Origin of the sequence: Moorena sp. SIO3I8, from assembly GCF_010692325.1 — a bacterium.
Lineage (GTDB): Bacteria > Cyanobacteriota > Cyanobacteriia > Cyanobacteriales > Coleofasciculaceae > Moorena.
Window position 1 is genome coordinate 1 of the sequence record NZ_JAAHHW010000012.1, and the last position, 57,671, is coordinate 57,671.

The 57,671-nt window shown below is 43.7% G+C and carries 46 protein-coding genes, 1 tRNA gene and 3 pseudogenes (1 of these 50 running past the window's edge); 28 read left to right on the forward strand and 22 right to left on the reverse strand.

Annotation, left to right across the window (positions count from 1 at the left end):
- A pseudogene (locus F6K51_RS06910) lies at nt 1–186 on the reverse strand (hypothetical protein); the annotation flags it as partial.
- Between the two features lie 175 nt (nt 187–361).
- On the opposite strand from F6K51_RS06910, the gene F6K51_RS06915 reads away from it, so the two are divergent.
- Nucleotides 362–1,597, forward strand: coding sequence for an endonuclease/exonuclease/phosphatase family protein (locus tag F6K51_RS06915; protein WP_293019122.1), 1,236 nt, complete (start codon nt 362–364; stop codon nt 1,595–1,597).
- Between the two features lie 100 nt (nt 1,598–1,697).
- Here the strand turns inward: F6K51_RS06915 and F6K51_RS06920 are convergent, their stop codons facing one another.
- Nucleotides 1,698–3,062, reverse strand: a complete 1,365-nt coding sequence (locus F6K51_RS06920) for a hypothetical protein (protein WP_293019123.1) — start codon at nt 3,060–3,062, stop codon at nt 1,698–1,700.
- A gap of 373 nt (nt 3,063–3,435) precedes the next feature.
- On the opposite strand from F6K51_RS06920, the gene F6K51_RS06925 reads away from it, so the two are divergent.
- The 7 genes from F6K51_RS06925 (at nt 3,436) to F6K51_RS06955 (ending at nt 10,222) form a co-directional block, all read left to right on the forward strand.
- Complete coding sequence (locus F6K51_RS06925; RefSeq protein ID WP_075904547.1) at nt 3,436–3,930, forward strand: NAD(P)H-quinone oxidoreductase subunit N; 495 nt, start codon at nt 3,436–3,438, stop codon at nt 3,928–3,930.
- Between the two features lie 257 nt (nt 3,931–4,187).
- On the forward strand, nt 4,188–4,793 hold the full coding sequence (locus tag F6K51_RS06930; RefSeq protein WP_071105200.1) for a VWA domain-containing protein: 606 nt from the start codon (nt 4,188–4,190) through the stop codon (nt 4,791–4,793).
- 119 nt (nt 4,794–4,912) lie between these two features.
- Entirely contained in the window at nt 4,913–5,365 is a 453-nt protein-coding gene (locus F6K51_RS06935; RefSeq protein ID WP_293019125.1) for a hypothetical protein, read from the forward strand.
- 333 nt (nt 5,366–5,698) lie between these two features.
- On the forward strand, nt 5,699–6,319 hold the full coding sequence (locus F6K51_RS06940; protein WP_293019126.1) for a VWA domain-containing protein: 621 nt from the start codon (nt 5,699–5,701) through the stop codon (nt 6,317–6,319).
- Nucleotides 6,320–6,644: 325 nt separating this feature from the next.
- Complete coding sequence (ldpA, locus tag F6K51_RS06945; RefSeq protein WP_293019127.1) at nt 6,645–7,850, forward strand: circadian clock protein LdpA; 1,206 nt, start codon at nt 6,645–6,647, stop codon at nt 7,848–7,850.
- 166 nt (nt 7,851–8,016) lie between these two features.
- On the forward strand, nt 8,017–9,960 hold the full coding sequence (locus tag F6K51_RS06950) for a R3H domain-containing nucleic acid-binding protein (RefSeq protein WP_293019128.1): 1,944 nt from the start codon (nt 8,017–8,019) through the stop codon (nt 9,958–9,960).
- Nucleotides 9,961–10,150: 190 nt separating this feature from the next.
- Nucleotides 10,151–10,222, forward strand: a tRNA-Gln gene (locus F6K51_RS06955).
- A gap of 123 nt (nt 10,223–10,345) precedes the next feature.
- Here the strand turns inward: F6K51_RS06955 and F6K51_RS06960 are convergent.
- On the reverse strand, nt 10,346–11,230 hold the full coding sequence (locus F6K51_RS06960; RefSeq protein WP_293019129.1) for a hypothetical protein: 885 nt from the start codon (nt 11,228–11,230) through the stop codon (nt 10,346–10,348).
- A gap of 219 nt (nt 11,231–11,449) precedes the next feature.
- A complete protein-coding gene (locus F6K51_RS06965; protein ID WP_293019131.1) occupies nt 11,450–12,052 on the reverse strand; it encodes a DUF1517 domain-containing protein in 603 nt (200 codons plus the stop codon).
- A gap of 170 nt (nt 12,053–12,222) precedes the next feature.
- On the opposite strand from F6K51_RS06965, the gene F6K51_RS06970 reads away from it, so the two are divergent.
- On the forward strand, nt 12,223–12,429 hold the full coding sequence (locus F6K51_RS06970; protein WP_293019133.1) for a hypothetical protein: 207 nt from the start codon (nt 12,223–12,225) through the stop codon (nt 12,427–12,429).
- A 205-nt stretch (nt 12,430–12,634) separates the two neighbouring features.
- Here the strand turns inward: F6K51_RS06970 and F6K51_RS06975 are convergent, their stop codons facing one another.
- The 6 genes from F6K51_RS06975 to F6K51_RS07000 form a co-directional block, all read right to left on the reverse strand.
- Nucleotides 12,635–12,862, reverse strand: a complete 228-nt coding sequence (locus F6K51_RS06975; protein WP_293019135.1) for a hypothetical protein — start codon at nt 12,860–12,862, stop codon at nt 12,635–12,637.
- An 822-nt stretch (nt 12,863–13,684) separates the two neighbouring features.
- A complete protein-coding gene (locus tag F6K51_RS06980) occupies nt 13,685–14,053 on the reverse strand; it encodes a hypothetical protein (RefSeq protein ID WP_293019137.1) in 369 nt (122 codons plus the stop codon).
- 274 nt (nt 14,054–14,327) lie between these two features.
- Nucleotides 14,328–14,978 carry a hypothetical protein gene (locus F6K51_RS06985; protein ID WP_293019139.1) on the reverse strand — a complete coding sequence of 217 codons (651 nt, stop codon included), beginning with the start codon at nt 14,976–14,978 and terminating at the stop codon, nt 14,328–14,330.
- A gap of 319 nt (nt 14,979–15,297) precedes the next feature.
- Complete coding sequence (locus F6K51_RS06990) at nt 15,298–15,741, reverse strand: hypothetical protein (protein ID WP_293019141.1); 444 nt, start codon at nt 15,739–15,741, stop codon at nt 15,298–15,300.
- 320 nt (nt 15,742–16,061) lie between these two features.
- Nucleotides 16,062–17,000, reverse strand: a complete 939-nt coding sequence (locus tag F6K51_RS06995; RefSeq protein ID WP_293019143.1) for a M56 family metallopeptidase — start codon at nt 16,998–17,000, stop codon at nt 16,062–16,064.
- Nucleotides 17,000–17,422, reverse strand: coding sequence for a BlaI/MecI/CopY family transcriptional regulator (locus F6K51_RS07000; RefSeq protein ID WP_293019145.1), 423 nt, complete (start codon nt 17,420–17,422; stop codon nt 17,000–17,002). Before F6K51_RS07000 ends, F6K51_RS06995 begins: the two co-directional genes overlap by 1 nt.
- A 236-nt stretch (nt 17,423–17,658) precedes the next feature.
- Between F6K51_RS07000 and petJ the strand changes: the two genes are divergently transcribed.
- Nucleotides 17,659–18,135: a cytochrome c6 PetJ gene (petJ, locus tag F6K51_RS07005; protein ID WP_364301753.1), complete on the forward strand. Its 477-nt coding sequence runs from the start codon at nt 17,659–17,661 to the stop codon at nt 18,133–18,135.
- Between the two features lie 15 nt (nt 18,136–18,150).
- Here petJ and F6K51_RS07010 read toward each other — a convergent pair whose 3' ends face one another.
- On the reverse strand, nt 18,151–18,276 hold the full coding sequence (locus F6K51_RS07010; protein WP_293019147.1) for a hypothetical protein: 126 nt from the start codon (nt 18,274–18,276) through the stop codon (nt 18,151–18,153).
- A gap of 41 nt (nt 18,277–18,317) precedes the next feature.
- Here F6K51_RS07010 and F6K51_RS07015 point away from each other — a divergent pair, with 41 nt between their 5' ends.
- The 8 genes and pseudogenes from F6K51_RS07015 to F6K51_RS07050 all read left to right on the forward strand — a co-directional run bounded on the left by F6K51_RS07015 (nt 18,318) and on the right by F6K51_RS07050 (nt 28,659).
- Nucleotides 18,318–18,518 (forward strand): hypothetical protein, encoded by a 201-nt coding sequence (locus F6K51_RS07015; RefSeq protein WP_293019149.1) that lies wholly within the window; start codon nt 18,318–18,320, stop codon nt 18,516–18,518.
- Between the two features lie 504 nt (nt 18,519–19,022).
- Complete coding sequence (locus tag F6K51_RS07020) at nt 19,023–19,151, forward strand: hypothetical protein (protein WP_293019151.1); 129 nt, start codon at nt 19,023–19,025, stop codon at nt 19,149–19,151.
- A gap of 361 nt (nt 19,152–19,512) precedes the next feature.
- Nucleotides 19,513–21,297: a 4Fe-4S binding protein gene (locus tag F6K51_RS07025; protein WP_293019153.1), complete on the forward strand. Its 1,785-nt coding sequence runs from the start codon at nt 19,513–19,515 to the stop codon at nt 21,295–21,297.
- 236 nt (nt 21,298–21,533) lie between these two features.
- Nucleotides 21,534–22,121 carry an IS607 family transposase gene (locus tag F6K51_RS07030; RefSeq protein ID WP_293019154.1) on the forward strand — a complete coding sequence of 196 codons (588 nt, stop codon included), beginning with the start codon at nt 21,534–21,536 and terminating at the stop codon, nt 22,119–22,121.
- Nucleotides 22,122–22,155: 34 nt separating this feature from the next.
- Nucleotides 22,156–22,843 (forward strand): annotated as a pseudogene (locus F6K51_RS07035) (RNA-guided endonuclease TnpB family protein); the annotation flags it as partial.
- 107 nt (nt 22,844–22,950) lie between these two features.
- The gene (locus tag F6K51_RS07040; protein ID WP_293019156.1) at nt 22,951–24,465 is read left to right on the forward strand and encodes a 2Fe-2S iron-sulfur cluster-binding protein; all 1,515 of its coding nucleotides are present in this window, start codon (nt 22,951–22,953) and stop codon (nt 24,463–24,465) included.
- A 1,146-nt stretch (nt 24,466–25,611) separates the two neighbouring features.
- Nucleotides 25,612–27,333 (forward strand): vanadium-dependent haloperoxidase, encoded by a 1,722-nt coding sequence (locus F6K51_RS07045; RefSeq protein ID WP_293019157.1) that lies wholly within the window; start codon nt 25,612–25,614, stop codon nt 27,331–27,333.
- A gap of 408 nt (nt 27,334–27,741) precedes the next feature.
- Nucleotides 27,742–28,659 (forward strand): ParA family protein, encoded by a 918-nt coding sequence (locus F6K51_RS07050; protein ID WP_293019158.1) that lies wholly within the window; start codon nt 27,742–27,744, stop codon nt 28,657–28,659.
- A gap of 107 nt (nt 28,660–28,766) precedes the next feature.
- On the opposite strand, the gene ileS is transcribed toward F6K51_RS07050, so the two are convergent.
- From ileS to F6K51_RS07070, 4 genes are all read right to left on the reverse strand, one after another.
- Nucleotides 28,767–31,646 (reverse strand): isoleucine--tRNA ligase, encoded by a 2,880-nt coding sequence (gene ileS, locus F6K51_RS07055; protein ID WP_293019159.1) that lies wholly within the window; start codon nt 31,644–31,646, stop codon nt 28,767–28,769.
- Nucleotides 31,647–31,969: 323 nt separating this feature from the next.
- The gene (locus F6K51_RS07060; protein ID WP_293019160.1) at nt 31,970–32,719 is read right to left on the reverse strand and encodes a Ycf66 family protein; all 750 of its coding nucleotides are present in this window, start codon (nt 32,717–32,719) and stop codon (nt 31,970–31,972) included.
- Nucleotides 32,720–32,877: 158 nt separating this feature from the next.
- Entirely contained in the window at nt 32,878–33,903 is a 1,026-nt protein-coding gene (locus F6K51_RS07065) for an ABC transporter permease (RefSeq protein WP_293019162.1), read from the reverse strand.
- 354 nt (nt 33,904–34,257) lie between these two features.
- Entirely contained in the window at nt 34,258–35,199 is a 942-nt protein-coding gene (locus tag F6K51_RS07070) for a nucleoside hydrolase (protein WP_293019164.1), read from the reverse strand.
- Between the two features lie 123 nt (nt 35,200–35,322).
- Here F6K51_RS07070 and gnd point away from each other — a divergent pair, with 123 nt between their 5' ends.
- The gene (gene gnd / locus F6K51_RS07075; protein ID WP_293019165.1) at nt 35,323–36,750 is read left to right on the forward strand and encodes a decarboxylating NADP(+)-dependent phosphogluconate dehydrogenase; all 1,428 of its coding nucleotides are present in this window, start codon (nt 35,323–35,325) and stop codon (nt 36,748–36,750) included.
- Between the two features lie 165 nt (nt 36,751–36,915).
- On the opposite strand, the gene F6K51_RS07080 is transcribed toward gnd, so the two are convergent.
- Nucleotides 36,916–37,080: a hypothetical protein gene (locus F6K51_RS07080; protein ID WP_293019167.1), complete on the reverse strand. Its 165-nt coding sequence runs from the start codon at nt 37,078–37,080 to the stop codon at nt 36,916–36,918.
- Nucleotides 37,081–37,388: 308 nt separating this feature from the next.
- Here F6K51_RS07080 and F6K51_RS07085 point away from each other — a divergent pair, with 308 nt between their 5' ends.
- Together F6K51_RS07085 and F6K51_RS07090 are read left to right on the forward strand one after the other, a co-directional pair.
- Entirely contained in the window at nt 37,389–37,547 is a 159-nt protein-coding gene (locus F6K51_RS07085) for a hypothetical protein (RefSeq protein WP_293019168.1), read from the forward strand.
- An 82-nt stretch (nt 37,548–37,629) separates the two neighbouring features.
- Nucleotides 37,630–38,193 carry a hypothetical protein gene (locus F6K51_RS07090; RefSeq protein WP_293019170.1) on the forward strand — a complete coding sequence of 188 codons (564 nt, stop codon included), beginning with the start codon at nt 37,630–37,632 and terminating at the stop codon, nt 38,191–38,193.
- Here F6K51_RS07090 and F6K51_RS07095 read toward each other — a convergent pair.
- The gene (locus F6K51_RS07095) at nt 38,190–38,972 is read right to left on the reverse strand and encodes an ABC transporter permease (RefSeq protein WP_293019172.1); all 783 of its coding nucleotides are present in this window, start codon (nt 38,970–38,972) and stop codon (nt 38,190–38,192) included. The two genes, F6K51_RS07090 and F6K51_RS07095, sit on opposite strands and share 4 nt — an antisense overlap.
- A gap of 155 nt (nt 38,973–39,127) precedes the next feature.
- Between F6K51_RS07095 and F6K51_RS07100 the strand changes: the two genes are divergently transcribed.
- Entirely contained in the window at nt 39,128–39,505 is a 378-nt protein-coding gene (locus F6K51_RS07100) for a response regulator (RefSeq protein ID WP_293019174.1), read from the forward strand.
- A 365-nt stretch (nt 39,506–39,870) separates the two neighbouring features.
- A complete protein-coding gene (uvrC, locus tag F6K51_RS07105) occupies nt 39,871–41,805 on the forward strand; it encodes an excinuclease ABC subunit UvrC (protein WP_293019176.1) in 1,935 nt (644 codons plus the stop codon).
- Between the two features lie 402 nt (nt 41,806–42,207).
- Here the strand turns inward: uvrC and F6K51_RS07110 are convergent, their stop codons facing one another.
- On the reverse strand, nt 42,208–43,677 hold the full coding sequence (locus F6K51_RS07110; RefSeq protein WP_293019177.1) for a transposase: 1,470 nt from the start codon (nt 43,675–43,677) through the stop codon (nt 42,208–42,210).
- A 310-nt stretch (nt 43,678–43,987) separates the two neighbouring features.
- On the opposite strand from F6K51_RS07110, the gene F6K51_RS07115 reads away from it, so the two are divergent.
- The 5 genes from F6K51_RS07115 (at nt 43,988) to F6K51_RS07135 (ending at nt 54,121) form a co-directional block, all read left to right on the forward strand.
- On the forward strand, nt 43,988–45,676 hold the full coding sequence (locus tag F6K51_RS07115; protein ID WP_293019178.1) for an efflux RND transporter periplasmic adaptor subunit: 1,689 nt from the start codon (nt 43,988–43,990) through the stop codon (nt 45,674–45,676).
- Nucleotides 45,677–45,723: 47 nt separating this feature from the next.
- Nucleotides 45,724–49,101 carry an efflux RND transporter permease subunit gene (locus tag F6K51_RS07120; protein WP_293019179.1) on the forward strand — a complete coding sequence of 1,126 codons (3,378 nt, stop codon included), beginning with the start codon at nt 45,724–45,726 and terminating at the stop codon, nt 49,099–49,101.
- A 280-nt stretch (nt 49,102–49,381) separates the two neighbouring features.
- Nucleotides 49,382–53,095 carry a WD40 repeat domain-containing protein gene (locus F6K51_RS07125; RefSeq protein ID WP_293019181.1) on the forward strand — a complete coding sequence of 1,238 codons (3,714 nt, stop codon included), beginning with the start codon at nt 49,382–49,384 and terminating at the stop codon, nt 53,093–53,095.
- Nucleotides 53,096–53,439: 344 nt separating this feature from the next.
- Nucleotides 53,440–53,925 carry a PIN domain-containing protein gene (locus F6K51_RS07130; protein ID WP_293019183.1) on the forward strand — a complete coding sequence of 162 codons (486 nt, stop codon included), beginning with the start codon at nt 53,440–53,442 and terminating at the stop codon, nt 53,923–53,925.
- On the forward strand, nt 53,912–54,121 hold the full coding sequence (locus F6K51_RS07135; protein WP_070392463.1) for a hypothetical protein: 210 nt from the start codon (nt 53,912–53,914) through the stop codon (nt 54,119–54,121). Before F6K51_RS07130 ends, F6K51_RS07135 begins: the two co-directional genes overlap by 14 nt.
- 116 nt (nt 54,122–54,237) lie before the next feature.
- Here the strand turns inward: F6K51_RS07135 and F6K51_RS07140 are convergent.
- From F6K51_RS07140 to F6K51_RS07155, 4 genes and pseudogenes are all read right to left on the reverse strand, one after another.
- Nucleotides 54,238–55,032 (reverse strand): annotated as a pseudogene (locus F6K51_RS07140) (alkaline phosphatase family protein); the annotation flags it as partial.
- A gap of 262 nt (nt 55,033–55,294) precedes the next feature.
- A complete protein-coding gene (locus F6K51_RS07145; RefSeq protein WP_075898768.1) occupies nt 55,295–55,636 on the reverse strand; it encodes a hypothetical protein in 342 nt (113 codons plus the stop codon).
- A gap of 16 nt (nt 55,637–55,652) precedes the next feature.
- A complete protein-coding gene (locus F6K51_RS07150; protein ID WP_081431140.1) occupies nt 55,653–56,201 on the reverse strand; it encodes an esterase-like activity of phytase family protein in 549 nt (182 codons plus the stop codon).
- A gap of 57 nt (nt 56,202–56,258) precedes the next feature.
- Nucleotides 56,259–57,671: the 3' portion of a glycerophosphodiester phosphodiesterase family protein gene (locus F6K51_RS07155; protein WP_293019186.1), read on the reverse strand. 504 nt of this gene lie beyond the right edge of the window; only the last 1,413 of its 1,917 coding nucleotides appear in the window; its start codon lies beyond the right edge, outside the window; the stop codon is at nt 56,259–56,261.

The following is a 57,671-nucleotide window of genomic DNA, read 5'->3' on the forward strand; positions in this document are numbered from 1 at the left end:
TCCACGTGTGCGCAGGCCCCAGAGAAATAGGGAAGTGAAGAACGGGTAAATATGTGGGAACAGGTAGTATAGAGCTAAGAGAAGGGTGAAGGGTGAAGGTTGAAGGTTGAAGGGAACAGGGAGTAGGGAGTAGGGAGTAGGGAGTAGGGAATAGCGATGCAGCGCGGTCTTGGGGATTTCCCCCATGAGCGACTGCATCAAGACGGGAGTAGGGCTAGTTTGAAGTAAGCTGCTGTGCCTTTAAATTGCCTATTTTCCAATTAGTAAACAATCTAAAAATCCTGCTCCCTGCTCCCTGCTCCCTGTTCCCTATAATCCACAACTTTCGTAACTCACCCTATTTAAAACTGCTATCTACTTTATGACTAACTCGACTTCTAATCCATTAGTTAAGGTATTAAACAACTGGATTTTATCGTTATTCATTATCTTAACTAGTCTTGTCACATTACTCTCCGTAACTAGCTATTTTTTTAGAGATAACATCTACTTAGAATTCACCACTAATTTTAAACATCAATATCTGGTATTAGGGGCATTACCATTAATTTATTTTGCTCTAAATCGCCGCAAACGTTGGTTGATAGTCACGTTATTTTGCTTATTGATTAACTTGACAGAAATCATTCCTTGGTATATACCTAAACTAAGCTTTGGCGCTTCTGGTGAACCCATGCGTCTGTTTCTGTTCAATGTCTCGTTTTCCAATACCCAGTATGCTGATGCTATTGCCTTGGTTAAAGAAGAAAAGCCGACCATTGCCGCTTTTTTAGAAGCAAAAGACCCTTGGCCTAAACAATTAGAAGCTTTAAGAGAGGTTTTACCCTATACTATCAGTATTCCAGAACTTCAGATGGAAGTATACAGTCGTTTACCATTACAAGAATCAGAAATTCTGGAATACGGAAAATATCGTGGTCTGGTCAAATTAGATTTAAAGATTGCTGGTGCAGACGCTTCAGTCATTGTTACTCACTCCTATCCACAATTTTATTTTGGGAAGCCAGGGGATTTTGGCGTTGCTGATTATGGGTATGATTTTGCCCCCCTAGCCCCCCAGCGAGCAATCCCTCGCTGGGGGGAACAAAACTATCAAAGTCCCCCAAAGTTGGGGGATTTAGGGGGCTTGACCAAAACCAAACAATCGCGCATTCATACTTCAATTCAGCAACGCCAGCAAGAGGATTTGGAAAAGCAACGTTGGCAGTGGCGCAATCAAGATTTAGAAAAAGAGATTGGGGATTATATCAGACAAATTCAAAAACCAGTGGTGCTAATTGGTGATTTAAACGTTACAATGTGGTCACCCTACTATAAAAGTCTAATCGAAAGTTCCGGATTGCATGACGCTCGTGCTGGCTTTGGCATTCTACCAACCCTATCACAATTTTCACCAGCCAATCCTTGGTTAGCTATTCCTGTAGACCACTGTTTAGTTAGTCGAGATGTTAAGGTTATCAAGATGAGAACTGGTCCTGATCTTGGTTCGGATCATCTTCCGGTAATTACTGATATAGCGCTACGCGCAAGTCAGAAGTCAGAAGTCAGAAGTCAGAAGTCAGAAGTTAGAAGTCAGAAGTCAGAAGTTAGAAGTTAGATTTTGAATCAAAAACGTAACCATTTGTTGAATCTGACCTCGAAGCCTGTTCCACAAAGCTGACAGCTGACCGCTGACAGCTGACCGCTGAATTTACTAATTAGTGATTTGTATCAAGATTCTGAGTAGACCCCAATTCTAAGCGCCGTTCCCACTCCGTATCAATTTGGTCTTTCCTTTCTAGATCCTGATCCAATAAATCCTTCTCACTGCTATAAACCAAATTGTCTTCCCGAATCACATTTTGAGCGGCAAACTGTTCCGCATAGGCAATCTTGTTCTGTAAAGCCTGATCAGCCTGATTAAGTGCGATCGCATTTTTCTGCCGTTCTCGATTCTGAGCTTCAATCTGTTTCTTTTTCCGCTGAACCCAGAAGTATCGAAGCAACGGTATAGCCAAGAATCCTACGCCATAAGCCAATAACAGAGGGTAAATTAGCTGCACAAAGACTACAAACCCTCCTAGCTGTGCAGCAATCTCACCCCCCTGCAACAGGGAACCCAGGACTAAGGCTAAAACGAAGTTTACACTCCCTAACCCAATCGCCAGCATAATCTGGTTACTGCTTGCCAGAGAAAACTGCCACAACTTGGCACGAAGATAAGCTGGCACAGATTGTTGATTCTGTTTGGCAGCAGTTGTCTGCAACTTAGGGAAGTGATAGACAATATCCCCTGAGGGGCTAACCTCTGGGCGTCCATCGAATCGGATTAGCACTGGTAACATATAGTCTTCTGACTCTCGCTGGTAGCTTTCTCCTAGCTCATCAAGATAGGGAGCAATCTGTTCCGCTGCCACAGCCCCCCCGGAATTGCGAATTACAGTACCAATGGTTTGCCAGCGACGTTCTTCTAAATTACTATTGGGATTGCCATCACCAAACAGAAAGGAGAAAACAGCCTCTAAAAAATTCATTTGCGTTTCTTCCTCCTTAGAACGGGAATTTCGCCGTCTCGAGCGAGCATTACTGTGGGAGTATGATGGGTTGAACCACCAAAACAGATCCGGTCCAATCCATAAACGGGGCAAAAACAGGATTCCGCCGCCACCACCAGAACGACTTCCTCCTCCGCCTCCTCCGTCCGAATCATTGTCACTGCCAGCTTTGAGGCTCAGAACAATAAATGCGATCGCAACAATCATCAACACAATGGAAAGCAGAAGGAAAATCCCGAAGGAAATCCGAATCAGGTAGAATAAAACAGCCCAAACCTTTTCCCACCATGCTTGCAACTGTAGCTTTAAGGACTTGTTGCGGAGAATAGCGCGAAAGTTTTTGGGAAACAGATAAGCAATATCCCCTGACTCGGCCACTTGTAAATGTCCACCTACTTCCGAGGCCAGGACAAGTAAACCTTGCTCGGCTTGATGGATGTTTAAACCCACTTGGGCAGCAACATCCCCAACAGTGACGCGGTAGTCTAGCTGCTCAACAGCTTTCATGATGGTGGGATTGGGAGCCATAATTATGTTTTATAATACTTAGTTGCGCTCAAAGATAATAGCTTTATCAAACAGAAAGGTCGGATATGTCGGACATCACAGGACCGGAAAACATACTATGTATCCATGGGATACGATGAATGCCATGTGCTAGATCTATGTAAATTTGCCTCCTATCTCAAGTATAATTTTTTTCAGTTTGGCCATTCTGATCAGGTTTTTTTATACTGAAATCCTTATTGATTGTTGATAACCGGTCATATTTGTGCTGCTGTTGTGCCAAGCCGCGATATCGTGCTCTGTTTCCAGCACCTTCGAGGGAAGTTGCCAACAGTCCTTTATAATAGGAGGCTGACAGGAGTTCACAAAACTTAAACCAGAAGCAGAGGTAGCAATGGCACTGATCACCACCGGCAAGTCATTCATCCGGGCACTAGAAAAGTCTGGTGCATTGGCAGTTTATGCACCATTAGAAGGTGGGTTTGAAGGTCGTTATCAGCGGCGTTTGCGAGCTGCTGGCTATACCACCGTTTCCATTACTGCCAAAGGACTAGGAGATCCAGCCGCTTATCTAACTGGAATTCACGGTGTTCGCCCTCCTCATCTGGGCAAGAAAAATATGGGTAAATCATCTGCAGTCGGTGATGTTTACTACCTGCCACCCTTGGTCACCTACCAACTGTCAGCCCTATCTCCCAAATCTAAAGGGTTGGTGCTGTGGATTATTGAAGGAATTATTCTATCTAGTCAAGAAGTTGACTATCTAACCACATTGCCCCAGCAAGAACCACGAGTAAAAGTAATCCTAGAGATGGGAGGAGATCGTGCTTTCCGTTGGCAACCCCTCAAAGAGACTTTGCCGGGACTCGTTTCTGTAGCCAATTTATAGTCTCGGTATAGCTCTGTAAGCATTCAGCGGTCAGCGGTCAGCGGTCAGCTTATTTTATTCAAAAGCGTGGCACAGGCTTCTAGCCTGTGACCTAAGGCATAAGCTAAATACTGATAGCTGATAGCTGATAGCTGATAGCTGATAGCTGATAGCTGATAGCTGATAGCTGATATTTATCGATACCCAACCCTGTTACTAGTCAAAAATGATAAGTTTGATACCCTAGAGGTGTAGGATGATAGTGGGTAAGACTAGCAATGCTCGAACAACGTGACTACACCTTAATCATCGATAAAAGTGGCAGCATGTCGATTAGGGATCAACTTGCTGGCAAAAGCCGTTGGCAAATCATGCAGGAGTCTACCCTTGCCTTAGCCAATAAATGTGAAGAATTGGATCCAGATGGCATCACGGTTTATGTATTTGCTGGTCGCTTTAAACGCTACGACAATGTAACCGCAGATAAAGTGCTACAGATATTCCAGGAAAATGAACCATCGGGACGCACGGATTTAGCTGGTGTTTTACTCGATGCCACCAACGACTATTTTAAACGTAAGGCTAGTGGCCAAACCAAAGAAAATGGAGAAACCATCTTAGTCGTCACTGATGGGGAGCCTGATGAACGCAAAGCTGTGATGAAGGTGATCATAGAAGCATCACGGCGTATTGATGTCGATGAAGAACTAGGAATTTCCTTCATCCAAATCGGGAATGATCTCCAGGCAACTAAATTCTTAAAAATATTAGATGATGAGCTGCAAAATGCTGGGGCTAAGTTTGACATCGTAGATACGGTAACTATTGATCAGATGGAGGATATGACTCTCACTGAAGTTTTGATCAATGCTATTATTGACTAAAGCATAGGAGAAGTTAGTGGGATTTATCCCGTCAGGGTTCGAGGCTTGTGACAGTGCTGTAAGTTAACTGTTTAAAAAACATCCCTCAACAGTTAACAATTTAAGAGGAGACCAAAGTCATGGAATCAATGGATGACTTGTTAGCTCAACTCAAAGCTGAATATGAACAAAAAGATGCTGGTGTTCAACCGCAAGAAAAACCTCTGTTTCAGGAAAAACTAGTTGATTTGCCACTAACTGATCCAGCAACTAGTGCATCACCATCCAAAATACCTGATTGGGTATCTACTGCTCAGGATCGGGAGCTGGCTGAGATGAGAACAGAGTTTGATAAAAAAGACCAAGAAGAGGTTCTCAAACAACAGCAGGAACTCGAAGCTGAACAAAAACGAGTTCAGCAGCAAAAGCAAAGAGAACGAGAAGCCCTTAATCAGCAAGCCACTGAGTGGCTAAAAGGCTTAACTCCAAACTCAGCAGAAGGGTTGTGGTTTGAAGAATTTTCTGACTCCTATCCCTCCAAACTAGAGGCAGCAATTGATTATTTGCAAGCCTTGAAAGAAACTCGGTCTTGATTGCCAGACTCGTTAAGTATCATCTGATGGTGAGCAGGTAACACAGCTCCTAAGCAAACTGTCAATATTTTACGATTAATCTCTAAGATTATTATTTTAATTTATAATAGTAAATAGAGACAACAGTCAATCAAATAAATCCACCATTACCTACCCTGATAAGCAAGTCTAAGGTGCTGCCGTTGAAAGATGCTTTTAATAATGGTTTCATAATGTTGGCATAATCAACTTCTGCTAAGGGTCCTAAGGCTAAAACATCCAGATGAGCTGTGGGAGTATTAGCTAAGCTAGATTAAGAAATCGTGGCAGTAAAGGTAAGGAGGAAATTTTTTCGTGGGAGGTTCACTCGTGGAAGACCGTGACTATACGTTAATCATCGACAAAAGCGGCAGTATGTCTAGCCCAGACTCCCAAGATAGGAGCAAAAGTCGATGGCAGATTGCCCAAGAGTCTACCTTAGCAGTGGCCAGAAAATGTGAACAGCTCGATCCAGATGGGATTACGGTTTACCTGTTTTCTAGTCGCTTTAGACGGTACGATAACGTTACCTCAGATAAAGTAGAACAAATTTTCCAAGAAAATGATCCCATGGGTCGCACCGATCTCGCTGGTGTGCTAAAGGATGCCACCGATGACTACTTTAAGCGCAAAGCGGCTGGGCAAACCAAACCCAATGGGGAAACATTCTTGGTGATAACCGATGGTGAGCCCGATGACCGCAAAGCCGTAATGCGAGTGATCATTGAAGCATCTCGGCACATAGACCGGGATGAAGAACTAGGCATTTCACTGATCCAAGTGGGTAATGATGCCATGGCAACTCGGTTTCTCAAAGCACTTGATGATGACCTTGAAGGAGCTGGGGCTCAATTTGACATCGTGGACACAGTCACTCTGGAAGACATGGAGAATATGACCTTAGCCGAGGTCCTGCTTAACGCGATTATTGATTAACCGAATAAGCGCCAAGATTCCCAATGCTTAAACTCCATCCCACGACTAACTATCACGTGGGATGGGTTTTAATAAAAAGAGTTTTGAATTAAAAAGAATTTTGAATTAATTGACACCATTATTTTAGTGAGATCAGCTGTAGAAATTCAACCGCTATATTTGGTGTAAGAATAAAACCAGCTACCCTAAATCTGCATTTTTGGAAAACAATTGAGGGATTTCCCCCCCCGGAAAGGATTGTAAGCGCCTCAAAAAATGCCTTTTTCATTACTCGAATTGTAAAATTAGTCTCCCCATTTTCGCGTTAAAGATTTAGCATATAGGAGTGAATGAACTTTACTATCCCTTACATTCCTTAAGGGAGGGTGATTGGTTCAAGCTCATTTGCGGAGCCAGTTTTCAACACCTCCCTGCTGTTAGAAGCCTAACCTTGGCTTACACCCTCGCCGGTGCCGATTGTATTGATGTGGCAGCTGACCCGGCGGTCATTTCGGCGGCGAAAGATGCCTTACAAGTCGCCAACACCATGGGAAATGAAGCCAAACAGCGAGGGTTTGGATTCTGTGGCAGACCATGGCTGATGGTGAGCTTGAATGATGGGGAAGACCCCCATTTCCGAAAAGCCGAATTTGACTCAGATTTGTGTCCAGGGGACTGCCCCCGTCCCTGTGAAAAGATTTGCCCAGCACAAGCAATTACTTTCCAGAATGGCAGTGAAGCTTACTCTGGTGTGCTCGACCAACGCTGCTATGGCTGTGGTCGTTGTCTGCCAGTTTGCCCCCATCAGCTGATCACTACTCGCTCATACGTATCAGCTCCTTTTGCGATCGCACCCCTGATTCTAAGCAATGGCGTTGATGCTATAGAAATTCACACCAAAGTCGGGAATTTACCAGACTTTAAAAGACTATGGAATGCGATCGCACCCTGGTGCGCTCAACTCAAACTCCTAGCCATTAGCTGCCCAGATGGTAAAGATTTGATTGACTACCTAAAGGAAATCTACCAACTCATCCAGCCTTTACCCTGTCCTCTAATCTGGCAAACCGATGGACGTCCTATGAGTGGGGATATAGGCATGGGTACAACTCATGCTGCTGTCAAACTCGCTCAGAAAGTCATCGCTGCTGGCTTACCAGGATACGTACAGTTAGCTGGTGGTACCAATAACCACACCGTCAGCAAACTAAGAGCAGCTAGGCTTTTGAAGCTAGCCCAAGTTGATAGGTTGCCGGTTGAACGTTCTTACAACAACCTTGACCAAAAGGCCACCCTAGGCGAACAACCAAATAACCTACCCTACGTTGCCGGTGTGGCTTACGGTAGCTACGCCCGAGTTCTACTCTCACCGATTCTAGAAAAGTTAGAACAAGACTATGACCAAAACGTTGATCACCACCAGGGATTCGTTCCTAATCCCTCTTATAGAAACCTTGAAGATGTACCAGATCTGCTCTGGCAGGCTGTGGCAACTGCCCATGCCCTGGTGGCTCAACTCAAATCAGTCAAAAAAATTCCTCAGAGTATTTAATGTTCTTGACTTTAATCGAGGAATACTGTTGGATTAAATTAGCATAAAAACCTTCAATTATTAGGGAGTAAAATTAGACATGACCTAAATCCAAAACCTGACTAACAACCGAAAGTTAAACAGGGCAAAAGTTAACAGCAGAAATCGCTTTATTTGGTCAAAACAAATGGTGAATTTTCCACTAAACAAGCTTTCAGAGCAACAACTGTCATTCAATCAAGAATCACCAGTGGTTTATGAAAATAACTTGGTTGAGGCGATGACCGTTAGTGGTCACTCCTCAGAGGTAAGTGACAATCTTCAACTAGATTTTGCCACTATACCTACCAAGGAACACCAAGAAACAGTGGACAAAACTCAGGGGATTTCAAACTGTGAAAAAATTACAGATGACCTACCAAAATTACTAGACATATTGCCCGCCGAAATTCGGTCATCATTGGAGCAACATCCTGAAAGGGACAGTTTGATCGAAGTGATTATGGATCTCGGTCGCTTCCCAGAAGTGCGCTTTCGTGATCGGGCAGAGTACCTTTCTGATACACCAGTTACTATCGAACAAATCAATCACTGTGTTGAGCGAGTCGGATCCTTTAGCGGTGATAACCGAGCCGGAATTGAGGGTACCTTGCACCGCATTAGTGCGATTCGGAACCGTCCAGGGGAAATTATTGGCTTAACCTGTCGTGTGGGTCGAGCGGTCTTTGGTACCATCGGCATGATTCGTGACTTAGTCGAAACTGGTAAGTCAATTTTGATGCTTGGGCGTCCTGGTGTAGGCAAAACTACTGCTTTACGGGAAATTGCCCGAGTTCTGGCAGACGAATTAGACAAACGGGTCGTGATTATCGACACCTCTAACGAAATTGCTGGAGATGGCGATATTCCCCACCCAGCTATTGGTCGAGCCCGACGGATGCAGGTCGCTAGCCCAGAACATCAGCATCAGGTGATGATTGAGGCGGTGGAAAACCATATGCCAGAAGTGATCGTTATCGATGAAATTGGCACAGAACTGGAAGCTCAGGCCGCTCGTACCATTGCGGAACGGGGGGTGATGCTGGTGGGAACTGCTCACGGCAATCGGATTGAAAACTTGATTAAAAATCCCACTCTTTCGGATTTAGTAGGCGGTATCCAGGCTGTAACCCTAGGGGATGACGAAGCCAGACGGCGAGGCTCCCAGAAAACCGTTTTGGAGCGAAAAGCCCCCCCAACCTTTGAAATCGCTGTAGAAATGCTAGAGCGTAAGCGTTGGGTAGTACATGAAAGTGTTGCGGACACGGTTGATAATTTACTCAGGGGACGTCAACCAAATCCTCCAGTCAGGACAGAAGATGAAAATGGTAAGGTAACCATTACCCGAGAATTACCTAGCGCTCCAGTTACCACTCCCCTAAATGGTCGGAGCAAGGGTCACCTTACCCTAACGACTCCTAGCCAACCAAAAGGTTGGCGTTCATCTGGGCAGATGAATCCCCTATCCCTTCAAGAACCAAAGCCAGCTCGGGAAAATAGCACCTTTGAACAGCTGCTGGCTGAATCTTGGTCACAGCAAGAGCTCTTGGGTCAAGGGATGGAGATGTTAGGACCTAATGGTGAGGATTTGCCACTACAGGTGTATCCTTACGGCATTAGTCGTCATCAAATCGAGCAAGTGATCCAAATCCTCAATTTGCCTGTGGTCTTGACAAAAAACATGGATACTGCTGATGTGGTTTTAGGATTGCGATCGCATGTCAAAAACCACTCCAAGCTCAAGTCCATTGCTAAATCTCGTCAGATCCCGATTCACGCTATCAAAGCTAGCTCCATCCCCCAGATTACTCGGGCATTAAGGCGTCTGTTGCACATGGATGACCCCACAATTCCCGATGCTGCTGATTTGGAGTTATTTGCCCAAAGCGTTAGCGAGGATGAAATCGAGGCTCTAGAAGAAGCCCGTTTAGCAGTTGAGCAAATTGTGATTCCCAAAGGCCAACCTGTAGAATTGTTGCCCAGATCGCCTAAAGTGCGGAAAATGCAACACGAGTTAGTTGAACACTATCGCCTCAAGTCTTCTAGCTTTGGCGATGAACCCAACCGACGTTTACGGATTTATCCGGCGTGAATATAGGTTGAAAAGGAAGAGGGGGGAAAAAACATGCGGAGGTCAGACAATCAATCTCTCTTTCTCTTCCTTCCGGTGACCATTCCTCCATTACTCCATTACCCTTTCGCCCAAACAAAGAAAAAATAATCAAAAAAAATACTTGACATATTCCCAGTCAAATCTGTTATCATCAAAGAAGTGGAATGAATGGGGTGTAGCCAAGCGGTAAGGCAGCGGGTTTTGGTCCCGCCATTCCTAGGTTCGAATCCTAGCACCCCAGTTACAGTATTTAGGTTATGGTAGTAAATCAAAAACTAACCTGATAATGCAGCAAAATAAGAAGCTTCTAAAGACTTTAGAAGCTTCTTAATGTATTTTAAGGGTATTTTAAGGGGCCTTAAAACTAGCGGCGGCGTCTGAAGGAACGACTACCACCACGACTACTACCAAAGCCAGAAGGCGATCGCTTCGTGCTGCCAAAACCACTGCTTCTTGGTTTGGCTTTCTTAGTACTAGATGGACTAGAGGTGCGTAACTGACTTGAGCCGAAACCACTTCCTGTGGAGCGATTAGCGTTGGGTGAGGCTTTACGAGTAGTGGCTTGATTAGCTGCAGGAGATTTTCTTAAGCTACCAGTCGTGCGGAAAGAGCGAGTATTTTTAACCACGGGTGGCGGTGCTTTGTACCGTGTTTCATATCGCTTCACTGCTTGACTATAGCTGTTACCATACCCACCATAACCATTCAGAACCCCTCCCGGTTGATAAACCGGTGGAACATAGTATTGAGGTCGAAATAGCATACTACCTATAGCTTGACCAGCCAAAGCACCAGCAAAAGGAGCCCAGAAACTGGATTGCTGACGCACGATTACTGTTTCTTGTTGACCAGTTTGAGGATTAGATCTAGTCTCAGTGACATTGTGGACATATTCAATCCGGAAGTCTTCAGTTAGGTACATCACCGGCTGATTGTCATCAATACTCAGATACGTATTTTCCCCAGCAGCAACCTGCTCATCAGTCAGACGTGCCATCTGCAAATCCCTGCTCCGAAAAACTGGCGGACTACCCGCAGGAGTATTGAGTACCATTAGGGTATATACCCCATTAACATCATCGTAGGTTGCCTGTTGTACGGGATATTTCCCATCACTCAACCGAGTTGGAGTAAAGGATGTACTCCCACCCCGATTCAGCGACACTTGGCTTGAGTTAGGAGAACCACACCCTACTGTGGTCCAACATAAGGTTAGAGATAGAACAAAAATCGCAACTGTACGTAACATATAGTTAAAAAAGTTTTCTTAAATCACTATCGTTCTGTTAAATCACTATTGTCTAATCGCGCTTGTCTAATCGCGCTTGGCTATGGGCTAGTTAATTTGTCAAACAAAAATTTGGGGAAGATTTTTCGTTCGTCTTGCCCATCACCCCATCACCCCATCACTGTTTCTACTGATAGTGATAACTATAACACTATCTATATTTATTTAATTTACTTATGATTAGAGGGGAACCAGTTCCGGGAAATTGAGTAAAATTTGCTCATCAGTCAGTTCGTCACCCAACTGTGCTGGAGAGAAGTGAACCTGGATAGCTTGCAAACTTTCCTGATAGTGGAGATTAATCAATGCCTTTAGACCTGCTTCGAGGTACTCAACACTAGCTAGGTTAGTTTCTAGTTCAGGAACTTCCCCTTCGTAGGCTACTGTGATCATAACAATTACGTTTTGGGTCACAGGTATGGATAAAGGTTCATTGTCAGGTAAGGGTGTAGTGAAATCTGGTTCAGACAGGTAGCGCCCAGCTGAGTCAGTAAACAGTTCATTAACGTAGTCCCCAGCTTCTCCTTCCTTCCAAAAGACATCTCCTTCATTCGCTGCCGATTGCCAGTAGATCTGCAGCTGTAGCAGGTTTTGACAAATTGCTACCAGTTCTTCCCCTAACACCTTCAAATCCCCGTCTGATTCAACGGCCTCCCGTGCCGCACGATTGAGTACCCCCAACAAGGGTGTTACTTCTGAACCAGCTAAGTGTACAAACAAACGAAAAACTACAAATCTAGTTTTGCCACCAAATTTATTTAAGCGATCGCGCCAAGAACTCATCCTTCTGTCGGCTAACTTACGCCGTTAATTAATCTCAATTATCCTATCTATCCTACTCTAGCGCATTGCTCACTACCCATACTGGATCACCGAACACCCGCATTGGTAAGGCAGAGCAAGGGGAGTTATATCAAGTCTGCTATTAAGGGGAGGGTGGGAGGTGTGGGGAGATGGGGAGATGGGGAGATGGGGAGAAACGGGAGAAACGGGAGATTTTTATTAAGGGTAATTATCCTGACAAGATATTAGGTAGGGAAAACCAAGTCAACTGTGTCCGTTTGATCAGAAAAAAAAACAGGAGCAATCGCTTCTGCACCAGTCAACCGCAGCTGACTGAGCAATCACTCCTGAACACACCCCGTTTTTGGAATCTGTAGCGGTTTATACCAATTATCTAACAAAACGACAAGAGGTTTGAGCCATCTGTATCGAACTGGCTTGACTTGAAGGGGATCTCACCATCTTTGTGACGGTTGAGGGTTGACTGTCAACTGTTAACCGTTAACCGTTAAACGTCAGCAATCAACCAGTTGCTTAGTGCCTTGCCAGTTAACTAGGTTAACCTAGTTAACTGGCATCAACTCATCCTACTTTTCTTCTGAACTCAATTAAGTTTGACCTGTGTTTTGTTACTGACAGTGGTTTTGTTTCTGACAGTGCTGTAATATTAATATCGTGATCTTTGGTAAAATCTGGTTTACACAAAGTCATAATACGCTGTTGCCACCATTGCTTTTCTGTAATCTGTTGCTCAAAAAAGTCGGGCATAAACTCATAGGAACTAATCAGGCGACGACCGAGGTATAACACTAGTTGCTCTGCCTTATAATCTTCTGCGTGATAAGTTGACCAATCGTCGATTAGGTTTAAATCCCATACCCCAATCCACTCTTGGTTTTTGAAGGGGTCAATTAGGCTAATACCGATACGATGAGAGACGTTACTAATCGGTAAATTAACAATTTATCTTTTGGTGTTACCTGGTTTTCTTTGGCGATTGCTTCTCTGGAAATATCTATCTAAATCCGCTAGGTTATCTAGAGTAATTAGTAAGTATTGTCTTTGGAGCAGCTCACAGTTAAATCGCCATGTGCTGACAGCTCCCGGTGTGTTTCTTTCCAGAAGCAACAACTTACAGCCTTTTCCTGGCAGCTGTCGCATCACTAGAGGCGTATAGTACTGTTCTATTTTTCTTCCTATAATCCCTTGGATCCATTGTTTAGTGATGTGTAGCCATTGCTTTCTAGAGTCAAGTTTACTATAATAATCTAGGACAGTTATACAATTAATTTTAGAAGTAGTAGTAGATTTAACACCCTTTTTAAAGGTGTTGGCAACCCTGAATAAATGCTATTGACTAATTGCAAACTAGTCAGCAGCGTCTTCTAGTTGAGATAGATAGTTGAGATAGATAGTTGAGATAGATAGCTGAGATAGATAGCTGAGATAGATAATAGATAGCTGAGATAGATAGCTGAGATAGATAGCTGAGATATACAGCTGAGATAGATAATAGATAGCTGAGATAGTCTTCCTTATGAAATTGGAACTCAACCGGTGACTAACTAGACAACTAACTAAACCATAAGTCTTGACTAATCAGTACGTTAAGTGATGGTACTAGACATGATATTACTCCTCTTCATCCATAGAGGAATTTACTAGCAGTTGAATTATTCCTTTGCCTTTTGAGAAGATTGTAGATTTATTAATTTCAATACCTAGCCCCAAGCCAATCAAGGTTAACCCACTCACTAAGAGACTAGAAGGAGGCGACTTGGTCGCAAAAGAAATATTTTCCTCACCATTTACCCGTTCATAGGAGGCTTCCAGTGACTGGAATCCCAAAATCATCGCCACAATCAGAGCAAAAATATACCCTCCCCTTACTATCGCCTGTTTGTCATTATGATTTCGAGTTGGATAATTCACCAAACTACTCGTGCTTGCTTCACAGTTCTGATTGCCAGAAGGCACCGAATTAATTGATTGGTTGTGCATAGTTATTTGTTGGCAAACAGTTTTAGGGAAATAAATCGCTGTTGGCTACCTAGCTCAAGTAGACCTAAAGATTCAGCGATGAGTTATTGAATGAGTGTACTTAATTGACCGGTCAAGTAAGTCAGGTAACACGTTATCGTTGGCGTAGGGTGACCATTCGCGTAGCGTGGCCATTAGGCCAAGGTCAATCCTTAAGCGGCAAGCCGCTTACCTAGGTAACAGGATCAAAGATTTTGAGTCTTGGTGGTGAGTGATGGCTGATGGAAAATGGAAACTAACTTGCTAAGGGTTCTGATATTAGTTCCCAAGCATTGACATTGCTGACACCAATGCGCACTGGTACGTTCAGATAATCCTCTACCAGGTAATAATCTGTCTCATAGCGGCCTAATGTGCCATCGGGACGCCTGAGGGTGTACTGGAATTTGGGAATGTAACGCTCCCGAGTCAATCGATCAATTAGTTCGTTATAGTCATCCCGACTATCACGCCACAAGTAGCGATAATTAAAGCCAGTCCACTGATGGGGTTGGAGAATACCCCGCTCCGGTGCAAGTAGGTCATTGGTATGTAAGCAAACATCATTCCACATTGACGTAATTACTACAATTAGACCTTCTTCACGCTTTTCTTTGATAAAATCATTAACACGAAGGTAGTTGGCTCCTAGCAAATAGGTTCCGCTTTGGGGTATTGGTCCGGTCATAGTTGTCTGGCTCCTGAGTATGGAGGTGGGAATTTGGTAAGGTCGCTCGCATCCGGGCCAAGATACAATAGCCCGTTGAAGCCTGAGTTTTTGAGCAGATACAGCCAGCTCACTAGCATGTCGCCTTAGAGCATAAGCCGCTAAGCGTGATGGAGCTTCAATATTGAAACTCTCGGTGGTAACTGATAGATGGCACCCTGAGAAAAAGAAATTGTCCATTGTTGAAGACTGAAACCTAAAATGACACGCTGAGTAGTGAGTGTTGCTCTTAAGCAAGTTAAACCGGACCAACGGAGACTATGGCTAACTACTATGGCTAACTACTATGGCTAACTACTATGGCTAACTACTATGGCTAACTATGGTTGTTGATCTATCGTTGTTGATTTATGGTTGTTGATCTAAGTAACCGACGGCTTCCATAGTACAGTAACTGGCAGGATTGATTTTAGCCAAAAATCGATTCAAAAACCGATAATTTCTCTAACAAATCCCCTCTGATAGCAATCACCATTGGCAGCTGTTAGTCCGATCACGGTTATTGAATCCTTGGCGACTCGCTGTTGCTCGACAATTTTGGAACACCGTAAAAACAGCGATCGCGAATCTCGACTAACTCATCGGTTGTCCAAGGTTCACCATTGTTCTTGCATAGCACTACACCCAAACCAATCAGATCATCATCTGTGGGTCGGTTTCCTTCCATGATGGCTTGCAGGTTTTCAACGCTAACTTCACTTAATCGTGATAGTTCTTCCAAGTTCCAGCCATGAATCAGATCAGCAATGGTAGGAGTTTGTGCTGGAACTGCTGATAGTTGGCTGCTGTCTAGGTAGTTAAAAAATTTAGTCAGCGCATCTTCTAGTCCTTCACTGTAGTCAAGTTCGTGTTCGACACAGTAGTTGCGGAAGCGCTTTAGTAGATGTTTGGGAATATGTCCTCGCAGTAATGCATACCGGGGATCTGTCTTTTTGTGAACCAATGTCCTTGTCCTCTAGCTCCAGAGAGAGCAACATCTGATTGTCCTCTTATAAGTTTGGCACATTTTGTCACGATATACTTCTATTGGTATATCGTGATATCATGACAAATGGCTAATACACAGGTTAATACACTTAGGTAGTTACTACACTTAGGGGGTTTATTTAAGTGTTTTACTATAGTGTTTTGTGTGTTCTTTCCTTTTGTCGCGATATATTTATATGATTACATCACTATGTCGCGACGTCAATACCCAAAAAAATATTTTTTTCCCCTTTACCTGTGGCCTAATGCCTGTGGTAATGCCTGTTGCCCTTAAGTCTATTGATGAAACGGTACAACCAATAGGGGTAACAATACGTATAGCAACCAACTCCAATTCCAGGAGTAATTCCAGGAGTTAGTAGCAGTGGCAGACTCTGGCTCTGTCAAGAGTGCATCGATTCTCTCTTGGAAGCGACTGGGAGGCACAGGTCTACTAAAGGGAGCACAGAAATTTTCCTTAGTGATCATCGGACTACTAACCATAGTCAACAGTGATTCTGCCAACAATAGGGCATCGACCTGTTTAGCGGCCCAATGGTCAGCACGGATTTCTCGTAGACTCAATAGTTCTTGCCACAATGACTCTGTATTTGGTAACCAAGCGGTGATTCGATGAATCCAGCCTAGCCAGAAAAACCAGAAGGTATCTCGGTAATGGTGGTGAGCTTGCTCATGGGTAATAACAGCCTCTAGATGTTCGGATGAGAGAGTTTCTAAGAGTCCCTGACTGACCACAAGTTCCGGTTGCCAAAAGCCAATCTGAGCAATAAAGGGTATGGGAGTGTCTAAAAGACGAGCCAATTGACCCTGACTAGCTAGGGATTCAGGGGTTGGAGTTAAGCCAGGACAGTTTTCAACCCTTTCCCATTGCCCATTTTGCCATTTCCCATTTATTAAGCAAATTTGGGGTAAGGAACGAAATTGTTGCAAAGACTGCCAACCAAGCCTTGCTAACTTTAGCCACAACACTACTGCCCAACCCAGAAATCCTAGCGCTAGACAGTAGCTGAGCCAGTCGGTACGTAACCCGATCATTTGTCCCTTTGGCCCCATGGATAGGACAGCTAAAGCAGTGGTTAGGAGGAGTAGGGGTGGAGCCAGAAATTGCACTAGTACCTGTTGCCAGCGCCTGGGCCAACTCCCTGGGAGTTGGTAGCTTGTGTGCCTGTGCCAGCAAGCCAGCCCTAATGCTGCTATAATCATGACCACATGCATTATTTTTCCTCCTTCCGCCTTTGACGTGCTGCTTGCAGTCGTTGTGCGATCGCAGAAATTTGTTCCACACTCGCTGCATCTAAGCTATCGGCAAAGGCAGCAACTACATCTGGATTGCCTACAGCTAAAAAGCGATTGAGCTGGTCATGGGCTGCGAGTACCTGGGCTTCTTGGCGAGACACTAAGGGTCTCCATAAAAAGGTACGCTGTCGTTTATCACAACTCAGCCAACCTTTCTGGGTCAAGCGGCGTAGCACTGTGGTCACTGAAGCATACGCTAATTCCCGATCGGGGTCAGCCAAAATCTGTTCATGGACATCTTTAACAGTAGCGCAACCTAATACCCAGATGATCTCCAAGATTTCTCGTTCCAATGGACCTAGGGAGAGTTGTTTAGGGCGATGATGGGGCAGAGGACTCATAGATTAGTGGTTAATTTTAGGTTAATTTTCAGGTAATTTTGGTGCTAAAACTGATTAATAGTGTATGAAGTGAAGAGCCGCCAGGCTATCCCGATTCATATTTAGTCTGTCTGCTTCCTTTATTTATAGTCTTGCTTAGGTTTGACAGCAGTTCTTCTAAGGTTTACAGTCATTCTAGGGAATAATTATAGGCCACTCTGTAGCCTGCTGTTTGTTTGATCAGAAGGAGAATACCCTTGAAGAAGCTGCTATCAATCCTGTTGACTGCTACGGTATGGTTTACATTTGCTCTATTTCGTCCAGCCCTCGCTGGTGATGCCGTTCAGGGAGCTCAGGTTTTTAGTCAAAATTGTGCTGCTTGTCATATCGGTGGCAATAACGTGATTATGGCCAATAAAACCTTGAAGAAACCTGTCCTAAAACGATATAAGATGTATGACCTGGAAAAAATTAAAACCCAGGTAACTAATGGCAAAAACGCTATGCCCTCCTTCAATAAGAAGCTGACTGAGCAGGAGATTGAAAATGTGGCTATCTATGTTTTATCGCAGGCTGACAATGACTGGCAGTTGGGTAAAGACATTCCTATTCAAAAATCCCCGAAGTCCAAATCTCCAGAATTAGGTGTAGAGGCTTCTGAGAAGCCAGTTAATCAGGACAAGACCGATACCCTTAAACCCAAAAAGCGCTCATTCTGGCGCTCATTCTTTTGATTCCCCTAATGTAATCTAAGTTACTATAGCAGTTCTCAATTGCGTCAGGGACTTTCGTCTTAGGTTAATGGGAGTAGGCAGTAGGGAGTAGCGATGCAACAAGGTAGCGCCTTGATGAGGGGGTTTACCCCATGATCGCACTGGCTCCCCTCATGAATGCCCTGCATAGCTGAGTTATAGATGTGAAGTACCCCAACCTGCTTGACCTTTGGTCACGCTACGCGAACGCTGAGGTTGGGGCTTCCAATTCTCAGGTCAACTCAGGGACGGTTTTATTCGTCTTTCGGGCTTCCCGCTTCATCCGCCGATGCCTCAAACAGCAAGCTGCAATACGGTCTTACTCAGCGTCCACAGGCAGATATCCGCCTTCCGCAGACATATAGTTTACTCGACAGACTCACCTTGGAATTACGACTCTGTGGTCAACCAGCCGGGGCAAGTCTCTTCCCTGAGCTCTGCTAGTACTTTGTACACCTAATGGTCTAAAAACTGATAGGATTTTAAACCATTTGCAAGGTAGCCTTTTAGTCAGTCAGGCGGGTCAGCGACCATCTTTATTCTAACATGAATCGTGATGATTTGTCATTACAAGTTGTCGTCTCGCTATCCATCCCCACCCTGGAAGAGGGTGGGGATGGATAGCGAGTTTTGTTAAAACTTTGAGATGCACCCAATCACCATTGGGTTTCTGGATCTATTTTAAAATGCTATTCTTTTCAAGAAATACTTCAAAAAACACTTCAAAATGGCTTGAAGAGATCAAAACTTAGTATTCCTAGATACTAAGTTAGAAATAATTTGTATGAAAAGCTACAATCAATTGGGATAACTAACACTTTTCGTTAATTACTCGCGATTCGCATTTCCGGGGCTACTAAAACCGGGGATTGGCGATTTTTGCACTTCAGGAGTATGAAGATGCGATCGCTATCTTATCACCAAGCCAAAGCCTATTCACAACAGGTAAAACCCTAACTTCCGCAACCACATCAGGTAGAGCTAAGAGTAGGTTTTAACAATTCCAAGCAATTCTGCAATCCTATTGATGACAGCAAGTCGAGCTATGTCTAGCTAAATGTTGTATTATAACCATCAGATTAGAACTATCTGGGTGGTTTTTGTAAAGTTATGTTAACAACTCGGAAACTGCGGCATAAAAGGTGTGGACTCAACCAGATAAGTAACTGGTGACTCAAAATCAATGGTGCTAGTTAGGTTACCAACAAACCCAAGCTCAAGAGGGTTTACCTAACTCTTGCTGGTGTTATAGAGCAGATTATGCCCAAAGACTAATGCTCATCCTCAGGATTGGTTTCAGTGCTAGCTGTTACGAAGTACCCAAACGGGTACTGCCAATGCCTGAACTTGTTTCCCACAATGGATCAAAAGGGGGTTAAAGCTATGCTGTCAAAGGTACCAGAACAAAGTTGGCACCGAGTGCGTTTGGTGCTAGTGATTAGTTGGCTAATATTAATTTTATCGTTGTTTTATGACCCGATTTCACATAATTTAACTGATCCTGATAATCTATTAAGCCTATTTCGGGATCCCACGCTCACTCAAGACCCATGTGTTCAAGTCCAGGGAGTGTGCCTGGATGAAAAACCCTATGCCCTGGGAGCGCGATTGTTCTGGGGCATGATTGTGCCTAGCGCCATCATGATTGTTTTGGTGTTCGGTCATGAGACTTGGCGACGCATTTGCCCACTTTACTTTCTGTCCCAAATTCCCAGAGCTTTGGGGTTACAGCCACAGGGGGATATCAGCAAAAATCCGTGGCTGGTTCGTAACCATTTATATGTGCAGTTTGCCATTTTCTTTATCGGGTTGAACTGCCGGATTCTATTTGTTAACTCTGACCGCTTGGTTCTGGGTTTGTTTCTGAGCCTGACTATCTTATCCGCCATGATGATGGTATTCCTCTATGGTGGCAGAAGTTGGTGTCATTATGTCTGTCCATTTGGCATGGTTCAGATGGTATTTACTGGACCACGGGGATTGCTTGGCACTGAAGCTCACAACGCACCGCCAAAAACCATTACCCAGTCCATGTGCCGCACCGTAGACAAGACCACAGGTCAAGAAAAAAGTTCCTGTATCAGTTGTAAGTCCCCTTGTATGGATATCGATTCCGAAAAAGCCTACTGGCAACAACTGACTAAGCCTGGTCGGAAATTAGTCCAATACGGTTATTTAGGCCTGGTGATTGGTTATTTCCTCTACTACTGGTTGTATGCAGGAAACTTCGATTATTACCTGTCTGGGGCTTGGACCCATGAAGAGAATCAGTTAGGTGCGCTTTTCAAGCCAGGGTTTTACATCATGAATCACGCAATTGCGATTCCTAAACTGGTGGCAACTCCTCTTACCTTCGTTGTCTTCGTGGCGCTCAGTTGTATAATTTGTACCAAGCTAGAGAAACTATACAAAGCTGCTCTGTGGCGAAAAAACCAATCTATCACTCAGGAGCAAGTATTGCACCGAGTCTTTTCGATTTGTACCTTTATTGCCTTTAACTTCTTCTTCATCTACGGGGGTCGTCCCGAAATTAATCGGTTCCCTGTCCTAGTGCAATTCCTGTTTCAGAGTGTAGTAATTCTGGTGAGCAGCTTATGGCTTTATCAAACTTGGGGTCGTAGTTTTCACCAATATACCCAGGAGAGTTTGGCAGACAAGTTGCGCCGTCAACTGAAGAAGCTACCCCTGGACTTCTCGGAATTTCTCGAAGGTCGTTCCGTGGATGATCTCAAACCTGAGGAATTACACATCCTGGCTAAAACCCTACCGGGTGCTAACCAACAATACCGTTTGGGGGTATACAAAGGGGTGCTAAGAGAAGCGATCCAAGCTGGACATGTGAATTCCTCTAGTAGTCTCGAGGTTCTCCAGCAGATCCGGGATGAACTGGGTATAAACGATCAGCAACATTATCAGGTTTTAGAAGAACTTGGTAAGGAGCAAGAAAACTTACCAATCTTGTATCCCCACTATGGACCGGACCCTTATAAAGTACTGAGCACCATCAAAGAGCGCCAGAAGACTAGTACTTCTAACCAACGCACGATACTTAGGGAATCCCGCAAGCAGAATCGTTCTGATAAGCGCACCAAGCTGCTAAAAGACCGCAAAGATAACAACAATCAACTAGGTGATCAGGACTAGTCCTTGGTTTTCCCAAATAGTACATTCAACAGGGTGAGACGAGGATGAAATACCGGAAAAAAGAGAGCATTTTTCATAAAAAGAAAAAAAAAGGCTGATAACTATATGGCCACTGGTAAAACACTTATAAAACACTTACTTACTTGTGGCTCAGGCCGAGGGTAAGGGTTAGTAGCCAGTGAATAAAAGGGTCACATAGTCTACCAAAATATCAAATTAATTGTTAGACTATATCTATGACACTAATACCACTTCGTAAGGCGGTCGAACTTACGGGACTCTCTAGGAACACTCTTCGGAAGTATGCAGACAATGGCACGATTAAATGCGAGCGAACCCCAAGTGGTTACCGGCTCTTTGATACAGAAAGCCTGCTCAGCCTCGGAAAAAGGGAATCAAGGCAGCCAGCAACTATCTGCTACTGTCGAGTCAGTAGCAGCAAGCAAAAAGACGACCTCGTCAGGCAAGTCGCCTATCTGCACTCCCTCTTTCCGGAAGCGGAAATCATTAAAGACATCGGCTCAGGGCTCAACTACAAAAGGAAGGGGCTTCGAGCCATACTGGAACGAATCGTGCGAGGAGATCAGCTCACAATTGTTGTTGCCTGTCGAGACAGACTTACCCGGTTTGGGTTTGAAATCATTGAGTACTTGGTCGGTCTCAACGGTGGAAAAATCCTGGTTCTCGACAACCCTGAAAGCTGTCCAGAATCAGAACTTACCGCAGATCTTCTCTCCATCATTCACGTCTTCTCTTGCCGCGTCCACGGACTCCGAAAATACGGGAAGAAAATCCAAGAAGATTCGAGTGTTCCTAAGCCCTGAACAACGATTGGCCGTAGGCCACGCTACGCGAACAATGGTTCGTCAATGGTTTGGAGTGTCCCGTTATGTATTTAACAAGACCGTCAAAATCCTTGAAGATGGAGAAACTAAAGCTAACTGGAAAGCTATTAAAACTGCGATATTAAATGACTTACCCGAGTGGTGCAAGACAGTGCCTGATCAAATCAAATCTATAGCGATTAAGGATGCTTGCACCGCTGTCAGGGAAGCCAAAAAGAAATACAACTTGACTGGACAAATTAATCGGGTCAGGTTCAGATATCGCCAGCATCCTGTTCAGTCTTGTTATATCCCAAAATCGGCTGTTTCAAACAAAGGAATCTATCACACCAAACTAGGGTAATTGACTTTTACTGAAGCTCTTCCCGACAAGATATGCGATTGTAGGTTGACTAGCACCAATGGGGATTACTATTTGGTAGTCCCCTATAAGACAACAAAAAACCAAACCGAAAACCAAGGTAGAGTAGTTGCCTTAGATCCTGGTGTTAGAACTTTCCTGACTTTTTTTAGTGAGAATTCTGTAGGCAAAATCGGAGAAGGTGAATTTTCTCGAATTCAGCGGCTGTGTCAGCACCATTATAATCTGATATCTAATAATCAGTAAAGCTAAGGGAAGACAGAAACGCCCCATGATAAAAGCGGCTAGAAGAATGGTTATCAGAATTCAGAATCTGGTAAATGAACTACATCACAAAGCGGTACTACCGATGAAGACAAGTTGAGATGAATTGTGAACTCAAAATAGAGAATCCCTTCATAAATTTCAGCAATTGAAGCAATTGACCCATTAGTTCGGTAATCTGGAGTGACACAAAACATGCTGACGACTACAATCATCAACTACCAAACCAACGAGTTACAGGAAAAAACCCTGAAACCGGAAACTGCAATTCAAGGTGAGTATCTGATTGGCCGCCATCCAAGTTGTGACCTAGTCTTGGATAGTCCTGTCGTAAGTCGTGTACACGGCAGAATCATATGCCTTGGGGGACAGTGTTTCTTTACTGACCTCGGTAGCACAGATGGCTCTCGGATCAATAATGAGGAGGTAGATGTTAACCAAAACTGGCTCCTGAAGGAAGATGACATCATCCGCATCGGTGAATTTGTTTTGTTGGTCAAAGACCTACAGCTCTATGGCTCTAACCAGGAACCAAACCTAGTTGTAGATGGTAATAGCACTGGCATAAAGCAGTGGACTAAGGGTGAGATTACTGTCCGCTGTGTACAGGTCATTGATGAGACCGATGATGTGAAAACATTCCGCTTCGTGGCCGAACCACCAATACTGTTCAGCTACAAGCCAGGTCAGTTTGTCACTCTGGATTTGGAGATTGATGGCAAAGCAGTAAAGCGTTCCTACTCCATCTCTTCGGCCCCCTCACGTCCTCATACCTTGGAAATTACTGTCAAGAGAGTTCCAGCACCACCAGACGCTCCTGATCGGCCAGCGGGTTTGGTGTCTAACTGGTTGCACGACAACATTAAAGTCGGATCCGAGGTGAGATTAAATGGTCCAATGGGGAAATTTACCTGTGCTGACCATAGGGCTGATAAACTGCTGTTGATCTCAGCAGGTAGTGGCATTACCCCGATGATGTCCATGTCCAAATGGCTTTGTGATACCGGTGCTGATGTCGATGTTGTATTTGTCCACAGTGCTCGTAGCCCACAAGACATCATCTTCCGTCAGAAATTAGAGTTGATGGCGGCTTGGCACCCTAATTTTAAGCTGGCGATTACCACGACTCGCCCAGAACTCGATCAAGGTTGGTCGGGTTATACCGGAAGACTCAATCAAGCCATGCTGCAACAGATGGCTCCAGATTTTCGCGATCGCATTGTTTATGTCTGTGGTCCGAATCCCTTTATGGCAGGGGTGAAAGGGATGCTAGCCGGTCTAGACTTCCCGATGGAAAACTACCATGAAGAGAGCTTTGGCGGCAAAAAGCCCTCAAAACAGAATAAACAGAAAGCAGCAGCAACAAATCCTGAACCAGTCAAAGGGGAAGATCGTCCTAGACTACACCTAGTAGAATCACCATCAACCTCTAATGAACCCACTGTGGTTTTTGCTGAGTCTGGAAAAGAGGTTACCTGTGATGCGGAGGATGTCATCCTAGATGTGGCTGAACAAGAAGGGGTGCCATTACCAAGCGGTTGCCGCATGGGAGCCTGTGGTGCTTGTAAGCGAAAGCTTATAGAAGGGAAGGTAGAGTATGATGAACAGCCTGACGCTCTGGAAGACGAGGAACGGCAGCAAGGGATGATTTTGACTTGTGTGGCTCGTCCTGTAGGACGAGTAGTGGTTAGCGCCTAAACATGTCTTGTCAAGGGTTCAATGATCAATGTAGCTTGTTACTGATTAAGCTTAATAAAGCTAAAAGAGAAAAGGGAAAAGGTTTCATAACAGTTCAGATTTCGCCAAATACCTTTTCCCTAGCTGAAATTATCCCAAAATTGATCCTGTTGGCTAAATATAAGTTAACATCCAAAACACTGATTCTGCCGTTGATTACGTTACACAACTATAAAATAGTTTGCGACCATGATACCGAATATCAAGGCTTTAATCCTGTTAAGAAATGCTTCGCCAGCCGGATCAAAATGGGGGAGTTATTAATATAGCTAATATATAAAGATTGTAAAAGTTCTGTAAATTAAACCTAAGAATTTGTGAAGACTACTGGGAGTCATCAGTAGCTCTGATTATGACCAGGTATTTTTCTTGTGAAAATACTAGACTAATTTGTGAAGATCATGACCATGAGGTTGCCCAAATCTAATCAATCAGAAAAACGTGATTAATAATTGCTACCAACTTAAGGCTGTAAACCTTATCTATCAATGGTTATAGCATCTGGGTAATTGAGCTAATCATGGTCGGCATTCTGCCCCCGTTTACCATATTTTAGCTTTTTTTGATAATCATAATTATTTTAAGTTAACTAACTTGTGAAAATACGGATATCTTTTGTGAAACTTTTTTAAAGTTATCAATAATTTTACGGATGACGATTGACATTGTAAGTGAATAGACGGATGATAAATGAGGGATTTTACTCCAGGCACAGATTTTGACCTATGGATCAAGTACGGATAACTCCCAGAGACTCTAATTAATCAAACAGATCTAAGGAGTTTATGGCCAGAGTCCCTAGTCTGTTTTGGTACTTGATTCAACGGCAAGACGTCCGTGTTTTTACCTGTAGTGTTCTCGGGAGACTATTTATCCTAAATTTTCTCCTAAATTGGTGAGACGACCTGATATCATCATTGCTTTTTCCCAGGTAATCAATCCGATCGGAACGTTTTGCTACCTTCCAATTTACCGTCCAATCTAACGTCCAATCTTTAGAGCTCTTGCATAAAAAGCCAACAACAGGGTGATAACTACTGTAGTTGCCTTGTAGACATTGACTTTTGCAAAAGGTCTTTTGAAGAACAACCAGTCACGGGTGTAAATATGAAAAATTTATTTTCGGCTCACCATCAACAGCGGAAAAAACGACAGCATCTCTCGTCACTCCTAACCATTGGAGTAACAACCGCAGGTCTATCCCTGGGCTTACCAGCACAAGCCATAGACCTGACACTAGACAACAGCGCTAATCTGTGGGTGGATCAAGCCTTGAGGGCAGTAGAAAATAACCCGCAATTGGGTCCGACAGGAGCCTCCCGGGCTTATGGCATCTTGGGTACTGCCATGTACGATGCCTGGTCAGCTTATGAAGGAACGCCGATTAGCACCACTCTTGGGGATACTCTGCAACGTCCTGATATTGAGAACACCCTGGAAAATAAGTCCCTAGCCATTAGCTATGCGGCTCATAGCGTCCTCTCAGACCTTTTCCCTTCTGAAGTTGCTTCCTTTGATGCCCTTCTGACTGATCTGCGATCGCTTGCTAGCGACTCTGCTTCTATCTCTACTGCTACCAACGTTGGTAACACAGTAGCCAACAGTTTATTACAGTTCCGACGTCAGGATGGTTCTAACCAGTTAGGGGATGACCCGAGGGGTACACTTGGTGTTCCTTACTCCGACACCACTGGCTATCAGCCCTTGAACAGTTCCGATAATGTCGTTGATATCACTCGCTGGACACCAGAGCGGGTACCAATTGACAGCCCGGATGCCAGACTGCAACGGTTTCTTACTCCCCAGTGGGGCAACGTTACTCCCTTTGCCTTGAGCTCTGGGTCTGAATTTAGACCACCAGCACCAGAACCTTTTCTGCTTGTAGAGGGTACTCTGAATCGGGAGGAACGTACTGTCACTCTTGAGGATGGCACAGAGGTTAGTCTGGTTAACGAAGACGGGGAGGTTAATACTGACGTTGTTAACCCTGGATTTATCGAGCAAGCTGAACGGCTCATTGAGGTTAGCGCTAATCTCACCGATGAGCAAAAACTAGTAGCTGAGTTTTGGGAAGACCCCTCTGGCACTCCCTACCCTCCTGGAACTTGGATGGGTTTTGGTTCATTCATCTCGGAACGGGATGACCAAACCCTAGATGAAGATATCCAACTTTACTTTGGTCTGGGGAATGCGGTTTTGGATGCGGGTATTGCTACTTGGGAAGCAAAAGTTTTCTACGACTATACTCGTCCCGTCCGAGCCATTCGCGAACTCGGTGAGCTGGGCTTAATTGGTGAATTCGATGAGGATTTGGGAGGCTTTGCCATCGAATCCTATGGTGGACCAGGAGTAGGAACGATCAGGCTATTAGCCAGTGATTTCATTACCTACCAAACTCCTGGTGCCGATCCATCCCCTCCCTTTGCGGAATTCACCTCAGGACATAGTGCTTTCAGTGCTTCTGCGGCTGAAATTTTCAAGCTATTTACCGGTAGTGATGAGTTCGGCAATTCAGTAACCTTTGCCCCTGGTGCCTCTCGTTTTGAACCTGGTTTGACTCCTACGGATGAAGTCACCCTATTTTGGGAGACATTTTCCGATGCTTCTGATGAAGCTGGTATTTCTCGCATCTACGGTGGCATTCACTTCGATGATGGAGATTTACTCGGCAGACAGTTAGGCCGAGACGTTGGTGGCAAGGTCTATGACCGGACCTTATTCTTCATCAATGGTGGTGTGAAAGTTCCCGAGCCTACTTCTGTATTGGGTATGTTAGTATTTGGTGCGTTTGGTGCTGCTTCCATGCTCAAAGGAAAACGGGGAAATTAATCTCACCATCAATCTCACTAACATTATCTAAAAATCTTCCCAAGGGAAGTTTAGAAACCCTTGGTTTCCGATTAACCTAAAAAAAGAAAAGGGAAAAGGTTTCATAACAGTTCAGGTTTCGCCAAATACCTTTTCCCTAGCTGAAATCCCCCCAATTTTGGGGGGTATTTAGTTAGGATACAAAACAAATCTGGCTCTGGCAACTGAATTCTCTAATACAATCACCACGATACACAACGATGACATCAGTTGAGGATTCAACCGAGGATTCCAGTATAACTCTCGACAACTTACCCGATGATTGCGGACTGCCCAAGGGTAAATTATCGTAATCCATCAGAATTCTTGCCTAGTAACCAATAATACTGAATGATGATAAATAGTGTCATGGCAAGATCACGTTCATAAATGGGATTAGTCATTAGTACAGTCAATATGAAAGGTGGTGTGGGCAAGACCACCCTCACCGTCAACTTGGCCACTTGCTTAGCCAAAAATCATAATAAGCGGGTTTTGGTGGTCGATTTAGATAGCCAAATTAGTGGAACCTTGAGCTTAATGCAGCCCCAAGCATTTGCTAAAGCTAGAAAAGGAAGGCGGACATTAAGTCGATTAATCGACAAAGTCACTAAACCTAGCTATCGCAGTCGCTTAACAATTGAGGATATTATTCAAACTGATAATTGTGATATCAAAGGATTGGATTTATTGCCAGGAGATATTGAGCTTTATGATGAATATGTAGTTTCTGATCTACTCCATAAGCAATCTGTTCAGGAAGGGGAGGTGGAATTTAGTAAGGTTTGGAGCCGCTTTGAAAGTCTATTAATCAAAGGGATATTAGAGCCGATTATCCCTAACTATGACTTTATTATTTTAGATTGCGCTCCTGGCTACAATCTTTTGACTCGCAGTGGCATTGTGGCTAGTGATTTCTATCTGCTACCAGCTAGACCAGAACCTTTATCTATTGTAGGGATTCAACTCCTAGAAAGACGGATTGCCAGGCTCAAAGAAAGTCATCAGCAGGATAGTCCTCTTAACTTGCAGCTGTTGGGGATTATCTTTATTTTGTCAGGCGGTGGACTAATGGGTAGGTACTATAAGCAAGTGATGAGGCGAGTTGATAACGATTTCGATAGCAACCAAATTTTTAAAATTCGCATTCCCATGGATGTTAATGTTGCTAAAGCCGTAGATAGTTTTAGTCCTGTCGTTATCGCTCATCCTAATTCTGCTGGCTCTAAAGCGTTCTTCAAGTTGACAGAAGAATTTTTACTTAAGCTTGAGGGGATTAAAACTACCGAAAAAATCAGGGATGTATAAATCAGGGATTAGTGTTGAATCTCCAATCCCTGATCTGGCTAATAGTGCTAACCGTCCTTAGCAATCTTTAAATCACCAATAACTTACAAGTTAGTTCACAACCCACCTCAGAAGTTACCAGCTAAGGCAGCATTACACCGTTCGCAGATGGTAGGATGCTCAGCAATTGTACCAACTTTAGATCCGTAGTTCCAACAGCGATCGCATTTTAAGCCTTCTGCATTGACTACCCCTAGCGCTATAGTTTCTGATTCAGCCCTATAGGCTGCTGTTTGTATAGCTTCTAGGGAATCTACTAATTCTACTTGAGAGGCTAAGAGCAGATAGCGCAATTCATCCACTTGATTGCCACTCAGGCTATCGGAAGGATTCATGGCTTCCAGGCGCTGCTTTAATTGTTGATCTTTAACATAAAGCAAGACCTTAGCATCTAGAGATGAGCCAATCATCTTTTCCGCTCTGGCTTGTTCAAGTACTTTATTGACTTCTGTGCGGATGGTGCGCAAGGTTGACCAGGACGCTGCTAGTTCAGGGTTTTTCCATTGTTCGTCTAATTTGACCCAACCTGACTCAAACACGGATTCATGGGATTTCTGGTAAGGCAGGTATTGCCAGATATCTTCTGCCATGTGACAGAGTACAGGTGCGATCGCTTTAGCTAAATTTTCTAGTGCTATTTGTAGCACTGTCTGACAACTGCGCCGCCGTGGTGAGTTGCGAGCACTGATATAGAGTCGATCCTTAGCAATATCCAGATAAAAGTTAGACAGGTCTACTACACAGAAGTTCTGTACGCTCTGGAAGAAGCGGAAGAATTGATAACTCTCAAAGGCATCAGTTACATCTTCAAATACCTCTGTGATCCGGTGTAGCATGTAGCGGTCTAATTCCGGTAATTCCTGAACAGGCACCCTATGCTTAGCTGGGTCAAAGTCATGAAGGTTGCCTAGTAGGAAACGGGCTGTATTGCGAATTTTGCGATAGACATCGGCTAGCTGCTTAAGAATACTCTGAGATATTGGAACATCTGAGGAATAGTCTACAGAAGATACCCACAATCGCAGCACATCAGCGCCGTAGGGTGGTTCTTTTTTCTGGTTTTTTCCACCCTCGATGATTATAGCTGGTTCCAAGATATTCCCCAAAGACTTACTCATCTTGCGCCCTTGGTCATCTAGAACAAAGCCGTGGGTTAAAACAGTTTTGTAGGGGGCATAGCCATTGCTGGCTACACTGGTGAGTAAGCTGGACTGGAACCAACCCCGGTGTTGGTCTGAGCCTTCCAAGTAAATATCCACGGGATAGCGTAATTCTTCCCGTTGCTCGGCCACAGCTGCCCAAGAGGACCCGGAGTCAAACCAGACATCCATGGTATCGTTACCCTTGCGGTAGGTCTTACCATTACTACGATAGGATTCTGGTAACAATTCCTCTACGGATAGTTCCCACCAGGCATCGGAACCTTTCTCAGCAATAATGCCTTGGACATAAGCAATGGTTTCTTCATTGAGCAAGGGTTCGTTAGTTTCTTCGTCGTAGAATACCGGAATTGGTACACCCCAGCTCCGTTGGCGGGAAATGCACCAATCGGAACGATCCGCCACCATCGGGGTAATCCGGTTTTGTCCTTGGGCAGGGATCCATTTTACGGATGCGATCGCATTTATTGCTTCATCCCGGAATCCCTCTACTGAAGCAAACCATTGTTCTGTGGCTCTAAAGATAGTTGGCTTTTTAGTGCGCCAATCGTAAGGATATTTATGAACATACGGTACCTCTTTCAGCAATGATCTAGCTGTGTTCAGTGCCTCAATGATGGCTGGATTGCCATCCTTGAGCACATTCAACCCAGCAAACTGTCCCGCTTCTGCCGTAAACTTCCCATCTGCATCTACTGGCGAAAGGATAGGTAAGCCATAACGCTGACCCACACCATAGTCTTCTTGACCATGACCAGGAGCCGTGTGGACTAAACCTGTACCCGATTCAGTGGTGATGTAATCCCCACCAATCACAATGTTGCTTTCCCGCTCAAATAGGGGATGCTGGTAAGTACAATTTTCCAACGCCTCACCCTTAACAGTCGTTTTGACCGTAAGTGGAGTTTCCAGAGTAGCTGATAGTTTTTCTACCAAATCCGCTGCTACTAATAAGAATTGGGATTGGTTAGTTTGGGAACCCCCTTCCACTACCGCATAGGTCAGTTCTGGATTAACGGCTACTGCCAAATTTCCAGGGATTGTCCACGGAGTCGTCGTCCAGATCGCCACACCTAGATTTGGCAAAAATGGGTCTAAGATCTCCTTTATCCCTGGCGCTGCCTTAGTCATTGGGAAAGCAGCATAGATACTTGGGGAGGTATGACCTTCCGGATATTCTAACTCCGCTTCCGCTAGGGCTGTTTTAGAACTGGGACTCCAGTGAACTGGCTTGAGACCTCTGTAGATGTAGCCCTTCAATACCATCTGACCAAATACCCCAATTTGAGCCGCTTCGTACTGTGGGTTTAAAGTCAGGTAAGGATTTTCCCAGTCTCCCCATACTCCATAGCGCTGGAAACCTTTGCTTTGCTGCTCTACTGTTTTCAGGGCAAATTTCTTGGCTTTCCGGCGCAGTTTTATCGGAGTCAGCTGTTGACGCTCCTCTAGCTTCATGGCTTGCAAGACTTTCAGCTCAATAGGCAAGCCATGACAGTCCCAACCAGGGACATAGCGAACTTTGCGACCTTGCAGCAGTTGGTATTTATTAATGATGTCCTTGAGGACTTTATTCATGGCGTGACCCATGTGCAGAGAGCCGTTGGCGTAGGGGGGGCCATCATGCAACACGAAAATCTCGCCAGGATTAGTTTGTGACAGGCGCTCATAAATAGTTTGCTCTGCCCAAAACTGTTGGAGTTCTGGTTCTCGCTTGATAGCGTTTGCCCGCATATTAAACTCAGTTTTGGGCAGATTGACCGTATCTTTATAGCTTTTGGATGCTGTCACAGTTTCAAGGCGAAATTATACTAGTAGAGCCGTTTATTAAGAGTTGATTAGAGCCATCTAACCCACTTTAACCTGCTGACCGCTGACTGTGTATTGCTGAGTAGTTAGATTCAACCTTACAGCAATATTAAACAATCAACGGTCAACAAAGGATGTTAACAAAGGATGTCAACAAAGGATATATGTCTATATATATCTCTTATTATTATGAGCAACAATCTCCCCAACCTTCAACTTTCCTTGGAAGGATTGTTGGATTTTTTAGCAATCGGTTTTTTCGGAGTTGGGGCTGGTGACGGCTTTTGTGTTGCGCTCGACTTTTTTTATACCTTGGGATTAGGAGGTGGTGGTGCTTTTGCTTCTGGTGCGATCGCTTCTGGTGCTTTTGCTTCTGGTGCGATCGCTTCTGGTTTCTGGTCTGGCTCCTGACTTGACTCTGGCTGTGGGGGGGGTGAGTCTTCCTTAGCCACTGCTACTGGTTGGGGGGTTTCTGTCTTAGGGGGAGTCGTTTCAGCGGAATCTGAGGTTTTAGTGTCATCTGTTTCTAAAACCGCTTCTTGGGTAGTGGATGGTACCGTAGTTGCTTGATCCGCTGCAGGGCTTGGTTGGGCAGTTTTAGGATTAGTTTCCTGGGTGGGCGACGCCATGGTGGTATCTGCCGGTACAGCAGGAGTTCGGCCTGAGTCTTGGCGTTTGCCCAAAAGATTGCCAAAAAAGCCAGTTACTTTAGCTAGTAGCCCTTTTAATGACTCAAGTGGCAGTATTTCTTGAATCTTGGTGATAAATTCAGCTTGACTTGGGATAGGGGTTTGTTGGTCGGTCGGTATCAAGGCTCGTCGCAAGGTCAAGGTTTGCCAACCCAACCAGCCTACCAACGATACACCCGCTATTTGACCGATTAAGACGCCGCCAGTAATGCGTCCAGCACAAATCCATAACACTAGAGCGTAGAATAATCCCACTCCACTCCAGATAAAGTCATATTTACGATGCACCTCTGGTAAAAAGAAGGCAGCTAGGTAAAAGACTAAGCTACCAAGAGCAATAACCAACGCCAAGAGGTATGCCAGCATTTTCGGAGTACTCCTTACGTGCTTCTTTACTCATCATGAAGCAAAATGTTGCCTCATATACAAATTATCTATCACTGAATCACTCATGTAAGCTTCACCACACTCACTGTACCCAGTATAGTGTGGGATTTGAGTACTGCTAGGTTAAATAATTGCGATTAGTACCGAATACGGGGGTCAATCAAAGCATTAACAATATCAATGGCAATACTTGCGATTACCACAATAGTGGCGAAGAATACCATAATCCCTTGCACCGTGGGGTAATCCCGCCCAGAAATTGCTTCATACAACCGATTCCCTAACCCTGGCCAAGAGAACGTCACCTCTGTCAACACTGCTCCACCTAACAAAGCAGCTAAGGTCAACCCTAGCACTGTAATCACAGGAATCATGGCATTTTTCAGAGCATGGGCAAAAACAATGCGCCTTTCGTGAATACCTCTAGCTCTGGCCGCTTCTACATAATCAGCCTTGAGAGTTTGCTTCAAGTTTACCCGCACAATCCGTTCAAAGATGCCACTTAACAGCAGCCCTAAGGTAATACTGGGTAAGGCTAAATAATAGATAGCAGTGAAAAACTGAACTAAATTACCACTGAGGAGACTATCTATTGTATATAGACCAGTAAATCCTTCTGGTGTTGCTAGGGTAATGGGATAGCGAGTACCGATGGGAAACCAACCCAGCTGAACAGAGAAAATTAACTGCACCACCATCCCCATCCAAAACAGAGGGATGGAGTAAGTAATGATGCCAAATAATCTACCCCCTACATCCCAAACTGTTCCGCTGCGGGATGCCGCTAAAGTACCGACTCCTATACCAACTAAGAATGCTATGGCCATGCCGCATACTGATAGTTCAACAGTGGCGGGGAAATGTTGTTGAATAATCTCCCAGACTTTTTGACCTTGGCTGGTGATTGAGGTACCTAGGTCTAAACGTAGCAAGGATCCTAGGTAGCGAATATACTGCAACCACAACGGGTCAGCTAATCCTAATTGTTGTCGGTATTCTTCCTTAACGCTATCTGGAGCGCGATTCCCTAACACAGCATCCACGGGATCTCCTGGGGTAGCTCTGAGCAGAAGAAACACTAGGGTGGTAATGGTCCATAGCATCAGGGGCGCTAGGAGAAGACGGATTATTATGTAGTATTTTAGGGCTTTGGCACGGGACATAAGGAAACAGGAAACAGGGAATCGGGAATCGGGAATCGGGAATCGGGAATCGGGAATCGGGAATCGGGAACTTTGGATGAAGTAGTTTTCGATTAAGTTAGTCTATTTCAAGACATTTTTGATTAACAAAAAGCTGTTTTGATGAAAATTGCTTTTTTATTGATAATCCTTGTTTAACCAGGCTTGTATAGATGATTTGATTGTAATTTATCACAACTAATCTGGGATAGTCATAATTTTTTTATCAATTCTAAATTCTAAATTCTAAATTCTAAATTCTAAATTCTAAATTCTAAATTCTAAATCCCTTTCTTTCGCAAAATTGATGACTCTTGCAATAGATATAATTAACAATTATCCCAAGCAACGGTATAAATTTTCTTTCCATCGGGGTGCGTCTATGGACCAGATTACATTCATGTTTGGTGTTTGATTAAGTACTCCCAGCTCATCCACTACCGTTTGACCACGGGTGAGTTCGCTTGCTGTTTCTACCTCCACGTAGTATTTACCTTGCCTAGTTACGATGGTTGGGTCGAGAGCCACTGCCATTGCTACAGGATCAGCAAGGGTTAAGCCAGGAGAATTTTGAATCTTAACACTGGCTTCTAAAGCGCTAGTATTGCAGTCTACAGCAAAACGTGCTATGTCTGTGCCTAAGTTTTTAATTTGTGCGATCTCAGCGGGGAGCAATGCTGCTTGAGCACGGCTTAATTCCCAACCGACCATTTCCATGGGCATGCCACTGTGAAAGACAATTTTAGCGGCATCTGGATCTACCCAAATGTTATATTCCGCAGCTGGGGTGACGTTGCCCACCACATTAGCGGCTCCACCCATGATTACGCAACGCTTTACTAGGTAGGCTATTTCTGGGGCACGAAGTAATGCGATCGCAATATTAGTCAGTGGTCCTAAGGTAACTAAGGTGATTTCCTTGGGATTGCTCTTAATAGTATCGATGATGACATCCACACCATGATCTAGCTGGGGTTTAGCCTGGGGCTCAGGGTAGTGCATGTTACCCATACCGTCTTCACCATGGAACCCGTGAGCATATTGGCATGGGCGGAGCATCGGTTTAGGGCAGCCAAGGTACACAGGGGTAGATGCGCCGCACATCTGGAGGGTATACAGGGCGTTTTTTGCTCCCTGTTCCACAGCTACATTTCCACTCACTATAGTGATAGCTTCAACCTGGACATCTGGCCAACGATGTGCCATCAGGAGTGCAACCGCATCATCGGAAGCTGTATCTGTGTCAATCAGGAATTTCCGCATATCTGAATGTAGCATTTGTTAATGGTATTACTACCACAACTCTTAATCTCTTCTTTAGGCAAGAACCCAAAATATCGGGCTAACCTGGGAGTGAATCCACCCTAGACAACTACTACAGCAACACTGGCGGAGATTTTTATGACACAACGGACCTTTGGGGTAATTGGTTTGGCTGTAATGGGGGAAAACCTCGCGCTTAATGTAGAAAGTCGTGGTTTCCCAATCGCAGTATACAATCGGACTGCTGCCAAAACCGAGAAATTTATGGCTGAGCGAGCTCAGGGCAAGGATGTGAAAGCTGCTTATTCCTTGGAAGAGTTTGTTCAAGCTCTAGAGCGACCCCGCAAAATCCTAGTGATGGTGAAAGCAGGGAAGCCAGTTGATGCAGTTATTGAGCAACTCAAACCTCTCCTAGAGCCAGGAGATATGATCATTGATGGTGGCAATTCTCTGTACCAAGATACCGAGCGGCGGACTAAGGATTTAGAAGCCACAGGATTGGGATTTGTTGGCATGGGCGTCAGTGGTGGTGAAGAAGGAGCGCTCAATGGTCCGAGTTTAATGCCTGGTGGTACTTCATCGGCATACAAGGATTTAGAACCAATTTTGGTCAAAATTGCGGCTCAGGTTGATGATGGTCCCTGTGTGACCTACATTGGTCCCGGTGGTGCTGGTCACTACGTTAAGATGGCACACAATGGCATTGAGTATGGCGACATGCAACTAATTGCTGAAGCCTACGATGTACTGAAAAATGCCTTGGGACTAGATCACAAGCAGCTACATGAAGTGTTTGCTGAATGGAACACTACTGATGAGCTAAATTCCTTTTTGATTGAAATTACAGCGGATATCTTCAAATACATTGATCCAGAAACGAATCTGCCCTTAGTGGAGATGATTCTTGATGCTGCTGGACAAAAGGGCACTGGACGATGGACTGTAGTTAGTTCCCTAGAACTAGGGGTGTCAATTCCTACCATCTACGCTGCAGTCAATGCTCGTGTCATGTCCTCTTTCAAGGATCAGCGGGTAGCAGCAGCTAAGGAAATCACTGGTCCGGAGGGCAAGTATGATGGTGACACAAAAGCATTTATTAATAAAGTCCGGGATGCTCTCTATTGCTCTAAGATGTGTTCCTATGCTCAGGGGATGGCACTCTTGAGTCGGGCATCGGAAGAGTTTAACTATAATCTGAACTTGAGCGAAGTTGCCCGGATTTGGAAAGGAGGTTGTATCATTCGAGCTGGCTTCTTGGATAAGATTAAGAATGCCTTCAACGAAAATCCCCAACTCCCCAATCTCTTGTTAGCTCCTGAGTTTAAGCAAACAATTTTGGATCGTCAGGATGGTTGGCGAGAAGTGCTAGCGGTATCAAACAAATTAGGGATTCCAGTCCCTGCTTTTAGTGCATCCCTAGATTATTTCGACAGTTACCGACGCGATCGCTTACCCCAAAACCTGACCCAAGCACAGCGCGACTACTTTGGTGCTCATACCTACGAGCGCCTGGATAAACCCAGGGGTGAGTTCTTCCACACCGATTGGATGGGATTGAGTTCATAAGGGTAGTATAGCGTTTTTAAGTTTTGTGAGGTACAGATTTCCTGGTTTTAGGGAACAGGGAAAAAATTCTGTGTAGCTCATTAGGCTAAAAACCGCTAAAAAACCTTATTAATGATTGAGGGGCAAAGCATTTGGGCGACCATGATTTCTTTTGATTTTATTAGATCATAGACCCGATGCTTTGCCCTTGCAACTAGAGGAAAGATAACAGGGAGCAGGGAACAGCGGATCATCGGAACAGGGAACAAAAATTATCACAATTCCTACAGAAATTTCTCTAATCAAAAAATAGTTTATTAGAGCAGTATTGATAGGGCGACATCGCTTCATTACTTTACTTTAATTTAAAAATACCATTACATCCATTCCAACAGAAAAAAAATATACAATTTTTCAATCTAATCTAATTTAGATCCGTTTACCCTGATTACCAATCATTAATCTATAGCAATTATCATAGCTATGAGGTACAAAATTTCTGGATTTTAGGGAACAGGGAACAGGGAACAGGGAACAGGGAAGAGAGAATAGGGAATAGGGAATAGGGAATAGCGATGCCCTGCATCAACACAGGGAATCAACGTCAAAGAAGACTGTACCTCATAACTGCGAGAAACGCTATATATTATTAACTAGCTATGTATCAACGTTTTCAAGGATATATAGAAAATATTTTTTTAGGGATTGTAGGTGGTCTTTTAACTACTGTTATTTTAGCTTTAGTAACTCACTATTTTGTGATCGATAAAATAGCAGTTAAGCAATATAAGGCTATTATCGAATTGTTTCTTTATTAATTAATTAGTGATTTTGTATTTATTTAATAAATTAAATATAAATTTGAAAGCAAGATCATTAATTAGCTTTATAGTGATAGTTATGCTGCTAGAAGCAATTTTATTTTCTGTTATTCCAACCAAAGAAATAACGATAAATAGTTCTGGCATTAATTATCTTAGCAAAGATTTTTTTAAAGGGGAAAAACTAAAAAATACTGATTACAATAAAGTTGGGATAGATGAATCAAAGGTTGGGTTTATAAAAAGCTCAGTGGATCTGAATGAATTACATATATTACTCAAAGACGTAAAATGGATAAAAAGGGAAAAAACAATAGGCTTGCAAAGAACTTATAGAGGTCGTATTTCTTATCGTATTTATTATAAAATTAATTATATTAATAATCCTAATCAATCTTTAAAAAAGTTTCAAAATGAAATAACAATGAATTCTGAAATCATCAGTTACTCATTTAAACCTGGACAGGGTATTCTATCTTTCATTATCGGATTTGTGGATACAGCCTATCTAATCAACGCAAAGGATGATTTTACCAGTGATATAGAAGAGATTGTTAGGAAGAATAAAATTGTAGAGCACATAGAGCAATTTAAAACGAAAATTATTCTATATTTTGAGCAAGATTCGCAAGAATCAAGCTAACTAGAAGCACTGGTATAAAAACGCAGGGCAAACTGCCAAAAGATCCCAGAAGCAAACAGCAATCCTAGGGCTAGAATACCGGAACCTACTACCCAAAAGGTATCACTGCGATTCAACATCACTTCTGCTGGGACTGTAGTCAGGAACGCCACTGGCACTACAAAGGTAAAGAAGAACCGATAGCTAGCCGGATAAGCTACAATGGGATACCGACCAGCTTCTAGCATACTGCGCAGAACAGCGGTGACATTGTAGATTTTGACAAACCAAATGCTCGTTGCTCCTAGCATAAACCAGATGCTGTAGAGGCTAGTCAACCCAAAACACAATGGCACTACACTTAACAGATAGTTGCTGATATCTAAGTCTAGGCGTGTACCAGCGTAGGCTATTACTATAATTGAGAAGATTAAGTCTGGTAACCCCCAAGGGCTGACACTTCGCCAAGACAGCCAGAACTGAGAACTAATGGGCTTGAGTAGGATAAAATCGAGGGTTCCTTGCTCGACGTGATCCACAATCCGGTTGAGATTGGGAATCAGGAATGTGCCAGAAAATCCCTGCAGTAATGTGAATATGCCTAGTATGACCAGCGCTTCTTCCCAATTCCAGCCAGAAAAGGTGTAGCCAGTGCGGTAAAACAAGAATAGACCAAATAGGCTACCAGCCAGGTTTCCTAGGCTGCTCAAGGTAGCGATCGCAAAATTTAGCCGATATTCCAGTTCAGCAGTGAGGGCCGTACTCCAGAACAACTGGAGTACACTAACATATCGTTTCATGTATATCTTTTCATTTGGTTGGGCTGTCGATCAAACTTGGGCTACACCCAATAGTATCCCATGGGGCTAATGTACCAACTATGCCGTATAATTGGATTTTATTATAAGGTTCTGATAAGATATAAGTTTTAACAGTTAGGTTCAACAGGATAATAATGAATAAAATCTTGGTAATTGAGGACGAGATTTTTATTCGAGAAAATCTGATCGAACTCCTTGAAATTGAAGGGTTTGACGCTTTGGGTGCTGAAAATGGTGTTGAAGGTGTACAGTTGGTTCAAAAAGAACCGCCAGATTTGATTCTGTGTGATGTAATGATGCCTGAACTAGATGGATATGGGGTATTGGAGGCACTACGACAAGATCCAGCCACAGCCAAAATTCCTTTTATGTTTCTTACAGCTAGTGCAGATCGCAGCAATATTCAGAAGATCAGAGAACTAGGCATTCATGACTATATTCTGAAGCCATTTAATGTGGATAAATTCCTGGATGTGATCTCAAATCGGCTAGCGGAAAACAAGCAAACCTAGTGGTAATCATGGCAAGTAACAACAAACAGTTGACCACAGACCATTGACTAGCACGTTCTAATCAATAATTCTGTATAAAGTTTCCGGAAAGTCTTGGAAGTATCTGGTATAATTGCCCTAACAGCCATTCAAGCTATTGATTGGGAGTCTGTGATCAAGACTCCAGAAACAAGAATTTAGCTTTGATGCATTGAAGTATCAAACAACGGTTAAGTTGTTCTGTAGTAAATGCCTTGGTTGTTAAGTAAAAGCGCTTTTAGGATTTTCCGTCAAAGCAAAGAGAGATACCTCCTCATCAATTAACAATTGGCGTGCCATACACGGCTGACCGCTATGGGGCGGAAATACTGGGTTAAATGTATCTGATGAGTTCTAAGCCATTAATCCAAGATTCAGAACCCTTGGAAAGTCGATTAAAAGAAATTCCCCTAGAACCAGGGATTTATTTAATGCGTGACCATAGCGCTAGTATTATTTACATCGGCAAATCCCGAAAATTGCGTACGCGAGTCCGTTCCTATTTCCGTGACTCCCAACCCTTGAGTCCTCGCATTGCAATGATGGTGGCACAGGTTACTGATATTGAATTCATCGTAACCGATACGGAAGCGGAAGCCCTAGCGCTGGAAGCGAATCTGATTAAGCAGCACCAACCTTACTACAACGTACTGCTCAAGGATGATAAGAAGTATCCCTATGTTGTCATTACTTGGTCAGAGGATTATCCCCGTATCTTCATTACCCGTAAGCGGCGCATGGGGAATAAACAGGATAAATACTATGGTCCCTACGTCGATGTCAAGTTATTGCGCAATACTTTAGCTCTGGTCAAACAGCTTTTCCCCATCCGGCAACGCCCTAAACCTCTGTTTAAAGACCGTCCTTGCCTTAACTATGATTTAGGTCGTTGTCCTGGTGTGTGTCAAAAACTAATCACACCGGAAGAGTACCGTCAAACCATCCAGAAAATCGCGATGGTTTTTCAAGGGCGTACTGGGGAACTAATTGAGATGCTGACGGCCAATATGGAACAAGCAGCAGAATCCCTTAACTTTGAGCTAGCAGCGCGGATTAGGGATCAGATTACTGGACTTAAGTCCCTGAGTACAGACCAAAAAGTAGCCTTACCTGACGATACTGTATCACGAGATGCGATCGCACTAGCGGCTGATCCCAAACATGCTTGCATCCAACTATTTCAGATCCGTGCTGGTCACTTAGTCGGGCGCTTGGGATTTTTTGCCGATGTAGCCCCTCAAGGGAATGGGCCAATAGAACTCGGAGCCATTTTACAACGGGTTTTAGAAGAGCATTACCAAACTGCTGATGCTGTAGAAATCCCTACAGAAATTTTGGTGCAACACCCGTTACCCGATGGGGAGATGTTGGCTGACTATTTGAGCGTGCGCAAAGGTCGAAATGTGACTATACTCACCCCCCAACGGCAAACCAAAGCTGAACTGATTGAAATGGTCAAGCGCAATGCTAACTATGAACTGGAACGCACCCAGCGATTGGTTGACCGCAACACCAAAGCCATGGAGGATTTAGCTAACATTCTTGACTTACCGGATTTACCACGGCGCATAGAAGGGTATGACATTTCCCACATCCAGGGCAGCAATGCAGTGGCTTCTCAGGTAGTATTTCTAGATGGCACACCAGCCAAGCAGCACTACCGTCACTACAAGATCAAAAATCCTAATATCACTGTCGGTCATTCCGATGATTTTGCTAGCCTTGCTGAGGTGATTCGCCGTCGCTTCAAAAAAAGTCAACTCGAACCAGAACTAGCAGATAGTATTAGCTCAACAATCAACAATCAACACTCAACAATTAACAATCAACAATCAACACTCAGAAAAGATTGGCCTGATTTGGTAATGATTGATGGCGGAAAAGGACAGCTGTCAGCAGTTGTAGCAGTATTGCAAGAGCTAAATTTACAAGAAGAAGTGCCTGTGGTAAGCTTAGCAAAACAGTACGAAGAACTATTTTTACCAGGAGAGCCATTGCCCCTAGCCACTGATCCCGAGCAACCAGGGGTGCAACTTTTGCGCAGGGTTAGAGATGAGGCTCATCGCTTTGCGGTTAATTTTCATCGGAAACAAAGAAGTAGTCAGTTACATCGTTCCCGTTTAGATGAGATTCCTGGATTAGGATTTCAGCGGCAAAAACAGCTATTGGCTCACTTTAACTCCATTGATTATATTCGCAACGCATCGGTTAAACAGCTTGCAGAAGTACCAGGCATTGGTTTGCGTTTATCTCAGGAAATTTATCACTACTTCCACCCATAAATAGACCAGACCTCTTGAGAAAGTCTATTTTATCACCACTGCTAGACTTTGAGAGGTCAGCAAACAGAGGAAAATGTTAGACAAAAACTGAGGCAACAACTCAAACAAAAACTGAAACAATCTAGTCTAATCTGTCAATTAGCCCGAAGATATAAACCTTGCGGTATCAATCTCTAAGTAGGTTGACTCTGTAATTAGTTTGAATCAAGGGACTTGCAGATTTTGCGTTCCCGTAGCGGCTCCAAGGGAGCACCGTTTTCTGTGGACTTTCTTTATGTGGGGATACTCTTAAACCGTCATTAATCGGGATAAACCCGTACAAAACGGTCAAGGTGCATTTTATTGTGGTCTAAGTGAGGAATGGTCATACAGCAATTGGAGTTAAGCCTGCCATTCATCTATTTAGACGTTCCTGGCATCCCGACCAGGAGTTGCTTGAAAGCCTGAGCAAAGCTCATGTTTGGAGTCAAGCCAACCAAGCTCAACTGCATCTAGCAGACTCAGCCCCATTCCTTCCAAGAAACGCGCGGTACGGCGCAACAATACTGCCTGCACCTCGGTCTTGTTCATGTACCGGGTTATTTCCTTATCCGTACCTCTGTTAAGGATATTTTTGGCAGCATTGTGGTCAGACTGTAACACGACCCCATTAAACCTGGTGAAATTGTCCCCGTTTCTTTTGCCCAATAGGGTTCCAGTCACGGAGTCAACTTGCGACGTGTAACTAGGCTGAACTTCTGTTACAACCGACCCAGTCCAATTAGCCCATTTTTCTAAGGAGTCCCGCATTTGACCCTTCATCCAGCTATTAAGCTTGCGAGACATGGCTTTTGACTGGCGTTTATTTCGGATTGGTTGTGTTAAATCTTCTGCAAAGACTTTTAGTGCTTCTCCCTTGAAAAGAGACTTTGAAGCCGCTCCTATAATTGCCGTTAGTTCTGATTGATTTTTTCTGTAACGGCGATTTTCTGTTTTTCTGGTTAGGTTATTTTTGAATATTCGAGCCGACTTAGCTGGGTCTAATTTTTCTAGTTTTCTATGGAGCGCCCAAAGCTTGCCCCTGTTCCGGTTCTTTGCACATATACGATCAGATTTTTTAGTGGTTACTTTTCCTAGTTCTTTTCCGTGAGCCTGACCGTCTGAGTCATAGAAAGCTTCAGTATATCCCTTGTCTACCCCAATGGCTCGGCGGTCGGGAGGAATCTCTACAGTCCCATAGTCTACTAGGAAATAAATCTCAATTTTTTTCAGAATTTGATTGTATATCAGTCTAATCTGGCCTTTTATTTTCCGATTAGATCTAACAACTATTTTGTTCCTTTTTCCTCTTTTTAAACCAGCTAACTCCAATTGATAGGTATTGCGGGAGAGCCTTTTGCATTTATATCCTCCCTGTTGATAAATTATCTGATTTTTGACCCAAGAATGTCCCCGCTGAAACTCTTTTCTGATCAGTCGGTGAAGGAGTGGACTGTCCAGGAAGGCTAAGGTCTTAAGCTGTTTACAAAGTTCTTTTCTGGTCTTTTGGTTTTCTTTCCCGGGAAACCTTTTGTAAATCTTTTTGACTACCGCCTCAGTACAGGCCGCTTGGCTCGCTGTAATGGCCTTAGCTACATCGCTGACAGCCCATTCCATTAATTTAGAAGGTAGTCCTAAGGATTCAGGAGTCCTAAAACTCCTAACTTCTGGGTAAGCTTTTTTCCAATCAAGTCCCCAATGACTGATACTGCCTAGCTTATTGTAGGATTCAGACCTGACGATGCCCAATTTCTTCATCGTGGACAACAACTCAAGTTCAACCGACTCAGTCATCCCCACTACAGGAACAATCTGGGTTGATATTTTCTTGGTCACTCCTACTTTTTTGGGCATCGTCAAATCTGAGTCAATTACTTTAAGGATACTCTAGCGCTAGCAAAATGTCAATGTCCATTTTATGATATTAAATACCGATTTATACCTATTTTTAGGGGTTTAATTGCTGGGCTGAATCGGTGACTAAATTATCTGATTATCTATTATACATCTTATTTTATTAAAAATCAAACATGGATAGACAGTATCAGCTCAGGTCCTAATACTTTTTTAGTTAACAATTTTTAAGTTATATTAAGAATGAAGCCACAAAAATTATCCTTCTGCAACAAAACTACCCAACACTACCAGTAACAGGGGAATAACCATGACCCGAAACACTTTAGATGAACACAGATCTCAGCGGAATGGCTCTGGCACTATCACTGAGCCTAATCACCAACAGAGATCTCAGCGGAATGGCTCTGGCACTATCAGTCAGCCAGATCAGCAACCTAATCACCAAGCTAATCACCAACAGGAGGATTCAGCCTCATCATTACCCAGATCCGGGACTAGTCAATCCCAAAACTCCTTGACATTAGGAGCAGGTACTTTAGTGATGGCCATGGGTATAGGCATTATGCTGACCTTGCTAGGAATGCGATTGATCGGGACAGCTCCAAAGGTTCAAAAAACCGATTCCCCTGCTGAAACTGTTCAAACCCCTGGGGCTGTCCCCTCTGCTGAAACCCCTGGGGCTGTCCCCTCTGCTGTACCTGCTCAAACTGTTACGGTGGCAGACGTAAAAACCACCACAGTTAACCGTACCCTAGAAGTTATTGGTAGTGTTGCTGCTTTTGAGGAGATTAGGGTCAAGTCCCAAGCAACGGGTTTACAGATTAAACAGGTACTGGTTAGAGAAGGGGAATTTGTCAAGGCCGGACAAGTAATGGCACGCCTAGATAATGCTGTGCTTCAGGCACAGTTAGCTCAAGCTCAGGCAGCAGTTGCCCAAGCTGAAGCCCGTTTAGCAGAACTGAAGGCGGGGTCACGCTCAGAAGAAAAATCCCAAGCTAGAGCTCGTCTAGACCAAGCTAGAGCTCGTCTAAGGCAGGCCGAAGCTAGTATTCCTAGACAGATTGACCAAGCAAAAGCCCAAGTGGCATCTGCTGAAGCCCAGTTGAGTCTAGCTAAACGTCGCTTCGAGAGCCAGAAAAAATTGATTGCCGAGGGAGCCATCTCCCAAGACCGCTATAATGAGGTGGAAAGTCAATATTTCAGTGCTCAAGCGAATTTATCTGAAGCGCAACAACGCCTTGAGCAAGCACGAAACACCAACAGCCCAGAAATTGCCCAGTTAGAAGCCGCTGTAGTAGAAGCTCAACAGCAGCTCCAGCAAAGATTGGCTGGTTCCCGTCCAGAAGTAATTGCTCAAGCTCAAGCTCAACTGGCTAGAGAGAAGGCACAAGTCCAGTTAGTGATGGCGCAACTAAAGGATACCCAAGTGGTGGCACCAGTCAGTGGCAAAGTAGCCACTAGAAATGCCCGTGTCGGTGATATTACCTCTTCGTCAGAAAAACTCTTTACCATTATCGAAAAGGGGCGTTTGGAATTGTTATTAAGGGTACCGGAAACCCAACTGTCCCAAATTCAGATTGGGCAACCAGTAGAAATATCCTCTAGAGGAGATAGCAGCCTGAAGCTTTCTGGAACAGTACGAGAAATTGACCCGATAGTTGATCAGCAGTCTCGTCAGGCTGTGGTCAAAGTAGATTTACCCAATTCCGGTAGCTTGCGACCAGGAATGTTTTTACAAGGCTCTATCACCACCTCATCCACTACCGGTCTAACTATACCATCGAAAGCAGTCTTGCCCCAACCTGACACTAGTGCAATCGTTTACCGACTCGAAGCAGATAACACTGTTAAAGCAAAGCCAGTGGTAATGGGAGAACTCCTCCCTGATGGGCAAGTAGAAATCAAGAGTGGTTTAGCCCCAAGCGATCGCATTGTAGTCAAAGGTGCTGCTTTCCTCAAAGACGGCGATCGCGTCCAAGTCTTAGAAACTCAATAGAAGCCCTCCCATCGCCTTCAAGCCAATAACCTTCAACTATTTATAAGATGTCCTTCCACGTCTCCTCTTGGTCAATTAAAAATCCGGTTGCTACTCTGGTCATGTTCCTGGTTTTAGGAATAGTTGGTCTATTCTCCTTTAACCAGTTGGGAATTGATCAGCTTCCCAATATTGATCTTCCAGCGGTGATGGTTACTGTCACCCAGCCAGGGGCAGGACCGGCAGAACTGGAATTCCAGGTAACCAAAAAAATTGAAGATGCTGTTGCTAGCCTTGGAGATATTGACCAAATCTCCTCCACCGTTACTGATGGCAGCTCCAGCACTATTATTAATTTTGTCCTGGGAACTGATAGCAATCAGGCCACTAATGATGTACGCAATGCGGTAGCTCAAATTCGCCAAAGTTTGCCCCTAGATATCAACGAACCTATTGTCAGGCGGTTAGAATTTGCCGGGGGTTCAGTCATGACCTATGCGGTAGCTTCTGACAAACGCTCGCTGGAGGAGTTGAGTGACCTAGTTGACCGGAAAATTAGCCGTGATCTGGTGAATGTACCGGGAGTTGCCCAAATTGATCGACTCGGAGGAGTTGACCGGGAAATTCGAGTTGACCTTGACCCGGCTAGATTACAAGCCTTTGGTATCACTGCTACCCAAGTTAATGACCAAATTCGGACTTTTAATATTAACTTACCCGGTGGTCGCGGTAACATCGGCGGCGCTGAACAGAATGTCCGGACTCTCGGAAGTGCCAAGACCGTGGAAGAGTTGAAAAACTACCGTATTGTCCTCCCGGATGGCGCAAATGTTACCCTTTCCAGTTTGGGAAAGGTTACAGACGGCTTTGGTGATCTTAGGAAAGCTGCCTATCTCAATGGGGAGTCAGTGGTAGCCTTTTCTGTACTGCGGAGCAGTGGTAGCAGTTTAGTCTCGGTGGAAGAAGGGGTTAGCAAAGCTGTTGAACAACTAAAAACTACCCTCCCAGAGGATATCGAACTGCGCTTGATCTTCACCCGTGCTGATTCAATCCGTGAGTCCTACCAAGCAACCATCGATTCCCTGGTTATCGGTTCACTACTTACCATACTCACCGTGGGGATATTTCTAAGAAATTGGCGGGTAACTCTAATTACAGCAGTAGCTCTACCTTTATCAATTATTCCCACCTTTTTGGTGATGAAATCCCTAAACTATACCCTCAACGGTATGACCCTACTGGGTTTAGCCCTAGCAGTAGGGAACTTGGTCGATGATGCCATTTGCATGATTGAAAATATCGACCAGCACTTGGATATGGGTAAGAAACCCTTGAAAGCAGCTTGGGATGGGGCGCGGGAAATTGGTTTAGCTGTAGTAGCGACCACAGCAACTATTGTCGCGGTATTTATTCCTGTAGCCTTTATGGGGGGTATCCCTGGTCAATTCTTCCAACCCTTTGGAGTAACCGTTGCTGTATCTACTATGTTTTCCACCCTAGTAGCTACAACAATGACACCGATGCTGAGCGCTTATTTGCTCAAGCCAAAATCAAAAGCATTGAAGGTTGACAAGTTGAAGGTTGAAAGTTGGCAAAATAACCATCAACCCAATAACCTTCAACCCAATAACCTTCAACCCAATAACCTTCAACCCAATAACCTTCAACCCAATAACCTTCAACCCAATAACCTTCAACCCAATAACCTTCAACCCAATAACCTTCAACCCAATAACCTTCAACCTGCAACCGAACAACCTGCAACCGAACAACCTGCAACCGAACAACCTGCAACCGAACAACCTGCAACCGATAAGAGCCGGCGCATACAACCTTATCGAGGTCTATTAACCTGGGCGTTGAAGCACCGGATTACCACGATGTTGATAGCTGTAGCTTTTTTCATCGGTAGCTTGCAGCTTGTACAGTTTATTCCCAAGGGTTTGTTTAGTAATGGGGATACTGGAGTCAGTACGATATCCATTGAGCTGCCACCGGGGTCTGAGCTGAATGAAACCATAGAGGTCATTCAAGAAACAAATCGGTTGTTGCAGTCAAACCCAGCTGTGGAAAATGTTCTGGCCAGTGCTGGAGATGATGGTGTAAATTCTGCTATTGTATACGCCAAACTCTTACCCAAAGACCAACGGGAACTCTCTCAAAGAGAATTTGGCCAGGAGATGCGTGAGGATTTCCAGAAAATACCTGGCGCGAGGGTTAGATTCCGTAGTCAAGGGGCTCGAGGCTCTAACCAGGATTTATCAATTATCCTCAAGAGTGAAAATGGTGAACTGCTGTCCCAAACCGCCCAAGCTCTAGAAAAACAGATGCGTCAAATTCCTGGTTTAGTGGAAGTTACCTCTAGTGAAAGTCTAGTTAAACCAGAAATTGTGATTGTACCTAACCCTGCCCGTGCTGCAGATTTAGGAGTGTCTGTTCAAGCGATCGCACGCACTGCCTCTTTAGCCCTAATTGGAGATCTTGAGTCAAATCTGGCTAAATTTGACTTACCTGACCGACAAATTCCGATTCGTGTTCAACTTGACCCAGCATCCAGGGATGACATCGAAACCCTTAAAAATCTGCGGGTTCCCAGTCAAAATGGTACTTTAGTACCGATTGCTGCCGTAGCTGATATCCGTTTAGGGAGTGGACCTGCCCAGATTGACCGCTTTAATCGTTCTCGTCAGGTGTCTTTGGGAGGCAACTTGCAAGGGATTTCTCTAGGAGATGCGATGGACAAAGTCAAAGCCCTACCTGCCATGAATCCCCTACCTCCTGGAGTTTCCGAGGAACCAGCTGGGGATGCCGAGATTATGCGAGACATATTCAGTCGCTTTTTCAGCGCCTTAGGGCTAGCAGTGCTGTCCATTTATGCCATTCTGGTGCTGTTGTACAACAGTTTTCTTTATCCCTTTGGGATTTTGGTGGCTTTACCCCTATCCATCGGTGGAGCCTTAATGGGACTGTTGATAGGCCAGAAGGAATTGGGACTGTTTGCCCTGATCGGAATAGTATTACTAATGGGATTGGTGACCAAAAATGCCATTCTTTTGGTAGACTTTGCCTTAGCCCATCAGCAAGAAGGGATGCCCCAGTTTAAAGCAGTGATTCAAGCTGGAGTCAGTCGCTTGCGACCGATTTTGATGACCTCCGTCTCCACCGTTGCTGGCATGATTCCCATTGCCTTGGAATGGGGAGCAGCCGGTGAAGTTCGTAGTCCGATGGCTATTGCCGTGATTGGAGGATTTACCACTTCTACTCTGCTAACCTTGGTGGTGGTGCCGGTATTATTTACCTATGTCGATAACTTAGTTCGTTGGACAAGAAAGACCCTATTTGGAAGTAACACTCAAGATTCCCAAGACCTAGTAGAGGTTGAGGTAGAGCCTGAGCAGTATTTGAGCAATGGTACTTCTGTTGCTGCTAGTAATGGTAAATTCTAGTCTCTCGACAAATGTCTAGGTAAGCGAACAGCGATTAGCGCTACGCGCACGCTACGCGAACAGCCGTCAGCTATCAGCCCTTGGCTGATAGCTGACGGCTGAATCCTTATGCCTAGGGTGAATAACAATTAACTATACAACCCACATTCCGCAGGTGTGATTCCAAAATCCGGTATTTTTAAAAGATGAGTAAAATTGAAGCGTCTAATATCAGAGTACAGGATCTTGACCACTGTGGAATAGTGGCTGGAATTTGTGATGAAATCCAGAAAAATGCCGTGTGCGGCAAACCCCTGGTATTTGGTGTTTAGACAAGCACGATAAAGGCGAGTATATCTTTCTGTCTCCAGGACATGAACTCAACTTACCCCCCGCACCACCATTAGATGAGTCCAAAAATCCCTATCGGGGTTTAAACTCCTTTGAAGAGGAACACAGTCAACTATTTTTTGGTAGAACATTACTAGTAGAAAAGTTACAGGATTTTGTCAAAGCTAATCCTTTAACAGTGGTGTTGGGTGCTTCCGGTTCGGGTAAATCTAGCTTGGTGAAGGCAGGATTAATTCCCAAACTACGGCAAGATAATACCGAGAAATGGTGTGTTTTGCCACCCATCCGTCCTGGTGAGACGCCCTTGGAACCATTAAATAATGTGCTGACTGATGCTAAGTTACCAAGGGTAGAGCCACAAAACCCCCAGCAGAACCTGGCAATGAGCATTGATGTTTGGGGGAAGAATAACCCCAACTCTAAGTTATTACTGTTTATTGACCAAAGCGAAGAAATTATTACACTCTGTCAAAACTTAGATCAGCGTAAGGCGTTTTTCCAACAGATACTCACAGCCATAAATGCCCATGGGGATAAATTACGGGTAGTAATATCCCTACGGTCTGACTTTGAACCCCAAGTCAGGGATGCTGGCTTAAGGTTTGTCCCCACAGACTATAACGTCGGAAACACTGTGCTTAAACAGGGTTGGCACAGCAGACGATTTATTGTACCGGCGATGACGCGAGCTGAACTCAAGGAAGCAATCGAGAAACCCGCAGAAGCACGGGTAATGTATTTTCAGACCCACGAACTTGTAGAACAATTGATTGATGAAGTGGCAGATATGCCCGGAGCATTGCCCCTGCTGTCTTTTGCCTTGAGCGAACTTTATCTCAAGTATTTAAGGCGACAACGGCAGGCACAATACAGGGGTATTACTATTGACCGGGCATTGACTCAAGCCGATTATAGTGAATTGGGGGGAGTAATGCGATCGCTAACTCAAAGGGCTGATGAGGAATATCAGGCGCTAGTTAATGAAAATCCAGCTTATGACCAAGTAATCCGTCATGTCATGCTGCGGATGGTGGCACTAGGTGGGGGTGAATTAGCCCGTAGGCGCGTACCTTTATCAGAATTAGAATATCCGGGAGAGAAAAATGGTTTAGTCAAGGAAGTAATTGAGCGCTTTACCAATGCACGGTTATTGGTGAAAGGAGAAGATACTGATGGTAATCTTTATGTAGAACCAGCCCATGATGCTTTAGTACGGGGATGGCAAAAGCTGCTGGAGTGGAAACTACATGATGAGGAAAATTTACTTCTACAACGACGGTTAACTCCTGCGGCTGAAGAGTGGGAAAGCCAGCAAAAGGCAAAGTTTCTTTGGCATGCTAACCCTCGTCTTGATTTGTTGAAAAAGGTACTAAATTCTGATGATAATTGGCTCAACCAAGTAGAAACTGAGTTTGTGCGGCGTAGCGTCAAGCTAAAAAGCTTTAATACTCGTCGGAATTGGGGTGTTGCGATCGCAGTTATGCTGGGATTGAGCGGGTTAACTATATTCGCTAGATATAATGCTAATATCGCTGATCAAAGAAGAATAAATGCCGATGTCAGAGCCTTTAGTCTATCTTCTAAAAATCTTATGGATTCTAATCAACCGTTAGAAGCAACTATAAACGCGATTAAGGCAGGGCGATTACTAGAGGATCAAGAGAAAGTTGCTATAGAGCCGGAAACTCAAATGCAGGCTATCACTGCCCTCCAGCGCGTAGTTTACACTCAGAGATTACCTATTAAAACAGAACTCCATAATTTTAGAGAAATCAATCGCTTAGAAGGCCATAATTCTGAAGTTAGAGGTATCAATTTTAGTAATAACGGTAATCTGATCGCTTCAGGCAGTAAAGATAATACTATTAAGATCTGGAAACGAGATGGCACTTTACTGAAAACTCTTCCAGGTCACACTAAGACCGTTAGAAGTATCAGTTTTAGTCCAGATGATCGGATTATAGTATCTGCCAGTGATGACAAAACTTTGAAATTATGGGATGTAGAAAATTACTCTCTTATCAGATCTTTCGAGGGACATACTGGTACGATTCCTACTGTCTCATTTAGCCCGAATGGTCAGCTAATTGCCTCAGCTAGTGGTGATGGAACTATCAAAATTTGGAATCCAGAAAGTGGTTTAATCAAAACGATCGAAAAAGCTCACCCCAATTTTGTGCAAGATGGTCCTTACGTACAAAGTGTCCAATTTAGTCCTGATGGTCAGTTATTAGCCTCTGTGGGTTATGATGGCTTGATTAAACTATGGACAACAGATGGAAAATTGCTCGATTCCTTCGAGCATGGTTATATTATCTGGGATGTCAGCTTTAGTCCTGATGGACAAACTCTTGCCTCGGCGGGGGAAGATGGCAAAATAAAACTCTGGAGCCTTGATGGCACCTTACTAAGAACTTTTCAAGGACATCTAAGTGGTGTCAGAAGGGTAGATTTTAGCTCTGATGGAGAGACTCTAGCATCAGCAGGTCAAGATAACACAGTGAAAATTTGGAGCAAGGATGGCACTTTACAATTTAAAAGTCTCAAAGGTCATAGCGATTGGGTTTGGGATGTAGCATTTAGTCCTGATAATTCTGAGGGACAGGTGTTAGCCTCAGCTAGTAGGGACGGCATTGTAAAGCTTTGGCGACAAGAGAAAACTGCACTGAAAAGATTAGATGTTGGCTTTGTTCCTGATTTCATCAGATTTAGCCCAGATGGAACAACTATTGCTACAGGTGCTTCGCAAAAAATGTTACTCTGGAATCTTGAAAGTGATCAAGTCATAAAATTTGATACAGGACCAACCTCAGATGCAAGTTTTAATTCCGATGGACTAACTATTGCTGTTGCAGCTAGCTATCAGAATACAGTACAGCTCTGGGATATAGTCAATAATGCTTATAAAGCACTTGAATTAAACGGCGATAGTGTAAAAACTAGTGTTGCAAGTGTTAGTTTCAAGCCTAATAGTCAACTAGTAGCTTTTGGCAGGTGGGATAATACTGTTAACCTTTGGAATATAAATACTGATAAGGCTATAACTTGTGAAGAACAAACAAAACATCAAGATTCTGTCTCTACTGTGATTTTTAGCCCTAACGGACAACTACTTGCTTCTGGAAGCTGGGATAGTACTATTAAGCTTTGGGATGTCAATACCGATTGTAAAGACATCAAAACATTACTAGGTCATGGAGGTAGAGTTCAAGATGTCAGTTTTAGTCCAGATAGTAAAATGATTGCTTCAGCAAGTAGTGATAACACCATCAAACTCTGGAATTTAGGTGAAACAAATCCTAGAACTTTGAGAGGACATAATGGTTGGGTTGTAAGTTTAAGTTTTCATCCTAATGGCAAAATAATTGCCACAGGTAGTACTGACCAAACAGTAAAATTATGGGGCATTGATAGTGGAAGTGAGATCGAAACCCTAAAAAGCCATACACATGTTGAGGGATTAGGGATGTGGCCAAAAGTCAGTTTTAATCCAGATGGTAAAATACTAGCCTCTATAAGCCCAGGTGATGAAACTATCGTGTTATGGAATTTCGATCTGAAAGATTTGTTAGCGCAAGCCTGTGGAGTAGCAGGAGATTATCTTGAGACAAATCCTAATGTCGAGGAAAGCGATCGCCATCTTTGCGACAATGTTAACAAGTAGTTACCTTCATGTAAAAGTTTTGGTAGCCAAGATTGTGTTTTTTGCAATTGGCTCATCTTTCTAATTGTCTAAGAATTTGCGTTCGTGTAGCGTGACCAAAGGTCAATCGCTTTTAGCGTGGCCTACGGCCAATCGGGCAGCGGCTCCAAAGAAGCATCACTTCTTTCAACTTTGAAGCGAATCACTCGACATCGATGAAATGGGGATCGAATGCTAAACTTAAGCTATTGATTACAATTCCCTTCTTGATGCAGTCGCTCATGGGGGAAACCCCCGCGTGAAGGCGCTGCCTTCCCAAGACCGCGCTGCATCGCTTCGAGGTATGATTAAACCAAGGGGTAGTAATGGCTGAATCTTACTTAATTTATCTTGATGTTTGTTGCTTAAATCGTCCTTTTGATGATTGGCGACAAGATAGAATTCGATTAGAAGGACAAACAATCCTAGATATTTTTCAGCGGTTTTATTCAGAAGAATGGAAGCTGGTAAGTAGTGAAGCTATAGAAGCAGAATTAAACCGAATGGTTAATCTTGACAAACTAGACAGGATTAGAAAATTATTACGGGTTGCTGAAAATAAAATAATTTTAACCGATGAAATAGATAAACGTTCTCAAGAAATAGAAAAGTTAGGATTTGGTTTGTATGATTCTTTTCATATTGCTTGCGCTGAAACGGCTAAGGTAGATGTATTATTGACAACGGATGATAGATTGCTCAAGAAAGCAATTAAGTATAGCCATCTCTTAAAAGTAAAATTAGATAATCCTGTCACTTGGTTAATGAACACTTTTGTATTAAAAGGAAATAACAACAATGACACCAATTGAATTAAGACAAAAAGGGTATTATGCCTTAGTTAAGGAATTAGGGCAAGTTGATGCAATTCGTTTTTTACAAGATGTAGGATGGGGTTTTGGTGATTATACTCAAGAACGTCAACAGTCTCTAAAAAATGTGACAAGATCTGATTTTTGGCAAGACATTCAAGAAATTAGAGCCAAAAAAGACCTTGAAAATCAATGATTCTGTTGCAGCCAGCGAACGCGCCCCAAAAACTGTTGGTACGAAAGGGGAGCAGGTCAAAATTGTATAACAGATGAACTATATACTATCACAGCAAGCTAAAACACATTACGGGGCTATAGCTTGAGTACAAATGTTCTGCATAAGTGACATGCTCCCTCGGGTTGAGACTCAAGAAGAGATGTTCCATCAAATTCACCGCCTTCAATATCCAAATGATCAAGAACAGTGGGTACAACATCAGTTGCAGGTGCAACGGAAGAATCATCTAGTTCTTTATTAGATGCAATAAAAGTCCTTCTTTCCGAGTCAGTTTGTCCACCGTGATCAAAGCCTTCTGATGGTTCGCGACCATGATCTGTAGTCACAATAACTAACCAATCTTCATCGGGATATGCTGCTTCTCTTTCTTCTACCGCATCAAGAATTTTACCCACATGACCATCAGCCATAGTAATTGCTTCTAAATATTCGGTAGAAAAACCAAAATTGTGAGCCACAACATCAACGTTATCGAGATGAACGAAGGTATAATCTGGCCCTTGTTTTAAGATTAAATCGGCTACAGTTTGCGCAATAATATTATCTTGAGCCAGTTGATCATCAGTGGGTTCTGGTGCGGTCAATTCAAAATCAACAATTGAATTAACATCTTCCTCAAAATAAGCATTGATTAGACCCCAGTTAACCACAGAAGCAATATAGTTATCGGGATCGTCATTATGAACGTATTCAAAAATGCTAGGATAGTCTGGCTTAGCTCTTAATGTATCGTCATTGGAAACAATACCGTGCTTGTTTGCCCAAACACCTGTTAATAAACTGCCCCAACCTGGACCACTAAAGGTTTGTTGTTCTGTTTCTGTTCCTTGAATCCCTCCTGTGAAAGACTCTATAATATTTAAACTGTCAAGATATGGTGTAGGAGTTTCGTCTAGTTTTTATAACTGCGCTCCATCAATACCGATGACAATAGCTTTCTTCTCAGTCATTGACTTTTCTAAAAAAAATAGTAAAAAAACATTTTGATTTGACTATAGTTGCCTGGTTTATTTAAGAAAGTATTATGAATTTTATAAAAAAAATTAAACTAATATTAATTTTAAATGAAATATAAAAAAAAGGTGGGGTTTGCCCCACCTTTGGCTTATCCAGATATGATAAATTTAGGATTTAGACAAAAACGAAATAATCTTGATTAGCAACAAGATCAGCCGAGAGATTAGTAACAATAGCTAAGTCACTGCCATTGGCAGAAATTACTGCTCCCAAATCCCCATCGGTAATGGTGAGATCATCAAAACCAATACCCAAACCAGCAATACCAATCACATCTTCGCCACTGAAAAAGTCAGTAATGATGTTAGCGCTATCGGGAATTTCAGCAGAAGCAATCCAGAATTGGTCTGCACCTGCGCCCCCAGTCATGATATTGTTACCACCAGAGGTCACAAAGAAACGATCTGCACCTTCTGCACCAAAAACGCGTTCGCTTTTAGCGTGACCTACGGTCAATCGCTTTTAGCGTGGCCTACGGCCAATCGCGCAGCGGCTCCAAAGGAGCATCGCTTGTTCCTAAAATAACAGTATCGTCACCGTTACCAGCATAGATACGATTATTTCCATCAGCCAAAGAGGCATCAATGATATCGTTACCTTCCCCAGCAAAAACTAAATTATTGCTACCAGTTAGTTCTAGAGCATCTGCTTCTAACGTACCAAAAATTTGTTCTTTAGTCTCACTGGCAGGAGCAATATCTAAAGCAAAAGCAAAGAGCTGAGTAGCAGGAGTTGCCGGGTCAAAGTCGTTATCACTAACAACAATTAAGGATTGACGACCATCGGGTAAAACTGGACCTAAGGCTAAACCTTCAAAATCATCGAGATTAGTCCCAAGATCATTAAAATCTACCAGCAGTTGTTTTTCGGCTACAACAATATCTCGACCTTTCAAGCTTGGCAAGTTACTGACATCGGTAGCATTTTGAGCCGATACTAAATAGAGCTTGTTTTGGTTTAAGCCAGTGTCGTCAAAATACCTTTCTAAGGCTAAGAAGGTTCCAGCATTATCGCTAATAATTCGGCCAAACTGTTAGTACGATCTACCTCATCAGGGGTACCTTCAGGAGCATTAGCATTACAGCAACCGCTGTAAGTTGTTAGCATCACCTTCGGAGGAAATAAACAAAGTACCATCTTTCCTTAAGGCAATGCCTTCAGGATCAGTTGCACCACTATTAAAGGGACGACCTGCTACATTCAAAAGTGTGGTTACAGCTTCAAATGCGACATCCCCTTCGTCTAGAGATCCATCACTCAAATCAATCGCTTCTACATCAGGATTTTGGGGAGAGCGGACTTGATCAGCCACAATCCGATCCCGCACTATATTGATAGTTTCAGGGAAGTCCCCAATTAAGCCATCTGCACCCAAACGGATTAAGTCTTCTGCTTCTTGTTGGGGAGTTTGTACTGAGCTATCTGGGTTTAAGGTCAGGTAGCGTTCTTCATTCCGTAAAGTGTAGACATTAACCAGTAATCCTGCATCATGGGCGAACTTAATTAAAGGGAAAACTTCTCCTGTTAACTGAGTTCTGATTTCTGCGTTACCATCCCCGTCACCATCAAAAGGTTCATCTAAACCTTCCCGGAGTAAAATGCTATTGTTCCAGGGATTAACCCCTTCGGCGTAGGTAATCATGAATTGATAAAATTCAGGAAGTGCCAACAAGTCCCCGTATCCAGTTTCAGCATTTAGATCGATAATATCTACTAAGTCGCCGTAAACTGCACGAGCGTCTTCTGCGGTAAAATGGGGGTTGCTGAAGTTAGCAACAACATCGTAGGGGAAAGAAAAACCAGGATTAAAGTTTTCTGTAGCTGCGCCAGTGAGTTGATGCAAAGGAACATCAATTCCCGCTTCGGGCATAATTTCCTTATCTAACCGAATTAAAGGCGCGATTTCAAAGGTTTGAATAATGTTTTGTTCTGGATTAGTAAAGTCTTCTTCCAGCAAAACCCGCACCGTAGCTTCTTCTACATTTAAACCAATGCTATCGAAGTAGCTATTATGCTTAAGTTCGTGAACAATACCAACTTGTTTACCGGTTTCGGCTTGAAAATCCTTAACTAGCTGAATTACTTCAGCCATGGTAGGAATTTCAGACAAATCGTCAAACTCATCACTGCGCTCAGGGCGAGGTTGCCTAGCACGTAGGGTTTTGATTTCCTCTAAGGTAAAGTCTTCAGCGAAGAAGCCAGTAATTTCAACTCCATCAATAATTTTAGTGGTTTCCCGTCCACTAAATTCGGAGTGGTCAAGAATATTGGTGGTGTTATTTAGTAATGGCTCGTGACGAACTAAGGGTACTCCATCTTTGGTCATTACATAGTCGGTTTCAATGAAATCCGCACCCTGTTCGAGAGCCAAACGGAAACCTTCTAAGGTATGCTCCGGTAGAAGACCACTGGCACCACGATGACCAATAATGATCGGGTCTTGTCCGTTAAGAGTATTAAGTTGAGGGATATTAGGGGTGGGCATGGGAGC

Excerpts from the sequence above, each read along its gene's own strand:
- F6K51_RS07115 (WP_293019178.1), top strand. The coding sequence starts at position 43,988 with ATGACCCGAAACACTTTAGATGAACACAGATCTCAGCGGAATGGCTCT.
- F6K51_RS07110 (WP_293019177.1), bottom strand. The coding sequence starts at position 43,677 with ATGCCCAAAAAAGTAGGAGTGACCAAGAAAATATCAACCCAGATTGTT.
- F6K51_RS07130 (WP_293019183.1), top strand. The coding sequence starts at position 53,440 with ATGGCTGAATCTTACTTAATTTATCTTGATGTTTGTTGCTTAAATCGT.
- F6K51_RS07045 (WP_293019157.1), top strand. The coding sequence starts at position 25,612 with ATGAAAAATTTATTTTCGGCTCACCATCAACAGCGGAAAAAACGACAG.
- F6K51_RS07070 (WP_293019164.1), bottom strand. The coding sequence starts at position 35,199 with ATGCTACATTCAGATATGCGGAAATTCCTGATTGACACAGATACAGCT.
- F6K51_RS07100 (WP_293019174.1), top strand. The coding sequence starts at position 39,128 with ATGAATAAAATCTTGGTAATTGAGGACGAGATTTTTATTCGAGAAAAT.
- gnd (WP_293019165.1), top strand. The coding sequence starts at position 35,323 with ATGACACAACGGACCTTTGGGGTAATTGGTTTGGCTGTAATGGGGGAA.
- F6K51_RS07030 (WP_293019154.1), top strand. The coding sequence starts at position 21,534 with ATGACACTAATACCACTTCGTAAGGCGGTCGAACTTACGGGACTCTCT.
- F6K51_RS07060 (WP_293019160.1), bottom strand. The coding sequence starts at position 32,719 with ATGCTGGCATACCTCTTGGCGTTGGTTATTGCTCTTGGTAGCTTAGTC.
- uvrC (WP_293019176.1), top strand. The coding sequence starts at position 39,871 with ATGAGTTCTAAGCCATTAATCCAAGATTCAGAACCCTTGGAAAGTCGA.
- F6K51_RS06935 (WP_293019125.1), top strand. The coding sequence starts at position 4,913 with ATGGAATCAATGGATGACTTGTTAGCTCAACTCAAAGCTGAATATGAA.
- F6K51_RS06930 (WP_071105200.1), top strand. The coding sequence starts at position 4,188 with ATGCTCGAACAACGTGACTACACCTTAATCATCGATAAAAGTGGCAGC.
- F6K51_RS06965 (WP_293019131.1), bottom strand. The coding sequence starts at position 12,052 with ATGAGTTCTTGGCGCGATCGCTTAAATAAATTTGGTGGCAAAACTAGA.
- F6K51_RS07135 (WP_070392463.1), top strand. The coding sequence starts at position 53,912 with ATGACACCAATTGAATTAAGACAAAAAGGGTATTATGCCTTAGTTAAG.
- F6K51_RS07000 (WP_293019145.1), bottom strand. The coding sequence starts at position 17,422 with ATGAGTCCTCTGCCCCATCATCGCCCTAAACAACTCTCCCTAGGTCCA.
- F6K51_RS06970 (WP_293019133.1), top strand. The coding sequence starts at position 12,223 with ATGGGGAGATGGGGAGATGGGGAGAAACGGGAGAAACGGGAGATTTTT.
- F6K51_RS06925 (WP_075904547.1), top strand. The coding sequence starts at position 3,436 with ATGGCACTGATCACCACCGGCAAGTCATTCATCCGGGCACTAGAAAAG.
- F6K51_RS07065 (WP_293019162.1), bottom strand. The coding sequence starts at position 33,903 with ATGTCCCGTGCCAAAGCCCTAAAATACTACATAATAATCCGTCTTCTC.
- F6K51_RS06950 (WP_293019128.1), top strand. The coding sequence starts at position 8,017 with ATGGTGAATTTTCCACTAAACAAGCTTTCAGAGCAACAACTGTCATTC.
- F6K51_RS07090 (WP_293019170.1), top strand. The coding sequence starts at position 37,630 with ATGCTGCTAGAAGCAATTTTATTTTCTGTTATTCCAACCAAAGAAATA.
- F6K51_RS07120 (WP_293019179.1), top strand. The coding sequence starts at position 45,724 with ATGTCCTTCCACGTCTCCTCTTGGTCAATTAAAAATCCGGTTGCTACT.
- F6K51_RS07095 (WP_293019172.1), bottom strand. The coding sequence starts at position 38,972 with ATGAAACGATATGTTAGTGTACTCCAGTTGTTCTGGAGTACGGCCCTC.
- F6K51_RS07080 (WP_293019167.1), bottom strand. The coding sequence starts at position 37,080 with ATGAAGCGATGTCGCCCTATCAATACTGCTCTAATAAACTATTTTTTG.
- F6K51_RS07050 (WP_293019158.1), top strand. The coding sequence starts at position 27,742 with ATGGGATTAGTCATTAGTACAGTCAATATGAAAGGTGGTGTGGGCAAG.
- F6K51_RS06980 (WP_293019137.1), bottom strand. The coding sequence starts at position 14,053 with ATGCACAACCAATCAATTAATTCGGTGCCTTCTGGCAATCAGAACTGT.
- F6K51_RS07085 (WP_293019168.1), top strand. The coding sequence starts at position 37,389 with ATGTATCAACGTTTTCAAGGATATATAGAAAATATTTTTTTAGGGATT.
- F6K51_RS07025 (WP_293019153.1), top strand. The coding sequence starts at position 19,513 with ATGGATCAAAAGGGGGTTAAAGCTATGCTGTCAAAGGTACCAGAACAA.
- F6K51_RS06960 (WP_293019129.1), bottom strand. The coding sequence starts at position 11,230 with ATGTTACGTACAGTTGCGATTTTTGTTCTATCTCTAACCTTATGTTGG.
- F6K51_RS06985 (WP_293019139.1), bottom strand. The coding sequence starts at position 14,978 with ATGGACAATTTCTTTTTCTCAGGGTGCCATCTATCAGTTACCACCGAG.
- F6K51_RS06920 (WP_293019123.1), bottom strand. The coding sequence starts at position 3,062 with ATGGCTCCCAATCCCACCATCATGAAAGCTGTTGAGCAGCTAGACTAC.
- F6K51_RS06995 (WP_293019143.1), bottom strand. The coding sequence starts at position 17,000 with ATGCATGTGGTCATGATTATAGCAGCATTAGGGCTGGCTTGCTGGCAC.
- F6K51_RS06915 (WP_293019122.1), top strand. The coding sequence starts at position 362 with ATGACTAACTCGACTTCTAATCCATTAGTTAAGGTATTAAACAACTGG.